The 57671-nt window shown below is 41.7% G+C and carries 60 protein-coding genes and 3 pseudogenes (1 of these 63 only partly in view); 11 read left to right on the top strand and 52 right to left on the bottom strand.

Annotated features, from left to right (window positions below):
* Nucleotides 1-205: 205 nt before the first annotated feature.
* From ACTWQL_RS16920 to ACTWQL_RS16900, 5 genes are read right to left on the bottom strand one after another with little or no spacing between them, the layout of a single operon-like run.
* Nucleotides 206-1537: a purine-cytosine permease family protein gene (locus tag ACTWQL_RS16920; RefSeq protein ID WP_443143606.1), complete on the bottom strand. Its 1332-nt coding sequence runs from the start codon at nucleotides 1535-1537 to the stop codon at nucleotides 206-208.
* A gap of 48 nt (nucleotides 1538-1585) precedes the next feature.
* Nucleotides 1586-1915, bottom strand: a complete 330-nt coding sequence (locus tag ACTWQL_RS16915) for a cupin domain-containing protein (protein WP_443143605.1) — start codon at nucleotides 1913-1915, stop codon at nucleotides 1586-1588.
* Nucleotides 1915-3660 carry a hydantoinase B/oxoprolinase family protein gene (locus ACTWQL_RS16910; RefSeq protein WP_443143604.1) on the bottom strand — a complete coding sequence of 582 codons (1746 nt, stop codon included), beginning with the start codon at nucleotides 3658-3660 and terminating at the stop codon, nucleotides 1915-1917. Before ACTWQL_RS16910 ends, ACTWQL_RS16915 begins: the two co-directional genes overlap by 1 nt.
* A 1-nt stretch (nucleotide 3661) precedes the next feature.
* Nucleotides 3662-5707, bottom strand: a complete 2046-nt coding sequence (locus ACTWQL_RS16905) for a hydantoinase/oxoprolinase family protein (RefSeq protein WP_443143603.1) — start codon at nucleotides 5705-5707, stop codon at nucleotides 3662-3664.
* A 27-nt stretch (nucleotides 5708-5734) separates the two neighbouring features.
* The gene (locus ACTWQL_RS16900) at nucleotides 5735-6277 is read right to left on the bottom strand and encodes a helix-turn-helix domain-containing protein (protein ID WP_443143602.1); all 543 of its coding nucleotides are present in this window, start codon (nucleotides 6275-6277) and stop codon (nucleotides 5735-5737) included.
* 428 nt (nucleotides 6278-6705) lie between these two features.
* Between ACTWQL_RS16900 and ACTWQL_RS16895 the strand changes: the two genes are divergently transcribed.
* Nucleotides 6706-7266, top strand: coding sequence for a hypothetical protein (locus tag ACTWQL_RS16895; protein WP_443143601.1), 561 nt, complete (start codon nucleotides 6706-6708; stop codon nucleotides 7264-7266).
* 21 nt (nucleotides 7267-7287) lie between these two features.
* Here the strand turns inward: ACTWQL_RS16895 and ACTWQL_RS16890 are convergent, their stop codons facing one another.
* From ACTWQL_RS16890 to ACTWQL_RS16775, 24 genes and pseudogenes are all read right to left on the bottom strand, one after another.
* Nucleotides 7288-8700, bottom strand: coding sequence for a PQQ-dependent sugar dehydrogenase (locus ACTWQL_RS16890; protein WP_443143600.1), 1413 nt, complete (start codon nucleotides 8698-8700; stop codon nucleotides 7288-7290).
* 191 nt (nucleotides 8701-8891) lie between these two features.
* A complete protein-coding gene (locus tag ACTWQL_RS16885; RefSeq protein WP_443143599.1) occupies nucleotides 8892-9440 on the bottom strand; it encodes a hypothetical protein in 549 nt (182 codons plus the stop codon).
* Between the two features lie 119 nt (nucleotides 9441-9559).
* Nucleotides 9560-10459 (bottom strand): M23 family metallopeptidase, encoded by a 900-nt coding sequence (locus ACTWQL_RS16880; protein ID WP_443143598.1) that lies wholly within the window; start codon nucleotides 10457-10459, stop codon nucleotides 9560-9562.
* A gap of 473 nt (nucleotides 10460-10932) precedes the next feature.
* A complete protein-coding gene (locus tag ACTWQL_RS16875; protein ID WP_443143597.1) occupies nucleotides 10933-11490 on the bottom strand; it encodes an alpha/beta fold hydrolase in 558 nt (185 codons plus the stop codon).
* Between the two features lie 33 nt (nucleotides 11491-11523).
* Nucleotides 11524-12111, bottom strand: a pseudogene (locus ACTWQL_RS16870) (TetR/AcrR family transcriptional regulator).
* Nucleotides 12112-12312: 201 nt separating this feature from the next.
* The gene (locus tag ACTWQL_RS16865; protein ID WP_443143596.1) at nucleotides 12313-12723 is read right to left on the bottom strand and encodes an alpha/beta fold hydrolase; all 411 of its coding nucleotides are present in this window, start codon (nucleotides 12721-12723) and stop codon (nucleotides 12313-12315) included.
* Between the two features lie 293 nt (nucleotides 12724-13016).
* Entirely contained in the window at nucleotides 13017-14216 is a 1200-nt protein-coding gene (locus ACTWQL_RS16860) for a M20 peptidase aminoacylase family protein (RefSeq protein ID WP_443143595.1), read from the bottom strand.
* Nucleotides 14200-15075, bottom strand: a complete 876-nt coding sequence (locus ACTWQL_RS16855) for a GNAT family N-acetyltransferase (RefSeq protein ID WP_443143594.1) — start codon at nucleotides 15073-15075, stop codon at nucleotides 14200-14202. The genes ACTWQL_RS16860 and ACTWQL_RS16855 overlap by 17 nt, the downstream gene beginning before the upstream one ends.
* The gene (locus ACTWQL_RS16850; protein WP_443143593.1) at nucleotides 15038-16648 is read right to left on the bottom strand and encodes an N-acyl-D-amino-acid deacylase family protein; all 1611 of its coding nucleotides are present in this window, start codon (nucleotides 16646-16648) and stop codon (nucleotides 15038-15040) included. The genes ACTWQL_RS16855 and ACTWQL_RS16850 overlap by 38 nt, the downstream gene beginning before the upstream one ends.
* Nucleotides 16649-16669: 21 nt before the next feature.
* Nucleotides 16670-17803 (bottom strand): o-succinylbenzoate synthase, encoded by a 1134-nt coding sequence (gene menC / locus ACTWQL_RS16845; protein ID WP_443143592.1) that lies wholly within the window; start codon nucleotides 17801-17803, stop codon nucleotides 16670-16672.
* A 40-nt stretch (nucleotides 17804-17843) separates the two neighbouring features.
* Nucleotides 17844-18704, bottom strand: a complete 861-nt coding sequence (locus ACTWQL_RS16840; RefSeq protein ID WP_443143591.1) for a MurR/RpiR family transcriptional regulator — start codon at nucleotides 18702-18704, stop codon at nucleotides 17844-17846.
* Nucleotides 18705-18731: 27 nt separating this feature from the next.
* Nucleotides 18732-20222 (bottom strand): sodium/pantothenate symporter, encoded by a 1491-nt coding sequence (gene panF / locus ACTWQL_RS16835; RefSeq protein ID WP_443143590.1) that lies wholly within the window; start codon nucleotides 20220-20222, stop codon nucleotides 18732-18734.
* On the bottom strand, nucleotides 20219-20503 hold the full coding sequence (locus tag ACTWQL_RS16830; RefSeq protein ID WP_443143589.1) for a YhdT family protein: 285 nt from the start codon (nucleotides 20501-20503) through the stop codon (nucleotides 20219-20221). The genes panF and ACTWQL_RS16830 overlap by 4 nt, the downstream gene beginning before the upstream one ends.
* A 28-nt stretch (nucleotides 20504-20531) precedes the next feature.
* Nucleotides 20532-22034, bottom strand: coding sequence for a M81 family metallopeptidase (locus ACTWQL_RS16825; RefSeq protein WP_443143588.1), 1503 nt, complete (start codon nucleotides 22032-22034; stop codon nucleotides 20532-20534).
* Nucleotides 22035-22486: 452 nt separating this feature from the next.
* On the bottom strand, nucleotides 22487-23044 hold the full coding sequence (locus tag ACTWQL_RS16820; protein ID WP_443143587.1) for a hypothetical protein: 558 nt from the start codon (nucleotides 23042-23044) through the stop codon (nucleotides 22487-22489).
* Nucleotides 23045-23052: 8 nt separating this feature from the next.
* A complete protein-coding gene (locus tag ACTWQL_RS16815; RefSeq protein WP_443143586.1) occupies nucleotides 23053-23763 on the bottom strand; it encodes a hypothetical protein in 711 nt (236 codons plus the stop codon).
* 379 nt (nucleotides 23764-24142) lie between these two features.
* Complete coding sequence (locus tag ACTWQL_RS16810) at nucleotides 24143-25012, bottom strand: glycine betaine ABC transporter substrate-binding protein (RefSeq protein WP_443143585.1); 870 nt, start codon at nucleotides 25010-25012, stop codon at nucleotides 24143-24145.
* Nucleotides 25013-25029: 17 nt separating this feature from the next.
* Entirely contained in the window at nucleotides 25030-25860 is an 831-nt protein-coding gene (locus ACTWQL_RS16805) for an ABC transporter permease (protein WP_443143584.1), read from the bottom strand.
* The gene (locus ACTWQL_RS16800) at nucleotides 25857-27056 is read right to left on the bottom strand and encodes a quaternary amine ABC transporter ATP-binding protein (RefSeq protein ID WP_443143583.1); all 1200 of its coding nucleotides are present in this window, start codon (nucleotides 27054-27056) and stop codon (nucleotides 25857-25859) included. The genes ACTWQL_RS16805 and ACTWQL_RS16800 overlap by 4 nt, the downstream gene beginning before the upstream one ends.
* Nucleotides 27057-27093: 37 nt before the next feature.
* Nucleotides 27094-27564, bottom strand: coding sequence for a thioesterase family protein (locus ACTWQL_RS16795; protein WP_443143582.1), 471 nt, complete (start codon nucleotides 27562-27564; stop codon nucleotides 27094-27096).
* Nucleotides 27565-27579: 15 nt separating this feature from the next.
* The gene (locus ACTWQL_RS16790; RefSeq protein ID WP_443143581.1) at nucleotides 27580-28527 is read right to left on the bottom strand and encodes an L-carnitine dehydrogenase; all 948 of its coding nucleotides are present in this window, start codon (nucleotides 28525-28527) and stop codon (nucleotides 27580-27582) included.
* 2 nt (nucleotides 28528-28529) lie between these two features.
* Complete coding sequence (locus ACTWQL_RS16785; RefSeq protein WP_443143580.1) at nucleotides 28530-29423, bottom strand: 3-keto-5-aminohexanoate cleavage protein; 894 nt, start codon at nucleotides 29421-29423, stop codon at nucleotides 28530-28532.
* Between the two features lie 458 nt (nucleotides 29424-29881).
* Nucleotides 29882-30418, bottom strand: a complete 537-nt coding sequence (locus tag ACTWQL_RS16780; RefSeq protein ID WP_443143579.1) for a TetR/AcrR family transcriptional regulator — start codon at nucleotides 30416-30418, stop codon at nucleotides 29882-29884.
* A 204-nt stretch (nucleotides 30419-30622) separates the two neighbouring features.
* Nucleotides 30623-31099, bottom strand: coding sequence for an SRPBCC family protein (locus tag ACTWQL_RS16775; RefSeq protein ID WP_443143578.1), 477 nt, complete (start codon nucleotides 31097-31099; stop codon nucleotides 30623-30625).
* 291 nt (nucleotides 31100-31390) lie between these two features.
* Between ACTWQL_RS16775 and ACTWQL_RS16770 the strand changes: the two genes are divergently transcribed.
* On the top strand, nucleotides 31391-33736 hold the full coding sequence (locus ACTWQL_RS16770; RefSeq protein WP_443143577.1) for an alkaline phosphatase D family protein: 2346 nt from the start codon (nucleotides 31391-31393) through the stop codon (nucleotides 33734-33736).
* 209 nt (nucleotides 33737-33945) lie between these two features.
* Here ACTWQL_RS16770 and ACTWQL_RS16765 read toward each other — a convergent pair whose 3' ends face one another.
* The 3 genes from ACTWQL_RS16765 to ACTWQL_RS16755 form a co-directional block, all read right to left on the bottom strand.
* A complete protein-coding gene (locus ACTWQL_RS16765; protein WP_443143576.1) occupies nucleotides 33946-34200 on the bottom strand; it encodes an alpha/beta fold hydrolase in 255 nt (84 codons plus the stop codon).
* Nucleotides 34201-34437: 237 nt separating this feature from the next.
* Nucleotides 34438-34566 carry an alpha/beta fold hydrolase gene (locus ACTWQL_RS16760; RefSeq protein ID WP_443143575.1) on the bottom strand — a complete coding sequence of 43 codons (129 nt, stop codon included), beginning with the start codon at nucleotides 34564-34566 and terminating at the stop codon, nucleotides 34438-34440.
* Between the two features lie 13 nt (nucleotides 34567-34579).
* The gene (locus ACTWQL_RS16755) at nucleotides 34580-35056 is read right to left on the bottom strand and encodes a DinB family protein (protein WP_443143574.1); all 477 of its coding nucleotides are present in this window, start codon (nucleotides 35054-35056) and stop codon (nucleotides 34580-34582) included.
* Between the two features lie 142 nt (nucleotides 35057-35198).
* Here ACTWQL_RS16755 and ACTWQL_RS16750 point away from each other — a divergent pair, with 142 nt between their 5' ends.
* Nucleotides 35199-36101: a LysR family transcriptional regulator gene (locus tag ACTWQL_RS16750; protein WP_443143573.1), complete on the top strand. Its 903-nt coding sequence runs from the start codon at nucleotides 35199-35201 to the stop codon at nucleotides 36099-36101.
* A gap of 71 nt (nucleotides 36102-36172) precedes the next feature.
* On the opposite strand, the gene ACTWQL_RS16745 is transcribed toward ACTWQL_RS16750, so the two are convergent.
* The 9 genes from ACTWQL_RS16745 to ACTWQL_RS16705 all read right to left on the bottom strand — a co-directional run bounded on the left by ACTWQL_RS16745 (nucleotide 36173) and on the right by ACTWQL_RS16705 (nucleotide 43247).
* Nucleotides 36173-37105 carry a bifunctional helix-turn-helix transcriptional regulator/GNAT family N-acetyltransferase gene (locus ACTWQL_RS16745; RefSeq protein ID WP_443143572.1) on the bottom strand — a complete coding sequence of 311 codons (933 nt, stop codon included), beginning with the start codon at nucleotides 37103-37105 and terminating at the stop codon, nucleotides 36173-36175.
* 256 nt (nucleotides 37106-37361) lie between these two features.
* Nucleotides 37362-37862, bottom strand: coding sequence for a VOC family protein (locus ACTWQL_RS16740; protein WP_443143571.1), 501 nt, complete (start codon nucleotides 37860-37862; stop codon nucleotides 37362-37364).
* 79 nt (nucleotides 37863-37941) lie between these two features.
* Nucleotides 37942-38292, bottom strand: a complete 351-nt coding sequence (locus tag ACTWQL_RS16735) for a DUF2200 domain-containing protein (RefSeq protein WP_443143570.1) — start codon at nucleotides 38290-38292, stop codon at nucleotides 37942-37944.
* A gap of 58 nt (nucleotides 38293-38350) precedes the next feature.
* Nucleotides 38351-39133 (bottom strand): creatininase family protein, encoded by a 783-nt coding sequence (locus ACTWQL_RS16730; RefSeq protein ID WP_443143569.1) that lies wholly within the window; start codon nucleotides 39131-39133, stop codon nucleotides 38351-38353.
* Between the two features lie 186 nt (nucleotides 39134-39319).
* Nucleotides 39320-40138 carry an alpha/beta fold hydrolase gene (locus tag ACTWQL_RS16725; protein WP_443143568.1) on the bottom strand — a complete coding sequence of 273 codons (819 nt, stop codon included), beginning with the start codon at nucleotides 40136-40138 and terminating at the stop codon, nucleotides 39320-39322.
* A 177-nt stretch (nucleotides 40139-40315) separates the two neighbouring features.
* Nucleotides 40316-40711 (bottom strand): VOC family protein, encoded by a 396-nt coding sequence (locus ACTWQL_RS16720; protein WP_443143567.1) that lies wholly within the window; start codon nucleotides 40709-40711, stop codon nucleotides 40316-40318.
* A gap of 201 nt (nucleotides 40712-40912) precedes the next feature.
* The gene (locus tag ACTWQL_RS16715; RefSeq protein ID WP_443143566.1) at nucleotides 40913-41281 is read right to left on the bottom strand and encodes an iron chaperone; all 369 of its coding nucleotides are present in this window, start codon (nucleotides 41279-41281) and stop codon (nucleotides 40913-40915) included.
* A gap of 81 nt (nucleotides 41282-41362) precedes the next feature.
* On the bottom strand, nucleotides 41363-41818 hold the full coding sequence (locus ACTWQL_RS16710) for a DinB family protein (protein WP_443143640.1): 456 nt from the start codon (nucleotides 41816-41818) through the stop codon (nucleotides 41363-41365).
* Between the two features lie 148 nt (nucleotides 41819-41966).
* A complete protein-coding gene (locus ACTWQL_RS16705) occupies nucleotides 41967-43247 on the bottom strand; it encodes an ATP-binding protein (protein ID WP_443143565.1) in 1281 nt (426 codons plus the stop codon).
* 205 nt (nucleotides 43248-43452) lie between these two features.
* On the opposite strand from ACTWQL_RS16705, the gene ACTWQL_RS16700 reads away from it, so the two are divergent.
* The 6 genes and pseudogenes from ACTWQL_RS16700 to ACTWQL_RS16675 all read left to right on the top strand — a co-directional run bounded on the left by ACTWQL_RS16700 (nucleotide 43453) and on the right by ACTWQL_RS16675 (nucleotide 47984).
* On the top strand, nucleotides 43453-44235 hold the full coding sequence (locus tag ACTWQL_RS16700) for a sulfotransferase family 2 domain-containing protein (RefSeq protein WP_443143564.1): 783 nt from the start codon (nucleotides 43453-43455) through the stop codon (nucleotides 44233-44235).
* 464 nt (nucleotides 44236-44699) lie between these two features.
* Nucleotides 44700-45262, top strand: a pseudogene (locus ACTWQL_RS16695) (GNAT family N-acetyltransferase).
* A 425-nt stretch (nucleotides 45263-45687) separates the two neighbouring features.
* Nucleotides 45688-45855: a hypothetical protein gene (locus tag ACTWQL_RS16690; RefSeq protein ID WP_443143563.1), complete on the top strand. Its 168-nt coding sequence runs from the start codon at nucleotides 45688-45690 to the stop codon at nucleotides 45853-45855.
* Between the two features lie 40 nt (nucleotides 45856-45895).
* On the top strand, nucleotides 45896-46243 hold the full coding sequence (locus ACTWQL_RS16685) for a VOC family protein (protein WP_443143562.1): 348 nt from the start codon (nucleotides 45896-45898) through the stop codon (nucleotides 46241-46243).
* 471 nt (nucleotides 46244-46714) lie between these two features.
* Complete coding sequence (locus ACTWQL_RS16680; RefSeq protein WP_443143561.1) at nucleotides 46715-47146, top strand: cytidine deaminase; 432 nt, start codon at nucleotides 46715-46717, stop codon at nucleotides 47144-47146.
* 97 nt (nucleotides 47147-47243) lie between these two features.
* The gene (locus ACTWQL_RS16675; protein ID WP_443143560.1) at nucleotides 47244-47984 is read left to right on the top strand and encodes an alpha/beta fold hydrolase; all 741 of its coding nucleotides are present in this window, start codon (nucleotides 47244-47246) and stop codon (nucleotides 47982-47984) included.
* Nucleotides 47985-48108: 124 nt separating this feature from the next.
* On the opposite strand, the gene ACTWQL_RS16670 is transcribed toward ACTWQL_RS16675, so the two are convergent.
* Together ACTWQL_RS16670 and ACTWQL_RS16665 are read right to left on the bottom strand one after the other, a co-directional pair.
* Nucleotides 48109-48570, bottom strand: a complete 462-nt coding sequence (locus tag ACTWQL_RS16670; RefSeq protein WP_443143559.1) for a hypothetical protein — start codon at nucleotides 48568-48570, stop codon at nucleotides 48109-48111.
* 27 nt (nucleotides 48571-48597) lie between these two features.
* Nucleotides 48598-49602, bottom strand: coding sequence for a DUF3231 family protein (locus ACTWQL_RS16665; RefSeq protein ID WP_443143558.1), 1005 nt, complete (start codon nucleotides 49600-49602; stop codon nucleotides 48598-48600).
* Between the two features lie 328 nt (nucleotides 49603-49930).
* Between ACTWQL_RS16665 and ACTWQL_RS16660 the strand changes: the two genes are divergently transcribed.
* The gene (locus ACTWQL_RS16660) at nucleotides 49931-50485 is read left to right on the top strand and encodes a hypothetical protein (protein WP_443143557.1); all 555 of its coding nucleotides are present in this window, start codon (nucleotides 49931-49933) and stop codon (nucleotides 50483-50485) included.
* Between the two features lie 35 nt (nucleotides 50486-50520).
* Here ACTWQL_RS16660 and ACTWQL_RS16655 read toward each other — a convergent pair whose 3' ends face one another.
* From ACTWQL_RS16655 to ACTWQL_RS16630, 6 genes and pseudogenes are all read right to left on the bottom strand, one after another.
* Nucleotides 50521-51933 (bottom strand): bifunctional metallophosphatase/5'-nucleotidase, encoded by a 1413-nt coding sequence (locus tag ACTWQL_RS16655; protein ID WP_443143556.1) that lies wholly within the window; start codon nucleotides 51931-51933, stop codon nucleotides 50521-50523.
* Between the two features lie 147 nt (nucleotides 51934-52080).
* Entirely contained in the window at nucleotides 52081-52515 is a 435-nt protein-coding gene (locus tag ACTWQL_RS16650; RefSeq protein WP_443143555.1) for an SRPBCC family protein, read from the bottom strand.
* A gap of 122 nt (nucleotides 52516-52637) precedes the next feature.
* A pseudogene (locus tag ACTWQL_RS16645) lies at nucleotides 52638-53051 on the bottom strand (NUDIX domain-containing protein).
* Between the two features lie 22 nt (nucleotides 53052-53073).
* Nucleotides 53074-53535, bottom strand: coding sequence for a GNAT family N-acetyltransferase (locus ACTWQL_RS16640; RefSeq protein WP_443143554.1), 462 nt, complete (start codon nucleotides 53533-53535; stop codon nucleotides 53074-53076).
* A 229-nt stretch (nucleotides 53536-53764) separates the two neighbouring features.
* Nucleotides 53765-54703 (bottom strand): alpha/beta fold hydrolase, encoded by a 939-nt coding sequence (locus tag ACTWQL_RS16635; RefSeq protein WP_443143553.1) that lies wholly within the window; start codon nucleotides 54701-54703, stop codon nucleotides 53765-53767.
* A 125-nt stretch (nucleotides 54704-54828) separates the two neighbouring features.
* On the bottom strand, nucleotides 54829-55452 hold the full coding sequence (locus ACTWQL_RS16630; protein WP_443143552.1) for a TetR/AcrR family transcriptional regulator: 624 nt from the start codon (nucleotides 55450-55452) through the stop codon (nucleotides 54829-54831).
* Nucleotides 55453-55849: 397 nt separating this feature from the next.
* On the opposite strand from ACTWQL_RS16630, the gene ACTWQL_RS16625 reads away from it, so the two are divergent.
* Nucleotides 55850-56299 carry a VOC family protein gene (locus ACTWQL_RS16625; protein WP_443143551.1) on the top strand — a complete coding sequence of 150 codons (450 nt, stop codon included), beginning with the start codon at nucleotides 55850-55852 and terminating at the stop codon, nucleotides 56297-56299.
* A 120-nt stretch (nucleotides 56300-56419) separates the two neighbouring features.
* Here ACTWQL_RS16625 and ACTWQL_RS16620 read toward each other — a convergent pair whose 3' ends face one another.
* The 3 genes from ACTWQL_RS16620 to ACTWQL_RS16610 form a co-directional block, all read right to left on the bottom strand.
* On the bottom strand, nucleotides 56420-56758 hold the full coding sequence (locus tag ACTWQL_RS16620; RefSeq protein ID WP_443143550.1) for an NIPSNAP family protein: 339 nt from the start codon (nucleotides 56756-56758) through the stop codon (nucleotides 56420-56422).
* A gap of 88 nt (nucleotides 56759-56846) precedes the next feature.
* A complete protein-coding gene (locus tag ACTWQL_RS16615; protein WP_443143549.1) occupies nucleotides 56847-57467 on the bottom strand; it encodes a chloramphenicol phosphotransferase CPT family protein in 621 nt (206 codons plus the stop codon).
* A 182-nt stretch (nucleotides 57468-57649) separates the two neighbouring features.
* On the bottom strand, nucleotides 57650-57671 hold the 3' end of the coding sequence (locus ACTWQL_RS16610; RefSeq protein WP_443143548.1) for an FtsX-like permease family protein. 1910 nt of this gene lie beyond the right edge of the window; only the last 22 of its 1932 coding nucleotides appear in the window; its start codon lies off the right edge, out of view — the gene reads right to left on this strand; it ends in the stop codon at nucleotides 57650-57652.

Here is a 57671-nt window from a genome sequence, read left to right as displayed (position 1 = left end):
GCCCAACTGAAACTATTACACTTTAATAATTTATATATCTATGCACGAATAATAACTATTAATCTTGCTTTATTTTTCAAAGGTTAACTAATAAAAGAAGATACCCCAAAAACGGTAGTCATTCTCAAAAAAAAAGGCTTGTTATCAACCCAAGCCCCGATCTAATAGATCATACTTTCTATTGCTTTGTTTTAAGATTTCAAGATTATCCTGATTTCCGAAGATTTTGAGGTTCCTGTTTAGTAAAATGATCCGGTTTCATGTTCTTTTTGATATTCATTGCAATCAAGTATACGATTCCTGAAGCGATAAGCGATTGTACAGCTGGAAGACCGAACGAATTGACATATTGAGTCAAATAGCCGACAAACGTCCCTACCACCAAGGCGATCGTCGCCATCCAGTTCCATCCTTTATTATCGATCCATTGTTGATGCCTTAGGAAAAAGAAATCGGCCATCATCACGCCGGCGATTGCAGGGTAGATCAATGCGGTCATATAAAGGAAATCCATGAAATAATCCAAGATTCCTGCAAGAGCGATGATGATTGCAATGATGGTGCCGCCTAGTGTCAATAATGCACGCCCTTTATTCGAATTGACATTCAACATATTCGCAAGGGCCAGCCCCATGCTGTAATTGTTGACTAGTTGACTTGTCCAGGTTGCAAACCAAAGGATCAAGAATCCCCAGACAGGAAATCCGAGATTCATCATGACGTTCACGATATCTGCATCACCTACTCCCACGGACATGATTGCCCCCACATAGAACAAAGGGAATCCTACACCGATGATCCCTAATGGAATCAGGATATTGTCCTTGACTTTAGGTTTCGCGTAACGTGTATAGTCTGAAGCAATCACCCATTGGGAAACATTGACGCCGATGATCAGGCTAACCGCTCCCAAAAAGGTCATCGATGGCTCAGGCTTCCAGGAGGTGATTGTTTCTAACCCGGTGTTCTTCAATGCGTAGAATATTCCAGCGATGATCAGGATCAGGCCGGCTGGCACAGCGATATAATCTGTCCATTTCATCGAACCGTATCCGATAATGGAAGGAATCGCAAACAACAGGCCGACGATGACCGTGACAATCCCCCAGGAAAAAATCTGGTTTTCATAATCAATCCCGATCATCGCGGAAATCGCGTTTCCTGCAACGGCTGTTTGCAAAGCCCACCAACCTAATGAAACGATGAAGATGGTTAGCCCGACGATGAATCTCGCCTGCGAAGCCCCGAAGCTGCTCCTGGCAATCACGGAAGAAGAACGACCAGTCTTCGCGCCGATATAACCTGAAATTGCGTTCCCAAGCCATTGGAAAACGAATAATGCGACCAACAGGATCCAAAAGATGGCGGACATACCGAAAGCGCCTGCAAGCGTCGCCCCGGCCATCAATACCGGAATCGTGAATTCCAGTCCGCCGAAAATCATTGCTGGAGTCAACCAGTGCTGTCTTTTATCCTGTGGAATTCGAGCAAGAGCTTCATCCTTACCTACTGAATTCGTATTTCCTTTTTCATTCATGCTTCTATCCCCCCAATACTTTATTTTGGTAAAAACGAAGTCGGTTACTTATCCGACTAGAACGAATACGAGTTCACAAGCCTCGCTACCATCGTTGAATGCAATATGTTCCTCACCAGCTGGTATGAATGTTGCTTGCCCGGCAGAAACCCGAGTCTGTTCATCCTTTATTTCAGTAAGGATCGACCCTTTTACGATGACAGAATATTCATTTTCTTCATGGTTCGAAACACCAGCTAGAGGCACTCTTTCACCAGGATGGATCGTTACTGTCCCGACTTTTACGGTGATATCTTGTTTTTCTTCTTCAAACAGGGTCCTGAGAGAAAACGCCCTGTTTTCCTGAGCAGCAGTTTCATGGATGTCCACAACCATCATCAGCGTTTCCTCCTCAGTTCAGTAACGCTTTCGACATGGAAGGTCTCCCCATCGACGATGACACCGAACTTTTCTTTTGCTTGTTCGACAGTGATGTACCCATTTTTCACATCAAGTGCAACTTGTTCGGCAGGACGGTCTTCCGGATTCCCGTAACCTCCACCAGTCGCAGTCATCAGCTTGACGACGTCTCCCCTATTCAATGGATAACGTGGATAGATTCCGAATGGACCATCAACCTCACCATCCGCCTTTTCGATGATGAATTCGTTTGGTGAACCATCTTCTCCACCATTCGTTCCCCAAGGTACGAATTTATTCCTTCCAAACGTTGCGGAAACCATCTGACTATCCGTCATCGCCCGATAAGAACGAATCACTCCTGCGCCACCGATATATTCACCGGCACCTGCTCCGTCTGTCCGGAGACTGTATTCATCAATCATGACTCCATACCGTGTTTCGGCCACTTCAACCGGAACGTTGTACGTCTCACCGTCTCCGATACAAAATTGCCCTCTGGCACCGTCTTGATCTTTTGCTGCCCCCCAGCCTCCGACAGAAGGTTCGACGATCAGGAATGGTTCGTCCGTCTCATGGTGATTCCCAGCTAAGATGACAGCGCAGACAGACAATAGATGTCCGGCAGATAAACGTTCTGGAAGCTCCGGTGCAAGAGCTTGCCAGATCAGGTCCGCTCCCGCCAACATGCTTTCCCAATAGATCGAGACTGGGGCAGGCCGTTCTGCCGCTAATACCGATTTCGGATCTGTAATGATTTCAAGCGGTCGGAACACACCATCATTCACGTCCTGGGATGGGTTGGTAATCGCCAGAAAAATCGTCCGAACTGCTGAGACGAGTGCTGTATAGGAGCAGTTGATTGGCCCCGGAACTTGAGGATGGCTACCCCGGAAGTCGCATATGAATTTGTCATCCGTTATGGTGACCTTCACCTGGATCTTGAATGGGCCGTTTCCAAATCCATCGTCATCGATAAAGCTCTCCGCATGGAACGTGCCTTTTGGAAGTTTAGCTAATTCTTTGCGTGCCATCTGTTCACCGTGATCGAGGAGGTGATCGACAGATGCGCGCACGACATCCTTTCCGTATTTATCACAAAGCTCCCTCACCCGTTTTTCACCTGTACGCAATGCTGCGACCTGAGCCCATAGATCTCCAAGTGAAAGATCAGGGAATCGGACATTCGATTCGATGATATCGACGATCGGTTGATTAAGCTTCCCCTCGTCAAAGAGCTTGACGCATGGGAATTGCAAACCTTCCTGAAAAATTTCAGTCGCATCATTACTGAAAGATCCGGGGTCTTTTCCGCCGACTTCCGTCCAATGCGCCTTGTTTGCGGAAAAAGCAACGATTTCACCTTCATGGAAGATCGGCATGACCAGGCCCACATCAGACAAGTGCGAGCCGCCTCCGCCATAAGGATCATTGATGATGACGATATCACCCGGCTTCAACTGATTTTTTCCTCCGAATTTTTCAAGCGTCTGCTTGACCATGAAGGTGAGCATCCCGATGAAGCCGGTTACGCCATTCCCCTGAGTCAATAACTGTCCTTTCGAATCGGTGAGTCCGCTCGCATAGTCCAATACTTCATAAATGATCGGACTCATCGATGTCCTTGCCAACGCATAGAACATTTCATCTCCAGTTGCGATCATTGAATCTTTCACAATTTCCAATGTAAACGGATCGACTTTCACATTTGTTGTAGTCGTCATCTCATTCCACCCCCGTATCGATGATTAAGTTTCCATAAACGTCCACTGTCAATGTCTGGCCAGGATATAAGACCGTGGTAGCTGAAGGTTCTTCGATGATCGCGGGTCCTACCACCTTCATTCCCGGTGAAAGCAACTCACGATGGAATACGTCGGTCTCCAACCATCCTTCCTCTTCGTAAAACACGCTCCTTGTTTCTTTCAGGGCAACTTCCAAATTGTCACTGGAACGTGCGAGCTTTTGTAATTCCGGTTTCTGGACCCTTCCAAAGGCTGTCAGGTGAAGATTGACGATCTCAGTCTGCGCCTCCTCCAATTTGAACGTGAAATTCTTTTCATGAAGTTCATGGAACCTCCGGATCACTTCTTCTATCGATTCCTTCGAAAGCTCTCCTTCAGGAACCGGTACCTTCACTGTGTGCTCCTGACCGAGATATCGCATATCAGCAAAGCGAGTGAACAGGACCCGGTCAGTTGTCACATCTTCCTCTTCATATTGCTTTGTCGCCTGGTCTTCCAACGTTGTCCACTCTTCATTCAACCCTTCTAAATCAATTTCATTCAATCGTTTGATATAAGTCTGTATATAATCGTGTCGTAGGTCAGTCATAAGCATCCCCCACGCTGAGAAGACGGATGATGCGACAGGGACTACCACTTTCTTGACTCCAAGGTCCTGAGCGAGTGCAGGGGCATGCATCGAACCCCCACCACCGAACGCGACGAGTGTGAACTCCTTTGGATTGTATCCTTTACGGACTGAAATAAGCTTCAAGGCGTTCAGCATATTCGAGTTGGCGATACGGATGATCCCGAGTGCCCCTTCCTCTGTGGATAATCCAAACCGGTTCGATACTTTTTCATCGATCGCTTTTTTGACATGATCGAGATCAACTGTATAATCGAAGTTTTCTGGAGATAAACGACCGGTGATCAAATTCGCATCCGTCGTTGTCGGTTCAGTCCCGCCTTGTCCATAGGCGACAGGTCCTGGGACTGCCCCTGCCGATTGGGGACCGACTTTAAGAGAGCCACCTTCATCAATCCATGCGATGGACCCTCCTCCGTTCCCGATTTCAACAATATCGACAACCGGAACTTTGATCGGATAACCAGCGCTCCGCTGGTTTTTTTCAATATAATAGTCCGTTGAAACCTTGACTTCCCCTTTATTGATCAGTGAACATTTTGCCGTCGTCCCACCGATGTCGAACGCTATGATGTTTTCTTCCCCGATCATTTCTCCGAGGACTGCGGAACCATATATTCCTGCCACAGGACCCGATTCAACCATGTTGATCGGTGTCTGTTTAGCTTGATCGAAGGTTGTCGTTCCGCCATTCGACTGCATGATGTAATTATGGCTATCCGCATCGTTCTCTAGAAGCTTGTTGTTAAGCCGATCCACATATGAAGCAGCTGTCGGCTTGACATACGAATTCAATATCACGGTGCTTGTCCGCTCATACTCCCGCCATTCCTTCGTGACCTCATGTGAAGCAGTGACGGCAACTTCCGGCCAAAGCTCCTTGATCAACTGGACCGTTTCTTTTTCATGCTGCGGATTGTTGTATGCATGTAAATAAGCGACAGCGATCGCTTCTACGCCTTCTTTTTGAAAGTAATTGACGATCTCCTTTACCTGGTCTTGATCGAAGGGAGTAATGACGTTCCCGTTATGGTCAAGCCTTTCATCGACCTCTCTTCTCAAGTAGCGATCAACAAAAGGTGCAGGTTTTTGATAACGTACATTGAACAAGTCCGGCCTGTTTCCCCTTGCGATTTCCAGTACATCACGGAACCCTTTTGTTGTGATCAGGGCTGTTTTCGCACCTTTCCTTTCCGTCAATGCGTTGATGATCACAGTCGTACCATGGATGAACGTTTTGATGGCTTTCTGGTCGATCTCGCTTTTTTCGATGACATCTACGACACCCTTTTCAAAATTAGGTGGGGTGGTATGTGTCTTAGCAATCCCGACTTTTCCATTTTGGTCTACATAAACCAGGTCCGTAAATGTCCCTCCGATATCTGTTGCTACTCTCATAATGACCACCTTTCTTCTCTATGATTTTTAAAAAATGTTAGGCGTTAAAACACATAGAATAGTAGATTCCTCATTCAAGGGATTTTCCCAAAAGTGAGGTGCGGTTGAAGGAAAATGAATGGATTCACCTTCCCTTACGAAGTATTCTTTTCCATCTACGTTGAACAGGACGGCTCCATGGATCACATAATAGAATTCCTCCCCAGGGTGACTTGATGTCTGTGTCTGGACTTGCTTTGGCGACAATGTGACCATCAGCGGTTCTAGGGATCTGTTCGCGAATTCACCGTTCAACCGTATATAAGTTGCTGGGGAACCCTCGATTTTGAATGGTTTCCTGCTTTCCTTTTTTACGATGTAATTGTAATTCGTTTCAGTCTCAAAAAATTCTGTGATGGGGACATCGAATGCATCTGCGATTTTTTTCAAAGACGTAATGGCAAGTGAAGATGAGCCACGTTCCACTTGAGACAGAAAACTGACGGAAAGCTCCGTTTTCTTACTCAGATCCTTCAGGGTATACCCATTCTTTTTTCGAAGACCCTTTATTTTCTTGTGAATTTCATCCATAACATACTTCCTTTCAATGCAACAAAAAATTCTAATTATACAGTAATTAATTAAAGCAATACTGAACTTTTTATCATCTTATAATATAAATTTTTGAATTGAAAGAATATTTAATAAATTTTTGAGATACAAAAAAGGACGCTCTCTTCAGCGTCCTCCATATATATAAAGATCCTGCTATTTTCCTTTGTTTAAGCGATACACGTTTTCGCCGACTGTCCGACAAGACGAAATACATGTTATATAGATGTTTTTCTCTCTGTTTCTATGTATCCTAAATTCTTCCTTAAACATTCCTGGAATCTCATTTAATACCCATTATTTCAAATAAGATGGATATTGACGTTTAGATTATTATTAGTTCTATCTCTAATAATGAAAAATAGAATGTATGATAACGTATAAATCATTTAGGACGAGGTGGAAAGGTGTATTTTTTCAAACCTATTTCTGATGAGGTTCGTTTATCTCAATTAATAATGAATAGATATAAAAAAACGAGGATACTTATTTTAGGGTCTATTTTTTCCTGTATTGCTGCTATTCTGCAGGCCGCTGGCGGATTTTTACCAGCTATAGGATATTTTATAAGTCCGCTAGCCACTGCACCTATTCTGTTATGTGCGATGTTTTCCATTCCATTTGGAGTAATGTCTTATTTTCTTACAATCATGTTGTTATTCATCCTACAGCCAACTGAGCTATTCATATTTCCTTTTACAACAGGTTTGTTAGGGGTTGGCATAGGGGCATCGTTTCACTTTTTCAAGAGGAGATTGAGTATTATTGCTACCGGTACGATTCTTTTAATGTCAGGTATTATGAGTCTACTATTTATTTTTCACTTTCCAGTTTTAGGTCCTGTCGTCTCTTATTCCTTTTCATTTCTTACGTCTGGAATGATCTTTATATTTTCTTTCCTTTATAGCTGGTTATGGGTTGAAATGGCTTTAATCATTTTTACAAGATTGAAAGGGATTATAATTTAGTGATCCTCAAATCTTCAAGGTTCATGGAACGATTTCAAAAACAATACCCTGGTTAAAATCAGTCACTTTCATAGAGCCATAAACCCCTAAATATAATCTGGAGTGATTCAGATTCGTTCCCAAACCGACAAAATAGGCTGATTGAGACCCAAAATCATAATCGGTTTGAATCAGACTAAAATCATTCTGTCTACCATCAGGTCTTACGCTGGTATAAGCTAAAGCCCCTCTAACCTGAGGCTGGGATTCCTTCCGGGCAAGATCGGTAAACACAACCCTTCCTGTTAAATCAGGGATTCCATTCCCCATATAGGACTGTACTCCTGTAAGCGCAGTTCCTCCAAACTTATCTGGCCTGTCATCTTTATGAAAATAACTAGTCAAAGGCTGAAGTCGACTCCCTGAAAGAGTCACTGCTTCATTATAAAAAGCAATTGTTTTCTCATCCAAATCCGGATCTTTTGTGCAGCCTCTTATAACCGGAGTTGGAAAAGCACCTTCCCACCCTCGCCAGCCAAAGTTGATGAATCCTTCGTGGTCAAGTTCAGAATTCATGAAAGAAGCCTGAATAAGCTGAGTGACAGGTATTGGTTTATATTGGACGAATGAATAGATCGACTCGACCAGATCCTGTCCGACAATACCCGCATATTTAATATACTGATTATAAAACTTTTGATATGAAATGCCCGGTATATTGCGAACCCCTTTGGCCATTACTGTGAGCGTTCCCTGAATTGTTGGTGGAAGTTCATTAAAGCGTGTGGCAATAGGTGGTTGATTGATGTTTGTATTCTTACTTACATCAATTTCAATTATTTTACCAGCGATTTCCAGATCGTCTTGACTTAAGTTAAATGGATCATAGCCTGCTCCTCCATCACCGGTGGTTAACACAAGTTTTCCTGTTTCAGGAGAAAAGTTCAAACTATTGAAACCATTATGATTAGAAAATGGTCTTCTTAAGTTAAGTAATGTCCGTCGTTTTTGAGGGTGACCACTCGATTGTAAAATCCATTCTTCAACTGTATCAATATGATCATATTGCGTTTCTCTATTCACCCATCTTAGGTTTAAAGTTTCAGGATCACATGGGTCAGGATTGAAACTTTTAGAGGGAGCACCTGGACCTTGTGTTCCAGCTACTGAATAATGAAGGTAAAACAGACCGTTCTGATAAAAATTAGGATGAAACGCAAGCCCCAGCAATCCCCGTTCATCATATCCGCCACTAGAAACTCCTAGTTTTATGATACGCGGGCGAATATCTAAAAAAGGTCTGATAACGCCGTTCCCTATGGAAAAGATCTCTCCGATCTGGGTTGCAATAAATAATCTTTCCATTGATTCGCCTGGAAGTATAGTGGTTTTCAAAACAGTGGGTAAATTTATGTTACTTACAAGAGGCTGTAAACCAACTTTAACTTTTTTCAACTAACTTGACCTCCCTCCTATTGATTTCTTTTATAAAAGCAGCTAGAAATTGATGTCTAAGTAAAGATATGAATCATTTCTGATCGTTATTCAAGAAAAGGGATGATTGATGGAGAAGGATTACAGATGGGTAATGGACAGGGGTAGACTCGGTATGCTGACACAAGCTGAAACGCAAAAAACACATCGGATCATCGATGTGTTTTTAACAACAATCGCTCTATTTCCTCTGAAGGAAGATGGAGACGTTTACCAGCTGAGAGAATCGAATCAACCGCTTCCGACGCATGTCGATCAGCAGATTGTTCCAGTGTTTTCAACTCCTTCACATCAAAGTGGCCTTCATGCTCTTCGATGAGTTTTTTCGTAGTCTCCATTTCGAGTTTTCTTAAACGATGCGATTCTTTTATGTTTGTTAATGCAGACTCAAGTTCTGCTCGTACATCTTTTGGAAGATCAGGCGGAACTCCCAACTCCCAGAGGGCTGAGATCGCTTCGGTGACGAAGGCATAGGCATTGTCAGCTTCATCATATGCGGCATCGGCATTTCCAGATTCAAGCGTTCTTCGATAGTCGGCAACGGCTTTATCAGCCTCACCATTGAGGGAAGCATAATCTTTTACAAAGGATTCGAATGCTTCTTGTTGGTTTCTTTGGTAATAAACAAAAGCACAAATCAGCACAATAAGAATAACAAGGGCGACCGCAATAGAAGCTTTCTTATGCTTCACCATCTTCATCTCTCACCCTTCTCTTTCTTTTTCTTTGTAATAACGAATAAATTTCGCAAAGCGATACACCGAAATAAGATCGGCATCATTTTATTACTGGATTTAATTTTCAACCTGGTTTAGTAAAACTACAAAACCAGGCTGTTTCTAACAAGGAACCTTCCATTGAAATGAATAGGTACACCTTCTCCATCTTTTTCAGCATGTATATGTAAATGGGGTTCACTTGTATTACCGGAATTTCCGACAAGACCAATTTGTTCTCCTTTTTCCACAACATCCCCAGCTTCCACTTCCACACTTCCCTCTTGCATATGGGCAATATAGACGTTTGCTTCCTTCCCTTCACATTTTAGATTGACAAAATTCCCTTCTGGTCTTTCGGAATCCGCTTCCGGAGGTATCATATCAGGAAGATGGTCACGAGCTTCAAGGACTTCTCCGGAACACGGGCTATACAACTCATCTCCGAAAATATCGTACTTATCGAGTTGTTTCGGATATATTCCAGCAGCCCGTGCTCCAAATGGATTAAGCTCGACAATGTCCAGCGCGTATCGTTGTGGAGGATATTCATTATGGTAATTGATCTGTACCTGGTTACCGCCCTGACCGATATAATAAACCCCATTTTTCAACGGAAAATCCAATTCAATCGCTTGTTCATCGGTTGAATATCCACAGAACACCAGCACATTATAAATGCCGAAGACCACCAACAGTACTCCGTAGATGCCGAGGGACCATTTTTGTTTAGAATCATATTTGATACGAGTAGGCAAGGATCGTGCTTTTTTCCATGACATATATATCCCAAGTAACAGCAATATCGGCCATATGAACCGCAAGTAGTAGCTGAACCAATCCCATGGTGATGAAAAGAATATCCAGGATATAAAAAACACATTAAAAATCGTCTGTACAATCCAATCGAGCTTACTATGAAAAGACCCTTTCCATAGGGAAATAATTAACACGAGAGGTAAAATTAATTGCATGATGATTAATTGAATAATTGAAAATATCATTAATAATTGCTCCTCTTTACATTTTAATGACCCTAGAACACCACTGCCGTGTTAGGAAAGACACGCTCAAACCTAAACGCATGACGTCCGTCTTTGTCATGTAGTGTGCCATATTCATTCATGATAGGTCCTCCTTACTAAGATCAAGATCGACAACTATTAAGCAAGAAGCCCAGTCACAATATGATATTCTACAAGTCATCACCAAATCCTGTATCACTCTTCAACGCTTTTCCTGGAATATTACGGGTTTAGCTGTGTAGTTTTTGTGAGTTTAACTTTGAAGCAATGAGTGGGATAGAAAAATTCTAAAATAAAGCGAAGGTAAGGATAGATACTATAGGGTTTTCGTGGAGGACGTGATTTGTAACAGTAATATACTTGCATTTCTTCTGTTTTAAAAAAAGAAGGTATAGAGTCTATCATCCTTTGCGGACAATACCCGATACCTTCTCCCATGTGAAAATCTCTGATTAACGATTCACTGCTTCAATATCATGAATAAGTTCAGGCAGATCACCTTGGAATAAATGCCCGTAGTTCTCGAAGATCCTTTTCTTCGCGTTTGGAAGCTTATAGGCATAGTGCTCAAAATGTGAAAAAGGTACAACTTCATCATTGCAGCTATGATAAAGATAGATTTGTGAGATTTGAGGTAGTCTTGCAGCAAAATCATCGGAGAGTTCAAATTCTTTATATCGCCAATCATCAAGGCCCCAGTATGGTGATCCAATCACAAACAAACCAGAGATGGATAAATCACAATATTCTTCTGACAGGTACTTCAGGAGGACAGAGCCACCTAATGAATGACCGATCAGAATAACCGGGGAACCCTTTAACTCAGAAAGTTGCGCTTGCAGTTCGTTCTTCCATGGATCATATCTCGGGTTATCTGGATCTGGCATTTCAGGGGAGGAAAAATGGTAATCCGAACGAAGCGATTTTTGTAAGTATGCGATCAGTTGACTACTCCCTTGCTTCCCTTCCTGGGGTCCTGCGCTGTGAATAAACAATACTTGTTTTTTCAAATCATAACCTCCTTGCAAATCTTATTTATATCACTAAGGTCTGCAAAATTCATCGATGATTTGTTTCTTCATCTCTTCTATGGGAAATTGCTCTGGATAAGTTGAGATCATCAGCATGGTTCCTTGCAGAGTAGAAGAAAAGTACAACGACCTTTTCCGGGGGTTCTCTACTCCCATCTTTTCAAAGATCTCACATTGCACCTCGAACAGTTTTGCGTTTTCTTCCACCAGCTGCCTGCTGTATTTTATTAATTCTTCATCAGCTTCCGGCTGTGTCTGCAGGTGCAAATAAAACCTGTGTACTTCAGGATTTTGACAGACGTTATTGATCGCTCCATTGATAATGTACTTCAGCTGTTCAGCAGGGGTTTTATAATCAGCCGTTCCTTCCAGGACTTTTGCGATCTCCTAGATCCGAACCTCCACCATTCTCGAAAGCAGCTCTTCTTTCCCCTTGTAATAGTTATAAAGCAAACCTTTCGAAATCCCAGCTTGACTAGCAACATCACTGATTGAAGTAGCGTGATACCCCTGTTTTATAAACAACTCCATTGCAGCTGTATGGATTTTTTCCTGGGATATTTTCCGAATGCGTTCCTTCTCTATTGGTGTTCGTGGCATGTTGACATTCATCCTCCATGAAATCAGTAATAAGGCATGATAGTTCTGCAGGGTGGGTCAGCGTCACCATATGGTCGCTATCCTGAATTTCAATGACACGCACTGCCGGATTCTTTCGAAAGCATTCTGCCACTCGCTGATTATCCACAATTCCTTTTCTCCGATAATAAATAGCGTGTCTAAGTCAGTTCCGTTAACCTTTCAAACGTCGGTGGCTGTGGCCAAACCATTACAAAATGCCGGCCATTGGATGATCCGGTTCAAATAATCCATTTGCATTTGAACCATCATATCGCGTTGCGGCCGATCAAAACAAGCTTCGATACTCTTTGTGGATATTCCAATGTAAAATCCCTTGCAATCTGGCCACTGACCGACAAGCATGTCCTTTTCCAGTTGAAAATAATCAAGCAGATTCTTCAGGTCTTCTACATAATTGACTTGTACTGATGGGTCTGGTGAATTTCCGACACCACGTCCATCAAAAGTGATGACCTTAAAATGCTTCGATAACAGAGGCGTAACGAACGTCCAATCACGCACATCTGCACCACCACTATGAAGGAGTATAATAGGTTCGCCGTTCCCACTTACTTCATAATGTAAATCCATCGTTCAACCTCCAATTAAAAAGTCACTTTTATCCATTATTTCACTTTTGAATCAACGTTTAGTCAATAGAAAAGGATTAATCAAACGTCTTTATACTTTAAATTGCTTTCACTACACAAAAAAAAAGCTGCCCTTATAGGAGACAGCGATCTATCTTTCAAATGATCATTCTTTTTTAAATAAGGGCTGCAAGATGTTTTTGACGATCATAGTATTCCAAGGGCGTCCCCTTTTTTAGTGCATAATGGATTTAATATGAAATGGATAAATTGGGATAGACTGCATTCTGCAATCTATCCCTTTTTTGGATGTTCTGTTTTTTGAAGTTTCGTCTTTATCTGTTCAGACAATTTGATCATCGAGGCAGCCAAAATTGCGACGCCATTTTTCAAGGATGATAGATTGAATTCCATGTTCGGGTGATGCAGACCAGGGGTCAACCCTGTACCGAGACCGACCATGGTGGCTTGGATATCCGACTTGTTCTTCGAATAAAAATGAAAGTCTTCTCCTCCAGGTGTAACAGGAGGGGAGACTAACGCATCCTCACCTAATGCAGCGACGATCGCTTCTGCCACGATCTTTTCCATCGTGGGATTTGGAATGGCCGCGACCATCTTGGCGGCAACCTCTACTTCAACTTCACTGCCATTCGCTTTCGCAGCGTATTCGACTGCGGTCATTACCTTCTCTAGCAGCGTTTCCATCACTTCATTCGTCTGTGCCCGGACATCGATGCCGAATTCGGCTTCATCCGGGATGATATTGACGTTGTCACCGCCGGCTTTCACCTGCGTCACTTTCACCGAACTTGCAATGGTCGGATCGACTTTTACGGCATTCACAGCAGAGATGATCGCACCAAGGGAATCAACGACATTTATACCGTAATTCGGTCTGGAGCCATGTGCCTGCAGACCTTTCAGCCTGCCTTTCAGCAAGGTTGTCGCACCATGATGGATGGCAGGTGATGCCTCCCCGAAACGCATCTCTATTTCAGGTCTGACATGGAGACCTAATAGATAATCGACATCCTCCAATATCCCTTCCTCAATCATTTTCATCGCACCCTTCCCAGACTCTTCGGCGGGCTGGAAGATCAATTTCAGGTTGATGCCTTTCGGGATAAATCCGATTTTCTTCAAGCATTGAAAGGTATGAAGCACAACTGTCATATGGGCATCATGTCCGCAGGAATGGTTTGCATTCCAAACTCCGTCCACGTTTTGCCAAAGCGCATCCATATCGGCACGTAATCCGATTGTCGGACTCGGACGGTCTCCCGTTTCACTTTTCCAGTCGACGACGACGGCATGATGGTTTTCAAACATTTGATAGGAAAAGCCCAAGTCTGACAGTTTCCTGCATAGGTACTTTTTTGTATTTTCTTCTTTCCAGCTGACCTCTGCCAGGTCATGCAATAGGGCATACGTATCGAGAATCTGCTCCTCATTGTCGTTTACCCATTGTTTTATACTACTGATCAATTGCATTCCTTCTGTTCTCCCTTGATTGTCTATTTTGAACCAGCACGTAATGTGCGATGGATGGGTCCCTCAGGATCCCGACAACCTTATAGTCGGCAGCAAAAGCCTTTTGTGCTGCGTGACGGATCATCATTCGCCAATCCATGACCACATCTGGCGCTGATTCTTTGATCGTTCTGTGATTGGCCGGCACTGGCAACAAATGACCCGGTCCATCCCCGATATGATTCAGGGAATCCGGCACTGGGATTCCATCCTGCCACTGGATGTTGACTAACTTTTGGTAATCCTTCCATTCGATTTGAACGTTCCTTTTCCCGTTCGCTGCAGCGGTTACAGTCGGTGAATGGAGATCCCATTCGACGTGGAACCGATCAGACGGGATGCCGATGTTGACCTTATCCTTCATCTCACCGTAAACGGATTTGATGTAAGTTTTGGCATATGCACCAAGTTTGCAAAGATTGAGGTAAGCGTTGCGGGCTTCTAGCGGGTCGAACGTCCAGACGATTTTTTCATAGCCATATGTTATCGCCCACTTCCGCTGCTCGAACTTCAGCTGTTCACCCAACCCTTGATTTTGATAGTCAGGATTGATGGCCATCATATGCGAGCATAGATACGGTTTATCGCTTAGCTCACTGAACCCTGGAAATCCATAGCAGAATCCAGCCATCCTTCCCTTGTTATCATCGAATACGGCGATGACGACCCCGCCATTATGGTTAGCCGCCACCATTTGCGGCAGAGAAGTGACGACATCTTCTCCCCAGACCGCTTTCTGCAAGGCTACGATTTCTTCAAGGTGGTCGAAGTCCGTGACGACATCATACCTGAACTTTGCTTGCTTTGCTGCTGTGCTCACATCTGATCACCTTTCCGGCTGTTTCTCCAGTGAAGATGCCATCCTTGACTGCGACCGCTCCGTTGACGATGACATGCTCGATCCCTTCCGGCTCCTTCAACGGTTCATCGTAGGTGGCATTGTCAATCACGGTATCCGGGTTGAACACGACAAGGTCGGCAGCGTACCCTTCCCGTATGATTCCCCGATCCTTCAGTCGGAGCAGCTGTGCCGGGGCTCCTGTCATCCTGCGGATCGCTTCTTCCAGAGTAAGGGCTTGCTTTTCCCTGACGAACCTTCCAAGCACGCGAGGATAGGTTCCATACAATCTCGGATGCGGTTTCCCACCGAAAATCCCGTCCGAGCCGACGATCTGCAACGGATGCCTCATACCGAAGATGACATCCTCTTCATTGCCCCAGTGGACGATCATCGTGACACCGGCATTTTCTTCGATCAACAGGTCGAATGCGGCTTCAGCTGGCTCTACATCCCTTGCCTTCGCTATTTCCACCATGTTTTTTCCTTCCACCCAACGGTTTTGTTCGGTGGATACGGCGGTGATCGTGATATTTTCCCAACCGCAATTATACGCCCAATTCTCATAATCTACTTTATTGGCGAGGTCCTCCTTGATTCTTTTACGAATGGCAGGGTCTTTCAATCTCTCAATCATCTCTTCGGTTCCGCCAGAATGCATCCATGGCGGCAAAATGGCGTGGAAGACAGTTGATCCGGCTGTGTACGGATATTGGTCGAAGGTGATTTCGATCCCTTCACGGCGCCCTGCATCCATTTTTTCAAGAGCTTTCTCAAATTTATCCCGATTGATTTTACCGGCCACTTTAAAATGGGAAACATGGAGCCGGACCCCTGATTGCCTTGCGACATCGATGACTTCGTCAAGTGCTTCGAGGGAAAGATTGCTCTCATTGCGGATATGGACGACGAAGCAGCCATCATATTTGGCAGCCCCTTTACAGATCGCGATCAGCTCTTCTTTATCTGAAAAAACGTTCGGCGGGTAGACGAGCCCTGATGAAACACCCACTGCGCCCTGCTTCATCCCTTCTTCGACGAGATTGCGCATCTGTTCCATCTCATCTTTGGTTGCTGTCCTTCCTTCAAACCCCATGACAAGCGTCCGTACAGCACCATGTGGCACAAGGTACGTCGCATTGCCGGCTATCGTCGACCGCTCAAGGAAATCCAGGTATTCCTCTACCGTTTCCCACTGCCAATCCCCGATATCACCGTTCAACCCTTTCAACTGCTTCTGCCATAACGGTTTCGTTTCCTCTGAGACGGGGGCTACCGAAATCCCGTCCTGTCCGAACAATTCGGTTGTGACACCCTGTAAAACTTTGATTTTATGAATCTCGGGCTTCGTACATAATAAGTCGGAGTGGACATGGGTATCAATGAATCCTGGCGTTACAGCGAGACCGTCTGCCCTGATTTCCACTGCAGCCTTTTCACCGCTCAAGTTCCCCAGCTTCTCGATGACACCCTCCTTGATTCCGATGTCATAGTTCGTCCACGGGTTTCCTGTTCCATCAAATACCTTTCCGCCTTTAATGATCAGATCGTACACGGAAATTCCTCCTTTATTGGATTAAGATTGCAACACGTGGTCATTCTTGATGACCGATTCTTCAACAAGGTATTCTCGCAACGCTTCCTCATCAACCTGATAGCCGATTCCGCTAGATTCAGGTACAGACAGCTTTCCTGGTTCTGTAAACGTGACTTCGGGTTTGATGATATCCCGCTCCCAATAACGGTTCGATTCTGACGTATCCCCAGGGATCGTAAAGTTGGAAAGAGATGTAAGCGCGATGTTATGTGCTCTGCCGATTCCCGCTTCAAGCATGCCTCCGCACCAGACCGGAATCCCGTTCTGCTTACAGATATCATGGATTTTAATTGCCTGTGTCAATCCGCCGACACGGCCTACTTTGATGTTGATGATCTTGCAGCTCCCTAGTTCGATCGCTTTCCGAGCATCCTCGGCCGAATGGATGCTTTCATCGAGGCAGATCGGTGTCTGGAGCTGCTTTTGTAAGGTGGCATGTTCAATGATGTCGTCATGGGCGAGCGGCTGTTCAATCATTATCAGCCCATACTGATCCAGTTCCTTCAACAGCTCGATATCATCCAGTGTATAGGCGGAGTTCGCATCCGCCATCAACGGGACACCCATTCCGAATCGGTTTCGGATTGCTTTGATGAGCTCGACATCGAAACCTGGTTTGATCTTTACTTTGATTTTCTTATAGCCGTCCGCCATGAATTTCTCGACCTTAGCCAGTACATCCTCAATGGAGGGTTCGATTCCGATGCTGACGCCGACTTCAATTTCATCCTTTTTGCCGCCGAGGGCCCTGGCAAGTGGAATCCCTTCTTGCTTGCTGTATAAATCCCAGACGGCTCCTTCGAGCACAGCCTTTGCCATATTGTTGCGCCGGATCGGGCTGAAAAACTCATCGACTTCTTCAGGATGGTCGATCTCCTTTTTTGAAAACAGTCGGGGAATCAGAAATTCCTTCAGCATGTACGAAACGGTTCCAGTCGTTTCTTCGTTATAGACCGGATATGGCAGTGATGTACTTTCGGCATAGCCTGTCAGGTCGCCGCAATGGACACCGACTACGTGGAAATCCTTGAACAACAATCGGCCGAAACTGGTTTCAAATGGGTTTTTCAAAGGCATTTTAAGTCTATATAAACTGATTTGATCGATTATCATAGTCTGTTTCCTTTCCTATCAGTAATAACTTTTCCGGTGATCATTTCTTATGAAAAGGGAAAAATTCCTGGCTGACCTGTTCATACTCATTGATCCGCCTCCCGACATCCTTCCATTCAGAAGAAGCGACGCCGCTTACCAGCACATTCAATACCGAGAATATAGGGGTCATACCATTCAGAGCCGCTGGAGAAGGGGTATCCACCTTGATCAACCAATCGCTCAGAACCCCGACAGGTGAGAGTGGATCATCAGTGATCGTCAACACCTTCGCCCCCTTCTTTTTCGCAGCACTTACAAAAGAAACGGTTTCCTGTATATATCGCGGGAATGAAAACGCGATCACCAGACAGTCCTCATCCATCTCAGTAAGCATATAGATGGCGTCATCGATTTCTCCCTTGTAAAGGGAGGTATCCCCTTTTACGATGTTCAAACTGAAATGCAGCCAGGTGGCAGGGGCGTAGGAGCTCCTCAATCCGACGATGAAACGCTTCTTGGACTGGAGGATAACATCGATGATTTTTCGATACATTTCTTCACTTAGATTACTGAATGTCTTTTCAATCGAAGCGATATCCTGGTTCATGATGTGATGGATGAGGTTGTCCTTCGCACTCAGCTCCCCGGTCGATTCCCGATACTTTTCCAGGGGATCGTCACGATTCTTCTCAATCAAAAACGTGTTCACTTGCTTCTGCAGTTCACTGAAACCCGAAAACCCCAGCGTATAACAAAGACGGATCACAGTCGTTTCGCTCGTTTCCGTATTTGCACCGATCTCCTTCGCGGTCAGGGTGGCAACCTTATAGGGATGATCGATCATATATTTTGCGACGAGCTTTTGTCTGTTCGTCAATGTATTGAATTTCTCTCTTATCGTTTCATTGATGTGATCCATCTAAAACCTTTCCTTTCCATTACACGCTTATCCAATCGATCTCTTTTCTTCCAATTGCACAGTCTCAGCTCCCCAGAACTTCTGTATGATTTCTTCTGATGGTTTCGGCGTTAAATAGCTGACGATGATCATCAACAGGAAGGATAATCCCATTGCGGTGGCAATCGTGTGCATTCCGAATGGATTCGGGAAGTATTGGGCGATGATCAGATAGGAAATCAACCCTGAATACATGGAGACGATCGCTCCCCAGGTCGACGCCCGTTTCCAATAGAGGCCCAAAATGATCGGTGCGAAGAAGGTAGCCTCAAGACCCCCGATCGCATATAATACGATCAATTGCAGGTATTCTGGCGGCGTCAAGGAGATCAATACGACCGCAATCCCGATCGCCAAAGTCGTGAAATAGGAGATCTTCGAAACTTTACGATCACTTGCGTTTGGATTGATATAGTTCAGATAAAGGTCTTTTACGATGGTCGAACTTGTGACGAGAAGCATCGAGTCGACCGTAGACATGATGGCAGCAAGTGGTGCAGCCAATATAAGGCCGGCAACCCATCCAGGCATGATATCAAGGATCAGAAATGGCAACGCAAGATCTGCCACCTCGAGATTTGGATATAAAACCCTGACCAATGGACCGATCGTCACGAAGCCGAACGTCAAAACCCCCATGATGATTCCGCTCAGGATGATTCCTTGATGCATCGACTTTGAATCTTTATAGGTCATGCCACGGACGGAAGCATGAGGCAGACCGATCGCAGCAATCCCGAACATGAGGAAGTAGGAAAAGAACATACTTGGTGTCAGGTCGGCACCGCCTGGCAATGTCATCATTTCAGGATGGGTATTGGCCAGTTGTTCATTCAATACCGCAAAGCCGTCCGTCTTGATCATGAATACGACCCATAGGATGATTCCGCCAAGCATCATTACGATTCCCTGGATCGCATCTGTCATCGCAACTGCCCGGAAGCCTCCGTATGTTGTATAGATGACGACTGCAAGACCGAAAATCAACAATCCGGCTTGATATGGAAGGCCGGTGATCGACTCCAGGATCCGTGCGCCGCCTGCAAATTGGGCGACCATATAGGCACTGATGAAGATGATGATCCCGAGAGCGCTACCTATGACGATGGTATGGCTTTGATACCTTTCTTTCAGGATGTCGATGAGTGTGATCGAGTTCAATTTCCGGGCGACGATCGCAAACTTTTTCCCGAGGATCCCCAGGATATAGACTCCCATCGCAAGCTGTGTCAGGCCGACGAGCACCCAACTGTATCCCATTTGATAGGCTAGACCTGGTGATCCGATGAATGTGCCTGCACTGGCAGCGGATGCCAGCATCGTAAAAGCCAGGACTACAGGACCAAGACTTCTTCCGCCGATAAAAAATTCCTCCTGGAAGCTGGACTTCCTTTGCTTCAGGAATTTATGGAAGTATCCTCCAATCAAAAACGTGACCACTAGATAAAGGAGGATCGGTATGAGGACATCCCATTTCATTTATTTTCTCCCCCTTCTCCTGCTTCAAGGGACATATCCCTGAAAAACAATTTGACCATGAAATAAGCACCGATGATGAGCAGGAACCAGCCTACGATCCCTCCATAGAAGAACCAATCAGGAAAGCCCATCACGATCTTGACTTCAGATACCGGTTTGTTATAACCAATCCATAATGAGATGCCGCCCGTTACAAGGAGATTGAAAATGAAGAATAGAACGGTCACCCACATTTCCTTCGTGCATTGACGGAATCGACGATCTTCCTTGAAGTTTACCAACTTCGTAACCTCCCTTTCTTTTTAAAAGCTATACATTTTCACCGGTTAGTGTCTTAGCTTGTACGACCTCTTCTTCACGGTCTAATGGAAAGATCGGCCTTTTCAATCGTTTATAGTCGAAGGATGTAAAGTCGATTGTCGATAATCCCGGTGAATCGACGGTGATGATCTTATCCGCAATTGGCTCGAAGGCCGCCCTGAAGTGCTGGCTGGATTTCAATGCGACGATTTTATACTCATTGACGTCGATTCCATGCAATTTGAAAATTTGTTCATCAAGCACCTGGGATTTCACGGAACAAACGATGACATCGACCCCATTTACGACCAATCGGGCAGACTTCCCGAGATTGACCTTCGTCCCCTGCCACATCGGCGAGCTTTGATTGAATTGGCCGTCTGATAGGCATTTTACATAGGCGTGGAGCTTCAAAGGCTGTCCATGCAGATTGTCTGTCTTCCCACCCAATTCAATATCGATGTATCGGCCGGCACCGATTTCGTGGGCTTTCTCTGCAACCTCAGGGTCAAAGATATAACCGAAGCAGGCTTTTTCCAGATTTGATTCGATCATGGCCTCAAGAAGATAGGTCCCATCCCCCGGCGTTCCTCCCCCAGGATTATCAGAGGTCTCGTTAATGACGATCGGAGCTCCAGATTCCGCAAGAGCATGCTTGATCCCATCCTTTGGAGAAATAGGTTCAGGAATGAATTCTTTGCGGTGCTCCCATAATTTCTTTGCCGTTTGAGCGGATAATTCTTTCGCTAGTTCAGGGTCATCATTGGTCGTCGTGATGATGGACACACCGACATCAGGAATATCGGTATATGGAAATCCATGAAAGAAGGTACAGTCGATGACGGATGGAAGCTTTTCTGCTTCCCAGCAGTATTCATTGATCGTTTTGGCTGGAGGCAGGTTCGTTGTCGAGGTTGGGATCATCATCGGCAGCTTCGTCAGATGGGAAGTCGGCCTCACTTCGCCATTTACGATTTGGCAAGCGACATCTACAGCCTCGATTCCACGTTCATACGAATCGGTATGTGGATAAAAGTTCACCCCTAACAGGACGTCCGAATGGTCGACCATCTTTTGGGTGAGATTGCCGTGGAGATCCAATGTGACGACAAGCGGGATCTCGTCTCCGATTTCAGTACGGATCATTTCCATCAGCTCGCCTTCAAGGTCATCAACGCCATCCACCGTTCCCGCTCCATGCATAGCGAAACAGACAGCATCATAATCACTGTACTCCCGGATCGCCTGAACCAGTTCTTTTTTAATGCTCTGGAAAGCTTCTTGCATGATCAAGCCTGATGGATAGGTGAACGCCGAAAAGGTCGGCAGAATCTCGATTTCCAACTCTTCTGCACGATCGACGATCCCGCCCAGATAATCCCTTACCTTCCTGTGCTTCTTGACGATTTCTTCCTTATGATCCCATTCCCATAGCTTAAAGAGCTCTTTTGTCGTTTGGACATTCGCAAAGGTATTGGTCTCATGTGAAACTTGCCCGGTTAAAATTCTCATAAAATTCCCTCCTGGTTATGAATTGGTCCATTATTGAGAAAGATTCCAACATACCAACAAAAATGAAGCATTTATTTTTGAGAGATTCATAGATGATAAGAATTAGCAAAAGACAGGGCAAATGATGAGTGAATGACTGTGAGTAGATGGACTGATGAACAGTAGAGAGTAATACACTTCGTGGTGTTAAATTATTTTGAAGTAGAAAATGAAGTTCAAACTTTATTTTTTAATGAGATTGAAGTTTAAATTTCTTCACATTATAATCACATAAACGAAAGATGTCAATAGATTTTAAATTTTTTGTCAATTAAAGATATATAAAAAAAAGGCTTTCTCTCAGGATAGCCTTTTTTATATATTATTTATTTACAAGTCACAAAGTATATGGAACAGAAATCGCCTACGAAGCTATGCACGGGAACGTAGTACGATATTCTGTTCCTGTATTTCTATTGAATATCCAACATTCCTTTCAATTCCCCCTCATAGTGATGGTCACCTACCTGGATGTCGATCGTTTGTTTACCTGTGAATGGATTTACCTCATCCATTTTGATAAGTACTGGTACAGTTTCCGAGTTTTTCAGTTTCGCTGTTCCTGTAAAACTTGCCCAGCCTTCATAGGTTTGAAGCAATCCGATGTCCCTGCTCTTGATGTATAGTCCATTCTTTTTATCGATCAGGCGGAAAGTCCCTTTTGGCTTTGAATCATGTTTTCCTTGTTCAACCTTAATATGAACAAACGGGTCTTTTCTTTCTTCGGTCTGATCAATTTTACCAACCACTTTCACTTGTTGCTCCTCATTCAAACTCATTGGCCGGCTTGGCATATCCCCGCTTCTTTTCAAAGCTTGTCCAACCTGGTTCCCTGTCAATTCCCTGTCTCTCAATGCAAACTGGCCATTCACCAGTACATGTTCGATTCCCTCTGCATATTGCTTCGGATCATCAAAGTCGGCTTTGTCGATAACTGTTTCTTCATCAAAAACGGTGATGTCCGCAACCATTCCTTCCGCTATAAATCCACGATCACCATTCCAATGATGTTCGCTGGCAAACCTGTCATTTTCATGACCGCTTCCTCCAGTGATAATAAACCGTCTTCCCGCACAAGTTTCCCGAGCACTCTTGGCTGGGTCCCGTATCGCCTTGGGTGTGTACTATCTGATTCCGTCGCACCTCCGTCGGAAGCGATAGCAGTCGTCGGATTTTTTAAGATGCGTTCAAAATCTTCCTGGTGCCCGAAGAAATAGATTGTCCTTAAATTCCCATCATCTTCAAGGATCTGCATGGTTGCCTCTCCTGGTGAAACGCTTCGTTCGTCCGCAATGTCCTGTAGGGTTTTTCGTTCGGTAGGAAAATAGACGTCATTTGCATCCTGGACGCGGCTCCTGATGATTTCATGGATTTCCTCTTCAATTTGCGGTCTTAATTCGGGATCAGCGAACCTTTCAAGCATTGCTTCTCGGCCACCATTTTGCACCCATGGCGGTACAATGGCGGTCAATCCCGTCTGGCTCGCTAGATAAGGGTATTGGTCTGCTGCAGCAAACGTCCCCCTTTCGTTGGCTTCTTGAATCAATCGGATCGTCTCTTCGGATTTCCCCCAGTTATTCGGTCCCATCACCTTCATATGAGTGACAACCGGAACTAAACCTGCCTTTGCACTCGACTGGTCAACATGTGGAACACCTGCCAGTAAGATTCCTAGAAGCAATGCCACCATTAACAAAACGGTTACGCTTTTTTTCTTAATGAATACACTGAATTGCCTCCTTAGAAATTCGATTTGCACAGGTTTTCAAGATTACCTCCTTTTTGTGCCCGTTCTTTAGAGTTTATTTTATCGCAGAAAAATACATATTTCGCACTATTCTGAAAAAATGAGCGTATATATCCAATTAAAGAAACAATTTGAGACCCAGTGATACCAGACAAACAGACCTTTTCAGCAAATTTGCACTAATCATTTTGTAAGACTCTTGATTGAACGTGTTGATGAATTCTCTATGGAAAGGAGTGAGTTCGAAGTGATGAAGACACTATAATTAACCTAAAAAAACAGCGTCTGACCGATGCCAGACGCTGCTTTCTCGTTAAGATCCTTATTCACCCTTCATTTTTTTTACTTTATCCGGGTTATTCTCAATCCACTCACGGGCTACCTTCTCTGGGTCTTTCCCGTTCTCTTCAATCTCTACAATCATTTTTTCTACTTCATCAATCGAGATGTTCCAGTTGCTTAGGAATTCATACGCTTCCGGTGCTTTTTCTTTAAGATCTTTATTTGTAATGACGTGCACAGAAGATGCCCCGAAGAATCCTTGATCATTCTCTAACACTTTCAAGTCATACTTATTGAACATCGTATGGGGACGCCAGCCGTAAAAGACAACAGTTTTTTCTTGGGACATTAGCCGAGCAGCTTCCGCGATCATACCGCCTTCGGATGAATTGACTTGTTTCATGTCCAGATCATACGCTTTGATGATTTCGTCCGATTCTTTTGTTGCACTTGCCCCTTCTTCAATCCCTAGCATTTCGTTATTAAACTCGGCTTCTTTTCCTTTTAAATCGGAAATTTTATTGACATCTTTCATATAGGTTGGAACCACCCAGCCCGTCTTCGCCTCTGGATAACTGACAGCTGTATCTTCTACACTGCCTTTGAATTTATGCAGGTGAACCTGGTGCATAGGAAGCCATGCGTCCATGAACACATCCACATCACCACGGGATAGTCCCATGAAAACACCACCGACATCCGTTTTCGTTTCTTCTACTTTATATCCCATGTCCTCTAAAATAAGCACAGCGATTTTCGTCGGAGGAACAGTACTTGTCCATGGCGTAACACCAAATGTAATGGTTTCATCTTTACTTGCTTCACCACTGCCTTTTTCGTCTGAAGAGCAGCCGGCAATCAGGGCTGCTAGTGACATGATCATCAATCCTGTAAATATAATTTTTTTCATATAGATCCTCTCCTTTATTATACTTTTCTACCTAATCCTTGTGTGATTCGATCAAGAACGATTGCTAATACCACGATTCCTAAACCTCCAGTCAAGCCAAGACCGACATTAACGGTCGAAATACCCGACAGCACCGTTGAGCCAAGACCAGGCGCACCGATCATCGACGCAATGACGGCCATGGAAAGAGCTAACATGATCGTTTGATTGACTCCAGCCATGATCGTTGGCACAGCCATCGGAAGCTGTACTTTAAAGAGCAGTTGTCTCGGTGTTGACCCAAAAGCTCGTGAAGCTTCGACCACATCGGCTGGCACTTGCTTGATTCCTAGAGTCGTCATCCGAACAGCAGGTGGTGTAGCGAAGACAAAGGTCGCAATGACTGCTGGTACGCCACCAAGACCGAATAACAGGATAGCCGGTATTAAATAGACAAAGCTTGGCAACGTTTGCATAAAGTCAAGGATCGGACGAACAATTTTGTCGACAATTCCATTCGTTGCACTCAGAATTCCAACAGGCACTCCGACGACAATGGACAGAATCGTAGATACAATGACGACAGCTACTGTTTGCATTGCACCGTCCCAAAGATTGACAGATCCTAAATAGATACAGCCGATAAGGGTAAACAAAGCCACGCCTTTACCTGCAAACCTCCATGATAGCAGGATGAAGATCAGCGTGATGACTTCTGGAGGTATGACTAACAGCAAATCGGTCACGCCTGAAATGAATGCGTCCAAACCATTACTGATTTGATTGAAAAAATCACCCATGACTGGAAGCAGCCATTCATTTACAAAAGCATTGGTCCACTCTTCCAAAGGCAGATAGAAATAGTTCATGATGCTTCCACCTCCTCTTTTTCTTTACCTAATACAAGCCCTGATAAAATCGATACCCTTGAAATAATACCGATCAGCTTACCTTCCTCTTCTACAACAATCGGATACTTCGTTTCAGCCGCTATTCCGAGTAAATCATTAAGGGGGGTATGTTTAGACGTCGAATGGACGTTCTCGACTAAAACGTGATCAAGTGGAATATCGTTCTTATAGGCTTCTATCGCATCATCAATCGTCAACAGCCCTTTGAAATTATCCTCTTTATCAACAACAAAGATGCTTGATGCTCCTGCTTCTTCCATCTTCCGGACAGCCATTCTTGGACCATCTTTATACGTTGTCAGCACTTCTGGCTTTTTCATGACCTGATGCGCTTCGAGCACTTTTGATCGATCGACGTCTTTCACAAAATTCGAGACATACTCATCCGCTGGGTTTTCTAATATTTCCTCTGAAGTCCCGATCTGGACAATGCGGCCATCCTTCATGATCGCGACCCGATCTCCCAGCTTCAAAGCTTCATCGAGGTCGTGGGTAATAAATAGGATGGTTTTCCCCATTTTCTTCTGTAGGTTCAGCAATTCATCTTGCATCTCTTTACGGATAAGAGGATCAAGGGCACTGAATGCTTCGTCCATCAATAAAATATCGGTATCATTCGCGAGTGCGCGAGCTAAACCTACTCGCTGCTGCATCCCACCACTAAGCTGATCAGGCCGGCTGTTCTCATACCCTTTCAGTCCGACGTCCTCAATCGATTTCATGGCCTTCTGTTCTCTTTCTTCTTTCTGCATTCCTTGAATTTCCAACCCGTATCCCACATTGGCAAGTACCGTACGATGAGGAAACAGTCCGAATTTTTGAAAGACCATCCCTAGTTTCTTACGGCGTGTTTCAATCAAGGTAGCTTGCGACATTTTTGTAATGTCTTCTCCATCAATGTAAACCTCACCCGCCGTCGGTTCGATAAGACGATTCACCAAGCGGATCAATGTGGATTTCCCGCTTCCTGAAAGCCCCATGATGACAAAGAATTCACCTGGTTGAACAGCAAAGGAAGCCTGGTTGACTCCTACGGTCATACCCGTATCTGTTAAAATTTGATCTTTCTTTTCTCCGTTTTCTAAACGCTTCAATCCCTGCTTAGGCTTGGATCCGAAAATCTTCGTCAGATTGTTGACTTCAATCTTATTCATCTACTCAGTCTCCTTTCTCGTTGCGAATGAGGGATGGTTAACGTTTGATCCCTATTTGACGACCTGCTTGTATGGGTTTTTCTAATGAATGGTGGGCTTTTCGTAATTCAGCCACCTTTTGAGCGATCGGTTCAGGAAAATGAGCCGGTCTGCCTTTTTCCGTATCGATCCCCATCAACATTTGCTCGCTAGTCGCCACGATTTGATCATTTTTATTTTTCATGACAAAAAAAGGATGAATCCGCTTGGCGTCAGCATCTAGTAATTGGACGGACACGTAGATTTCTTCATTCTCATGCGCCTCTTTCAAATAACAAAGATGGGTTTCCAGCGTGAAAATCGTATATCGATGCCTCTCACGGGCTTTTTCATGTAAACCGATGTATGCCATGAAATGGTCAACAGCATGGCTGAAGACAGCCGCATAGGCTGCATCATTCATATGACCGTTGTAATCCACCCACTCTTTGTGCACATGATCCTCGTAGATAAAAGCTGGTTCTGACATTTTCATCCCTCCTTTTTAACTGTTTGCAAGACTCCTAGATTCAGGCCAATACTCGTCAACTAAATCAAGCAGTTTTACAAGAAATTCATTCCGTTTACGCTCAAGATCGGCTACCGATTCTTCACCTGCATAACGTTCACAGCCTTCGATGACTCGTTCTTTCAATTCCTCTGTCAGTTCCGGTGCTTCTAATTTTGTCCAGGGCAGCTTAAGTGCTGGGCCAAATTGTTCGAGCATATGGCGCATGCCTTGTTCTCCGCCAGCTAAATGAAAGGTAAGGAATGGTCCCATTTGCGCCCACCGTAATCCAGCTCCGTAAATGATCGCTGTATCGACTTCCTCTGTGGTAGCTACTCCATCATTCACGAGGTGAAGGGCTTCACGCCAGAGAGCTTCCATCAGACGATCCGCTACATGACCATCGATTTCTTTATGAATCACTAGCGGTTTCATGGATACACGTTCAAAAAATATGCAAGCCTTCTGGATGACAGAGTCGTCGGTAGCCTTTCCACCTACCACTTCTACAAGTGGTAGTAAAAAGACTGGATTGAACGGATGGGCGACAATAAACCGCTCAGGGTGCTGCAAACCAGCCTGTAACCTGCTCGGAATGATGCCTGAAGTACTGGAAGCAATGATTGCTTCTGGCTTTGCATGCTGATCGATCGTCTCCAGTACAGTTTTCTTTAATTCTTCACGTTCAGGCACGTTTTCTTGTATATAGTCGGCATGAGCGACCGCTTCCTTGATCGTAGGCATGAAATGCAGTCGGTCCTGGGAAGCTCCTTCCACAAGTCCTTTCTCCTCTAATGACCTCCATGCATGGGAAACCGCCTGGCTTGTACGATTTTCCGCTCCTTCTGCCGGGTCAAAGGCAACGACATCATATCCTTGAGCTAAGAAGCGGGCGATCCAGCCATTCCCGATGACGCCGGTTCCAATTACGGCAATGTTTTGCATCGTTACGCACCCCCTGTATGAGGGGAGCGAAGGCTGAATTGCTCACGTGCTTCTTGCGGCGTCACCGGTTCCAGCCCTTGACTGTGCAACAGCGTGACTGCTTTTTCAACAAGCTGGTCATTTCTCGCCATAACCCCTTTTTTCAAATAAAGATTATCTTCCAGACCTACACGGACATTTCCACCGAGCATTGCTGCTTGGGCAGCCATCGGCATCTGCATTCGCCCGATTCCAAAGGCTGACCAATGCGCATGATCCGGCAATCGATTTTTCATATAGAGCATCGTCTCAGTGTCCGCTTCCGCTCCCCATGGAATACCTAAGCAAAATTGAAACATCGGATCGCCATCGATCAGACCTTCTTGGATCAATTGTTTCGCAAAACGAATATGACCAGTATCGAAGCATTCAAGCTCAGGCTTCACGCCGCTTTCCTGGATAAACTTTGCTTGTTGACGCAGCCAATCTGTCGGACTTAAATAAATCATATTGCCGAAGTTTGTACTACCGCAGTCCAGTGTACACATTTCTGGAAGCAGTTCTCCTACTGGTTGATGACGTTCGGCTGGAGTCTGCATATCTGTTCCGTCTCCACCAGCTGCAGGGGTTGCAAGACTAGGGATAAAATCGCCTCCGCCGCCTGACGTAATATTAATGACCACATCTGTCTCGGATTCACGTATACGATCAACAATTTCACGATAATGGTCGATATTGTGGCTGATCCCGCCAGTTTTCGGGTCACGGGCATGTATATGGGCAACAGTAGCACCTGCTTTAGCCGAAGCAATAGCTGATTCAGCAATCTCCTGAGGTGTAACTGGAACATGCGGATTCTTATCAGTGGTATCTCCTGCTCCTGTAACCGCTGCAGTTAACAACACTTTTTGTTTCATCTCATTTCCTCCTTTAGTGGTTCTTTTCTCCATAATTTCACTTTACCATCCGGACGGTTTGTTAATCCAATACAAACTGTACCATCCAGACGGTATTGTTTCAAGGGGCTGACTTAAATTATCTGAGGAAAATGACCTATTCGTTTGTTCTAAATCGAGGCTCGAAGCCTACTCGCCGTTACAGGGAACAACTTCATGAATAACCACACCAAAAGACTAACAAAAGATCTACAGTAAAACATAAAGAAAACTTGGCTTTGCCAAGCCACTGGCATAGGTTGAGCCTTAGTTGCTAGAAAAATATAAATATTTTCTTTAAATAAATAAAAAACTCCACCCATTGGATGGAGAGTTCTATTCTTATTGGTTACATTTAAAGAAAATATAAAATACTTTCTTCAATATAAGGGCAACAAAGGCTCAGCCTACGCCAAAGGCTTGGCTTTGCCAAGTTTTCTTTATTCTTCAGTCCATGCTTTTAACGTTCTGTAAACCTCATCTTTTTTCTCTTCCTCTATTTGATAAATATCAAAGAGTTCGGAAAGCCAAATTCCATCGATCGCTAGTCGGATGATCGTCGCTTTAACTGGATCCAGTCCATCATTTTCAATCTCATGCTGCCAATTGGCATAAGCTTCCCGAATCGGTTGTAATAAATCCGAATTGACTGCTTTTGCTGCCAACAGTCCGGCGTTCATATCTTTATTTTCATAGCTTTGGTTAAAGGTTACATCTAAAAAAGAACGTGTCCATCTGCCATTCGACCCTTGATCCATTTCGGCGTTATGACGAATTTTTTCTTGATAATTTCGGGCCAAATGCTCCACCATTCCCTGAACTAAAGCTTCTTTACTAGGATAATGATAAAGCAATCCGCCTTTGCTGATCCCAGCTTCCTTGGCTGCTGCTTCTAACGTTAAATTAAAAATACCTTGTTCACTGACAACTTTGGACGCAGCATGAAGAATTTCAACTTTTTTAGAATACCTTCCCATGTTTGATCTCCCCTACTATTAAAGTCAACATCACAACTATACTATCCAGACGGTATAGTTTGCAACTCATTTTTTCATTTCCCATACAACATTTTCGATTCGTTTTACTTTATCGGGAACAGAAAGTGCCGCTGAAGTAAGATCATGGGTTATTAATTTTTAAAACAGGATGTAATTTACCGTTAGGAAATCAATCCGTTCAAGTTATTCCTTTCCAAAGGTTTCCCCATACGACGCACGCAATTCCTCTGCATTGTCCGGCCATTCAATCGCATTTCCCTGGATGATCTGGCCAAGGACGTCCAGACATCTGTGCCATCCGGTGGCGATATAATGCGCATATGTTGCGTCATCAAACGTATGGATGAAGACCATCCCGACGCCGTTGTCCTCTTCTGTCAAGTTAATCTCAATCAGATCATCCACTTCACGGAAACTGAATGTATGAGGGTTCTCTAACTCGGTGATGACAGCCTCATATTTGGATCCTTCACCATCATCAAACTGGATTTTACCGCCAACTTTAAGATCCATCTCCCCTGTCGCAAACGGATACCATTTGACGAACTTATCAGCATCCGTAATGACGTGGAACACCTCTTCAGCCGTGTAAGGAAAGACACGATCAAACCGCAAGGCATGACGTCCATCTTTTTTATGTAACGTACCATATTCATTCATGATTTGGTCCTCCTTTTATTTCGATAACGCACTCAACAATCCGATTCGTCAATATTTTTTCTGCATTCATCCATATGTAGCACTTCTCTGTCAACAACCGTTTTCCTTTTTAGAACCTTTTGTATGTTAATCAAATCATTCGCGAAATCAAACAAGGCATTTCAACAATTTTATCTACAAAAACCGACAATCTTTATCACACATTAAAAGAAAATACATATCCACTTCACAATCTTCTCTTAGAATAGATAACGCCCGTGGAAACTAAATAATGTATAGGAGAGGATTCTATTGGATTTCGAGAAATGGTCGAATGATTTAAAATCGAAGAAAATGGATCGAAAACGTTTTCTTGAAAGTACTGGGAAGTTTGCTGTGGCAACCATGGCAAGTCTTTCAATTCCATCTATTTTAGTAAAACCTGAAGATGTTGATGCAGCCCCGACATTCACTGATCATCCATTTAAACTTGGTGTTGCCTCAGGTGACCCACTTCCAGATAGTGTTGTGTTATGGACAAGAATTGCACCAAATCCTCTTGCAGGTGATGGGAAAGGTGGAATGGGAAAAAGTTACGTCTCTGTTCGCTGGGAAATTGCCGAAGATGAAAGTTTTGAAAATATTGTTCAAAGCGGTTCTGAAGTTACAGGACCTGAGCTTGGACATTCTATTCATGCAGAAGTATTTGGTCTGAAACCAGATACAGTGTACTATTATCGATTTAAAGTGGGCAAAGAGATCAGTCCGGTCGGTAAAACGAAGACAGCCCCCAAAAATGACGCCAATGTAGATCGTCTATCGTTTGCAATTGCCTCTTGTCAGGCATGGGCCGGTGGTCGGTATGCTGCTTACAACAATATGATAAATGAGGACCTCGATTTCGTCCTCCACCTTGGTGATTACATATATGAAAAAGGTGATACAGAAAACCTCAGTGATTACCGACTTCTTCATGCAAAATACAAAACATCACCAGATTTGCAGGCTGCACATTCAAAATTCCCATTCATCGTTACATTTGATGACCATGAAATTGATAATGACTGGTCTGATGATATTTCTGATCCAAATTATCCAGACGGTGAACAGGAGCGGTTCCTTGCCGTACGTGCGGCAGGTTTTCAAGCCTATTATGAACACATGCCATTAAGACGTAGATCAAAGCCGAACGGTCCCGATATGCTTCTTTATCGTAAGTTTACCTTTGGAAATCTAGCGGAATTCAGTGTTTTGGACACGCGACAATATCGAGATAATCAAGTAGGAAGCGGATTCCCTGGCGGACCGCTCGACCCTGAAGCATCTAACCCCAACCGGACCATCATGGGATCTGAGCAAGAAAAATGGCTCATCAAAAATCTAGAACATTCAAAATCAAAATGGAATGTCATCGCTCAACAAACCATGATGGCTCAATATGACTATGACACAGGAGATGGAATTAGTGTCAATCATGATCAATGGGATGGTTACAGCGCTGATCGAGACTTTCTTTTCGATTTCATTAAGAAGAATAATCCATCCAATCCAATTGTAGTCAGTGGTGATTGGCACTCGAGCTGGGTAAATGATTTGAAGGAAGATTTCAACAACCCTCAATCGGCGACATTAGGGACTGAGTTCGTCGGGACATCGATCAGCTCTGGTTGTGGATGGAAAGATCAAATAGAAGCAGCGCTTTCCGTAAATCCCCATGTCAAATTTTTCGATGGAGATTACCGTGGATACGTACGCTTCAAAGTGACACATGAATCATGGCAGTCAGATTATCGAGTCGTGTCTTCGGCAAATAATCCTGATGCTGTCGCAGTTACACTTGGTTCATTTGTTGTGAATAACGGGAAGGCTGGCGCTCAGCGAATTGGAGGAATCGATATTACCGGCATTGAGACACGTACCATGTTTGCTGGACAATCAAACCCAGTTTCAGTATCTCTAAGCAATGGTACGAACAAAAAAGTGAAAGTAAATGTAAACATTCCAGTTCCTAATGGATGGAAGAGTAAAAGCGTGGAAACGACCCTTGAACCTGCATCCTCCGCTACGGTTGAAGTGATGGTAACACCACCTGACTCAATACCAGCTACTGAAAATTTGAAAGTAGAAGTGAAGACGGATCCAAGTAATATTACCGTGTTTGGACCGCCGCGAGATGTTCAAGTGGTCTCCGCACCATCCGGTGACAAGGCTCTGATCGCATTGGACGGAGGTGGTGCGTCGCCCCCACTCTTTTCCTCTTACGAAAGATTGACTCCAGAAGATACATGGGAGGCTACAAAGGGTTATGGATGGGTTGGAGGTGCACCATTCTCCAGAGATAGAGGTACACTTGATGCGTTACAGCGTGATTTGATTGCCTCGCGCGAAGAACGGAACACGTTTAGATTGTTCATACCAGCTGGAATTCATAACGTTTACTTCCTGACGGGGGATTCAGTGTATGGATCGCCAAACACCATCATCCATTCAAATGATCAATTATTAGCCGAAACTGAGAGGGAGCTATCACCAGGTGAATTCAAGTGGCTGAGCTTTGAACTTGATGGAGGAACTGAAGGAAAGGAATTCGATCTCCAACTCAGCAGTGAACTTGGAGATGGTGCGTGGCGTCTCGTTTCACTTGTGGTAATGCCATAGTATATTATTAAGTAATAGAGGTATACCTAAATTGGAACTGTTTCTGATAACTTGGAAAAAAAGATTGATCAAAACTGTCTCAACAATATTCAAATCGAGTGGTTTGAAAGAAAAACACATGTGATTTTTAATAAAAAATCGCATGTGTTTCCTTTTGTTAATCGTCTATTTCTTCCTAATGAATCAATTGATGCTCTATCGCCTATTTTTCAAGCATTTGTTCGAGGCTTTGTTGCTGTTTCTGCCGAATAAATAAATGACAGAAGATCTTTTGTGAGGCGTTCTGCATGAGTGATGTATAAGCCATGTGGAGCGTTTTTGTACACGATAAACTCGTTGTTCGGTATGAGCTGTGCTGATTTATCCCCAGTCATCTTAATAGGCATGGACTGATCGCTGTCACCGTGAATGATTAACGCAGGAACATCGATTTTACGCATTTCATCTCGAAAATCAGTCTCCATTACCGTTTCATAACAATCGAGGACAGCTTAAAACGAAGTGTGGAGCATATCCCACCTGGTCCATTCTCCGATTTGCGGTGTCACGTTACACCCAGGAAGCCCCGCTCCAAAGTATGGTGCTTCAGCTTCCGAGAGCCATCGGGGAAAATCTCTTTTCCATGCATCTCGCATCGATTCAACAAAGCTTCTGTCCATGCCCTCGCCTATCATACGCGATGCAACGAAACCCTTCATCGTTCATTCGACCATTTGATATTCCCACATCCGAGAACTTATCGCCCAGCTTGAAATGAAAACGATCGGTTTACCGTTGCCCCAATCCTTATAGAATAGCCTCCTATGATCTTCGGTTTCAAAGAATGGCATTAGACATGCCTCCCTACACCTTTTGATATTGAAGTACTTTTAATAAACTTGAAATCGAAGAAAAGTGCATCGATTCATGGACAGTTGCAAAGTTGAACACCTCTCCAAATGTTTCAAGTTTCAGCGGACCGAGATCTATCGGTGGATCCATTTGTTTGTCGAATACGCTTGGGTCAATATCAGAATAACTGGAAAGCTGCCTTGTTAAATTTTGAAGAAGCTCTTCTTTCGTCGGAGGGATGTCACTCCAATCATCTGGCTGTGTTCCTGGTTTGAATAATTGTGCGTAGTGATCTGGAAGTCTTGAATCAATGGATAGACCTAATGAAAGAAAGTACTCATTGACAAAGGCGATATGTCCAACATTCCATCGAATTGTATTATTGAATGGGTCGGGTTGGACATCGAACAACTCCTCGGGAATCGATTGAACCTGTTGAATAACCATTTGGCGGACTGATGTAGCCATACTCAATAATGCATTAGACATAGTGAAACCTCCATTCTTTTTTCGAAAAATTCAAACAACTGATACAACACAAGTATATCTAGCCCCCAGAAGTTTATCAATGCAGTGTTTCTTATCATTATGATAAGTTATAATTATGAAAAGATTTGGAAGGGGCGTTAACATGGAATTAAGGCAGTTGGAATACTTCATGGTCATCTGTGAGGAGCTTCATTTTTCAAGAGCAGCAGAGAAAATCATGGTTTCACAACCTAACCTGAGCCAGCAGATCAAGTTACTGGAAAGTGAGTTCGGTGTCCCCCTCTTTAATCGCATCGGGAAACGGATTACGATTACAGAAGCGGGTGAACGATTATATGAACAGAGCAAGCACATTTTTTCTCATATCAAACAAGCTCATGAAAGTATTTCGGAATTGAAGGAATTGAAGGGAGGCTCTCTTACCATCGGAGTCTTGCCTGGTGATGCCGATCTTATGTTCAATTCGTTGCTTTTTGATTTTCATAGTACCTACCCGAATGTTTCCTTATCCCTGGTTGAAACAAGCAAAGTCACGGACCAGGTCATTGACGGTAAAATCGATATTGGTGTAACGACATCCCCCAATCCTGATGAACGGATTATCCAAATTCCCCTTTTCCATGAGGAGTTCTCCTTAGCTATCTCGAAAGAAATGACACTTGCAAAGAAAAAGTCAATACAACTTGCTGATTTGCAAGAGATGAAAACCGTTTTGTTCCCTAGTGATCATCAGTGCCGCCAATTAATTGATCATCATTGTCAAGAAATGGGGTTTCGAATACAACCGAAAATTGAAACCACAACCTTATCATCATTGATCACGATGGTTAAAAAGGGAATTGGTGTAACCATTCTGCCAAAACTCCTGCTAGAAAATCTTCAGAATAAGAACATTCAACTCATAAAAATAACGAACCCTACACCAAGCCAGGATATTTGTCTCATCTATCGGACTGATAAATACTTAGGATTTGCAGCAAAAACATTTATACAAATCGTCCAAGACTATATTGAAGGTGCAAAGAAAAATGAGCGTAATTCTTAAACCTTTATCTCCAAATTTGTCCGAAACAGAAATGGACTGAGGTTCAGCTTGCGGCTTAAGACGTGGGAGTGTCAATTTGTGGCTTCACTGTTCAGATCGAGATCCCATCGTTCTTCAATCAACTTCGTCCCCGTCCATTCTTCATTCGGTTTTTCTTCGGTCAATTTGAAATCATATTTTTGGTAAAGGTATCGAGCCGCATCCAACGTACTTACCGTCCAGAGGAATACGTGCTGATAGTGTTTTTCTTTACAGAAGTTGAGCGCTGTCTCCATAAGTTTCTTTCCGATGCCCATTCCTTGATACTTTTCATCTAAGACGAACCATCTTAGCTGTGCTACCATATCACTGGACTTCGTAATGGCAATCGAACCGACCAATTCACCATTCACTTCTGTAATCCATAGCTCTCCTCCATCGGTATCAATCATGAATTCAGTCAAACCCCTCATGACATAGTACTCAAACATTTTACCGAACTTGTAGGTCTCGTCGTACAACCTGCCATGTAGGTGTGCGATATATCCAACATCCCCTGCTTTAAAGGGACGAATGCTCACTCCCGGTTGTTCAGATCTTTCCTTGTATATCGATTCGATCGTATGCATTGATGCAACCAGCTTGGCTAGTTCCGCTTCTGATAAATGTTGGATCATTTTCGAAACACCACGATTGGCATGATCAACCAATTCGTCATAGATTTTTTTGCCATAGTCGGTAAGATAAAGTGAATACTGACGCTTATCCACTGTCGATTGTTTCTTTTCGATGATCTTTTCATCCTCAAAACGTTGGACAATCCGGCTCATATAACCTCGGTCAATCCCAAGGTTTTCTCTCACTTCCGTTGCCGTGCAACCATTCCTGTGATTGATTTCAGTAATCACTCTTGCTTCTGTCAATGGAAATGGTTGATTATAGATTTCCTGATCGATCTTACCTAGAACATTTGCATAATAGCGATTGAACTTACGAATTTTTTCTACATATTGAGTCGATTCCATAGAGATCCCTCCAAGTATTCTGAAAATTCAATTTTAACTCAGTTTACTATTGTTAATTGACTGAATCAACTATTTTAACAAAGTCTAATATAAAAAAGATTGTGCCTATTGAATAAGAAAAGCGCACCCAATTTTATTCGGGTACGCCAACCTTTTATATTTTCGAGGGTTTATTCTTAAAGCTCCTTTTCCACTTAACCCATTCATCTCAATAACTACCAAATTTCAAAAAACATTATTATCCATGACTTACTCTTTAATGCTGTCCCTGCACTTCTTTTAGAACGTTGATATCGATTTTTTTCATTTGTAGCATTTCCTTCATCACTTTTTCGGATATTACCGGATCCGAATGGTTTAATAGCTCTGGCAGGCGCTCAGGGATGATTTGCCAGGATACTCCGAATTTATCCTTCAACCACCCACATTGCTGTGCCGATTCATCTCCTCCCTCAGATAGCTTTTCCCAAAAATGATCAACTTCTTCTTGATTGACGCAGTGGACGATGAAGGAGATTGCTTCATTAAACTTAAACTGCGGTCCCCCGTTCAATGCCACAAAGTTTTGACCTTCCAGTTTGAAATCTACTGTCATGACAGCCCCTTCTGCCATCCCGTGTATTTCTTGCCCGGCATTCATGTAACGGCTGACTTTTATAATTTCTGAATCCTCGAATATTGAAGTATAGAACTGTACCGCTTCTTCCGCTTGATTATCGAACCAAAAGTTTGGCGTGATCTTTTGGATATTCCCCATGATTTTTTTCCTCCTCTTTAAAATTTGCAAACCAAAGAAAAGATAATTGATGATTCCGTCCATTGTTCGTTTTTAATTATTATTTCCGCAAAATCTTCTCCATTGCTTTTCCCTTTGCTAACTCATCGATTTGCTTATCCAAATAGCGAATTTCCTGCATCGTTGGTTCTTCGATATCTTCTACTCGGACGCCGCAGACTACACCTTTGATCAAAGCCCGTGAAGGATTCAATTGGGGAGCTTCCGCAAAGAAGGTCTCAAAGTCTGTCTGTTTTTCCAGTTGTCCTTCTAACTCTTCCTGGCTATATCCTGTCAACCAACGGATGATTTCATCGACTTCTGATTTGGTACGCCCTTTTTTCTCTGCTTTCGAAATATAATGGGGATAGACTCTTGCGACACTCATTGTATAAATCTGATGTTTGGCCATGATACATCCTCCCTTAATTATTAAAGTACTCATTTTGAAATATCATCTAATACAATACCTACCTTCTATATTCGCTACCTAACAACCTAAAATCCTTTTTAACTGCTTTTACGATTTCATCGGATAAAAGATCTAAGAAGTATTCGCCCCATTCTGGTTTTGCTTGTCTCGGATCGCCTAAGATACCGACTTCTGTAAGACCGACAATCCCATTTTCAAAAAGCTTATTTAAAACGTCTTCTGTCATCGGACCGATATATCCAGGTGTTGCTTTATCCATATCTACTTGATCAGGGGCAATATGAAGCATGACAGAGGTTTCCATTGCCCCTCCATGTCCGCAGCTTCCTTCAACTAGTCCAAACTTCTTTTCAAATTGTGTCATAAGCTCCATCAATCCCATTAGAGATAATGCACTGCTAAATTGTATCTCTGGATGTATCTCTTGAAGGTTCTTAACAATCTTCTCATTTTCATTAAAGTTTCCTCCATGCGAGGAGAAAATAATAACCTTTTTGAAGCCGTGTCTTTTGTAGCAGGTGACATAATCTTCAATGATCCCCCGGTATACTTCCGAACGAAGCGTCAAACTTCCCACCATTGGAATATGGTGCTCCGACAGGCCTGGACGAATAACTGGTGCAACAAGTGCATTACCAAGCTTTTCTGCCACAAGAATTCCAGTTGCCTGACCGATTATTGTATCCGTCAGTTCGGATAGGTGATAACCATGCTGCTCAACAGATGCTGTGCAAATAATGACTGTATCCATCCCAGCTTCCATTTTTTCTTTTATAGTTGGCCAGTTCATCTGTTCAAGTAAGTAATCATGAGCTTTCATTTTGATTCCCCCCAATGTTACATAATTTAATCCCTCACATACCTAAAACAGGGAGGATAGATCCCCAGTTCACAGGGATTAGGTACAACATTTAATCCAAGTGTTCTAGCTGTTGGAATGCAACGTCAAGTTATACGGAAGCAACATTCTAGGTTGTCTATGATCATTGTTGTATTCAACGAATTCTTATACCTGAAGAAATTTTAGTATATATGCCAAAAGACGACTTGGGTCATCTTCCTGAACCAAGTGCCCCGCATTTGGAATTGAAACAAATTCTGAAGATTTGATCATGCTATGCAATTTGTGTCCTTTTTCAATGGGAATCCACGTATCTTGTTCACCCCACACAATTAAAACAGGAGTGTTTATTTCATTGTAAAGACACTCAACTTCATCAGTATACTTCTGGCTTGCCTGTGCAATTTGGCGATAGAACGCACTCTGTCCTATTGAACCTAGCCAAGGACTGATGATTCCTTCTAATGTTTCCTGATCCATTGATTTATATTTGGCACCTTGGACGTATGTGGAAACGATCGCTTTGTGAATATATTCAGGAATCCCTTGAAAAGCTGTTTCATATTTATTTACATGTGTGAAAAATGGAGATCCCCAGGGCGCAACAGCTACTGGATCTATAAGTATCATTTTTTCAAATTCTTGTTTTTCCAATAGATGTGTTCTTAACACAGTGGCCCCACCAAAATCATGTCCAATTGCTATAGGATTTTGAAGTTCCCAATAATTGAGAAGTTCAGAAAAGACCTTATTTTGGATACCCAGTGATACATCTCCTTCAGATTTTTCTGACTTTCCATAACCCAAAAGGTCATAATAATAAACCGTAAACCATTGACTAAGGGCAGGAATGATATACCGCCAATTATAGGAGGCCCATGGTGTTCCATGTACAAGAACGATAGGTGGTCCTTCTCCTTTGATATCGTAATTAATCTCTCCAAATGATGAGGAAAAGCTTTTTGTCAGTTCATATTGCTCCATTTTTAACCTCCAATTTTTGTGGATCTCAAGATACCTCCTTGAGTACCCCAAATTCGGTTCTTTGCATTAAAAAATACTCATAATCTCACTATCATAATAAGGTTTCACCATCAGAATTTCATTAAAAAAGAACCCTAGATTTAGGGTTCTTGTAGTTACACTGCACAAAAATACGATCTATTTCGCGTTCTCATCCGGTTGATGGATTCCAAAGATATTTCCTTCTGTATCAATATAGTATCCCTGCCATGCCATTCCAGGCAGAGCATATTTAGGCATTGCAACCTTGCCTCCGTTATTGATAATTTTAGATTCAATAGAATCGTAGTCTTCCACGCCCATTGTACAAGCATAGCCATTCATAGCCTGGTTCATTTCTGGAGGAGCACTTTGCCTCTGCATCAAAGCGCCGTTAATTCCAGGCTCTTTTTCATCGCCAGTTACAGCCCCGAAATAGGGCATTCCAGCATACTCACTCCAATCTTCAAATCTCCATCCAAAAACCTCTCCATAAAAATTCTTAGCCCGTTCCATGTCGTCTACATGAATTTCAAAATGAACTAGTCTTCCCATAATTTCCTCCTAAATTTTAAATTCGATGATGTTATTTTCTAGTATGTATCCATCATTTGTATATTCTCATAAGAAACGATATACTCCTTCTTTGATTTAAGCTTTTGTTATCCTTTTTTGTTGATTTTTGCAAAGTTTACTCCCTTTCCCCGTAAGCGCTTTGCAAAAAAGTGGTTACGTCCACCCACATCACATCATTGATTACCGCCAAAAAGTTGGACACTCTGCCTTATCCTGAATATTAAATTCAATGATTTTCTCCAGCAATTTGTAATTTACCGGCTGATTCCAGCGAATTCGAAACAAGCCTTTTGTAGAGCTGTACCCAGCTTGTTCAATGTCCTCAGAAAAGTTCTTCATGGCTATTTCTTCTGGTGCGAAGCTCATATGATGCTTCGCTGTGTCAATACCGATGATAAATGTACCATGATCGGTAAACATTGGTGTATTCCACTTGATTTCCTGCTTTAATTTTGGGAATTTCTTTGTCACCCAAGCCAAAACTTCTTCCGTTCGGTCCCGATGTTCCGGGTTATCAATATTTGCTACATATTCTGTAAAAGTTTCCATGTTGTTCCCTCCTATAATATCGTTCAGAGAAGTTCGTCCAGGATCTGCCACTACATAATGTTGGTCAGTGATGCTTTTTGTTCAACGATGGGATGGCCAGGATCCTTGCATTTTTCGGATTTGAATAATTTGACCCGTATGATAGGCATCGTGGAGAAAAATGTCCAGCAGCTTCTCTTCAAGTGAATTACGATTAAGCTCTTCATCAGAAGTTTTACTCAGCAACTCTCGCAAACGAAGATGAGCATTCTCGGCACGTTCAACGATTTTGTTCCATTCTTCATCATCGTGGGTTTGTTTGGTGTAATTAAAGGTTTCATCACCATCGAGATTTTGTGTCCACTCACGTCCCGCCAAGTTTGCAGCAAGCCGTTCTTTATAGTACATGAGATGATTGACGTTTTCCCAGATTGATTTTGTCGCCTCTCCAGCTGGTTTCCAAATGGCTTGTTCTGCTGTGATTCCTTCAATTGCATGTTTGAACGGTGCATACCAACTTTCCTTTTCAAAGGTTGAATCTAGTACGTTTACAATCAAGTCCTTTTGAGCCACCATCATGCACTCCTTCTTAATAGAATTTTATAACCATCCCTCTGTCCATTAAATACAGTCACTGGTTCAACAAAAAAAGACATTCTCCTTCTTCGAGAACTAGCTTACTTCTTAACGTTGAACGAAAGAAGCTCTATTCAATTTTCATACCAGACTGTTCTGTTATGGGAAAAGACAATTTTATCGTGGTTCCTTCGTTCAACTTGCTCCAAACATCTATCGTTCCATTCATGACATAAACCAATTTAAAGACCGTCATCATTCCTAGCCCCGTCCCATTCTTACCTTTCAGGGAGAAATAAGGTTCGCCTAAGCGGGTCACCTGTTCTTCGGTCATACCAATTCCAGCATCCTTGATGACGATGAATAGATTGCGATCTTCTTCATAACTGGTGATCGTCAATATTCCTCCTGATTCCATCGCTTCAATACCATTTTTCAAAATGTTGATCAATACTTGTTGGAATTTATTCGGTTCACCTGTGATCGAGTGTTCGTGCAGTAAATCTACCTCAACCATGACACCGTGATTGAGTGCAAGCGGCATGACGATCTCCGTGGATCTAGTAATCTCCTCGCTGACATCCAATTCCATTTTTACTTCAGGATGGGGTTTCGCGAAAGTCAAGTATTGGTTGATGATGTCTGTAGCCCGATCAATTTCACTCACAGCGACCTTTGAAAGATCTTGATTCGTTTGAGCTTCCATTGGACTTTCATGGATCAATTGCAAGAATCCTTTTACAGTCGTCAATGGATTTCTGACTTCATGACTCATACTGGCAGCAAGTTGACTAACAACATGCATTTTTTCATATTTAATTGATTCTAATTGAAGGATATAGGTTGTTCGTATCATTTCGTATAAATAAAATACAAAGAAGGTTGATCCAGTCAACGTGCCTGAATAAATGAAAAACGAAGTGAAATCGTGAAAGCCATAAAACATGGAAGGAATCAAAAAGGCAAGGATTGAGTAACAAAACGAAAAGAATGTAAACCAATACACTCTTGTCGTCCATGGTTTTGATGTTAATTTAGGAGCAACATACAAGATGACAAAACATGACAGTATCGTAAGGAAAACGGTGACGATAAACCCGGGTCCTAAAAGCGGGAGGCGGATCAATATCAGTGCCCCAGCTAACCCGAGCAACACCCTTTTCCCTCCGTATACCCCACCTAACAAAAAAGGTATATAGCGTAAATCATAGACAAATCCATTATCTAGTTTTATGGATAATGTAAGACTTAAGAAAATGAGAATTGCACAAGTGATGAAAATATGAAAAGGATGGAACGGTAATTTGGTAGTACCTTGTTTCGATAGCGTAGAAAAATTGACTAACAAAATAATGATCAGTATGACAAGGAGGTTGATAAGTAAGACATAAAAGAAATGGGAATTGTCCATTAGGAATGCCTCCAAAGCATAATACTTCTTTATTTAAAAAATCTTTAATTCAAGATAAATTATAAGCCTAATCACCACTCGTGTATATAGAAAAAGAATGTCAACGTGATCTAGAACAAGTACTTGTATAGCGTTCACGTATTCTCCAATTTTATCATATTATGTTAAATCTAAGTAGTTGGACAATCCTATTGGAGGTAGAAAAATGTCGATGATCGATCCCAAACGACGATTTGCAGCAAACAAATTAATCACACCACCCATCCCACTTTTTGCCGATGAGTTTCCAATCCTATTTTTTTGGAGTCCAAAATGCGGCTGTACTTCACTTCTAAAGTGGTATCTCTATCAAATTGGACACCTGGACAAGGCGTCGAATTATGATATTAATATTCATACTTATAGATTGAATGTGATTCAAAAACAAAAGAACCATACATTGAAGATTCGAAAACATCTTTTACTTGAGAGTAAAGATGTTTATAAACTCGTCCGTAACCCTTATACACGAGCGGTTAGTTCCTTTATCCATGCAGTTAGGAGCCACGGCCTTTTAACCGACATCGCTCCAGGTATGGAAGATGGATTATCGTTCAAACAATTCTTGTATCGAATTAAAAATTCGGGAGTTGAACGAGGACAAATCAATGGACATATGGTTCAGCAATATTTGGATGGTGAAGAACTGTTGGTCCATAATTACATTAAATTAGAGAACTTCAGTACGTCGATAAGACAAATCGAAAAATCTCACAATCTTCTACAATCCCTTCTAAACGACATCATTAAGTCACCCCATCATGTTACCCAAAAAATGAATGAGAATGACAATCGCAATTTCGCTAATATGAAAATGTCGAGTAAAACTTTTCCTCAATCTTTACCACCCTACAAAAATTTCTACGATCAAGAAACAATGGAATTAGTGAGAGAAATCTATAAGATGGATTTTATACGGTATGGCTATAATCAAAAGATCATAACCTGAGTTTTAAGTGTAAAACAAAATGGATTTACCCATGGTTACAGGTCCTATTTTCGAGGACACACAGTATAAATCACACATAAAAATGCAAGTGGTTTCATATACGAATCACTTGCGTTTTTTTGTTCTTTAAGGAGTTTGATTGAAAACTGTTCAAACATACCCAAATTCATAGAGCAGGAAAAAATTTATGTTAGTTAGCGTGATTCTTCTGTGAAATGTTTTGTGCTTTTAGGTTTGAATAACCAAGGGAACTAGAAAAATATATCAAAATTACATATGAAACTTTATGGTCGTTTTTCAAAAAAAGTTTAATTTAATAACAAATATAAGTACATTGGTCCCATGGAGGATTAATGTACTTTTTTGTTGAATTACATTAATAGCAATTTAAATGAATCTAAACTAGAGTTAATTATATAAGTTTCATTAGGTCTTAATTTAAAGTTTTAGAGAGGGGAAATTATATGAATCCTATTTTAATAGATGTTCCGTTACAAATAGAAACAGACAGACTAATTCTTCGAGCACCACAAGCTGGTGACGGGAATGTAGTAAACCATGCTATTAAGGATTCAATTAATGAGTTAAAGCAATGGTTAAATTTATTTCAGGAAATTCCTACTGTTGAAGAAGCAGAAATTCTCGTGAGAAACGCCTATATATAGAATTTTTGAAAAGAGAAAGCTTTCGCTATCTTATCTTTCGTAAAGGTACTAATGATTTTATTGGAACTGCTAGCCTTCACAGAATTAATTGGAAGATTTCTAAATGTGAAATTGGGTACTGGATTAACTCGCAATTTAGTGGCAATGGATATATGACAGAAGCAGTAAGTGAGTTAACTAACCTTGGCTTTCAGCAACTCAAATTTAGAAGGATTGAAATAAGATGTGAATCATCAAACTCTAAAAGTCTTTCAATACCAGTAAAATTAGGTTTTGAATTAGAAGGAACCTTAAGAAATGATGATTTATCTTCAGATGGTAGCAAGCTAACTGACACTTGTATTTATTCAAAAATAAAGTAAATTTTGTGAAAGAGAATTCTACTTAAAATAAATGAAGAGATTTCTTGTTATTTATATGATGAAGAAAACATAAATTCTATAAGACATTCTTTAAGACTACGATTAAATACATATATACCACAGAAACGAAAATCAATATTACAAATAGAAATAGTATCTACTAATTCAATACTTGTGGACTTTTGGTTTTATGAAGCTGATACATTAGATTTGAGTATGAAATGTAAGAAAACTAAAAATGCAGGCTGTTTTCGCAAACTTTGTTACTCTTGAAAGTCGTTGATTTCCGCTCCAGGATGCTCGCTTTCCGGGGGTGTGCGGTGAGCCCACTCGTCGCCTTGCGACCTAAGGAGTCTCCTTTTCAAGGAAGCATTTGTGCTCCTGCGTCTACAAGAAAGTCCTGTCGAAGCGAGCTTCCTCGTCGCATGCCTTGCGAGGAGATTACTCAGGAAGTAGTCACGCTGATCCCGCAGGACAAGGAAAGCTTCGGCAGCGTTACATCGCACGAAGAGAGGAGTCTCGCACCTTGCTCTCCAATCGACTTGCACAAGATGATTCTTTACAAAACTGACTCAAAAGCAACAATCTTTTAGAAAAGAGCCCAAATGTAAAAACAGATAGGAGTTAAAGACGATGATAAAAGGTTTCGGAGGAATATTTTGGAGAACTAAGAATCTTGATGTTATTAAAAAATGGTATTGTGAAGTATTGAAGATTGAAATAGAAAATTGGAACGGGACTGTGATTAAACCCCAATCAGGAAATGAGACTATCTTTTCTTTCTTTACCGAGAATGACAGTTATTTTCCAACAGAACAACAAGTGATGTTAAATTTCCAAGTACATGATCTAAACGAGACTATTAAGCATCTTGAGCACCTTGGTGTACCTCTTGTAAAGAAAAAAGAGGTTAGTGAATTTGGAAAGTTTATTTGGATTGAAGATCCTGAAGGTCGGCTGGTTGAGCTTTGGGAGAAATAACGAGTTGTAATTCGTTTACTATTAAGCTATGGGGGCGTTTACTGCATAAGGCAGCTGATCCCCTATTTACATAAAAGCTTTCTAAGGTTCCTAGGAGGTGTACTATTCAGACAATAGTTAGTAATGTTGCATTTGGTATTTTGACAGTATTAGCTTTGGTTCAATTTAATGAAAGTAATGCGTTTGGTATTATTCTTTTGGTAAGTCTTTCTATAATTTATGATTATATAAAAAAATTGGAAAAGAAATTAAACATTAGCAAGAAGCATAGAAGGATAGGGTTATTGAGCTATTTTATTACTTCAAGCATCGGTTTCTTCGTTTTTATCCTATAATGTATTTTCAATGTTCTACAATCGTGGCCGAGAGCTGAAGATCGATATAGCCATCTCCGGCTTTTCCTTTATTCAATAACTGGTCAGTAGAGTTGAAGAAACAGTTATAACAGAAACAACAAGGGGGAGAAATATCGTGTTAAAAGTAAGACCTTTAGAAGATAAAGATTATGAATTGATTAAAGAAGCAGAAAAAGTTATTGAAAAGAATTATAGGTATGGACGACATCACATTGGTTCAGCAGTAAGAACAACATCTGGTAATGTTTTTTCAGCAGTACACGTGGAAGCGAATGTCGGAAGAATAACCGTATGTGGTGAAGCAATGACTATTGGTAAGTCAATATCAGAAGGAGAACACGAATTTGAAACAATTGTAGCAGTGGCTCATCCTCATCCACACGAAGATATAGAAAAATGTTGGGTTGTTGCTCCTTGCGGTATGTGTCGAGAGTTAATTAGTGATTACGGAAAAAATACTGATGTAATCATTTCTTATAATAATGAACTAGTTAAGTGTAATGTAATGGAGTTATTACCAGAAAAGTATACAAGTGATATAGAATAATTTGTATTAAGTAAGCTGGAATAATAGGTTTTGTGTAAGTGGTCATGAACTGATATTCAAAATTCTTTTTCTAATAGATAGGAGTGGAGGAAGAAAGATGACTGAATGGCTGGAAAACGATCAGATAGGTTTGGTTTTTATTCAAGGTGCAGGTTTAGAAAGCAGTATTTGGGAACCGGTTGTATCAGAAATGAAACGTCCCGTTTTACTCGTTGATTTTCCTGAACGACAAGGGGAAAATAAATTACGGCAAAGTTTGACTCTACAAGATTACAGTGATTATATAAAGCAACAAATTGAAGATTGGAAAGTCAGAAGATTTGTTATCATTGCCCATTCGTTGGGTGGAGTCCTTGCTCTTAATATTACAAGTGATTTATCGGAGCGGGTGGTTGGATTTATTGGAATCGGGGCGACAATTCCTAAAGATGGGGGATCGTTCCTCTCGACTTTTCCATTTGCAAAACGTTTATTGATGAATGTGCTTTTACGTGTATTTGGCACGCAACCACCTGAGTCTGCTATTCGTAAAGGTCTATGTAATGATCTTTCACATGAGAGAGCAACCGAAATAGTACGTGGTTTTGTACCGGAATCTATTCACATCTACACAGATCAAACAAAAGCGAATGTTCCAACAAACATACCTAAGCTTTATATAAAGTTAGCAAAAGATCAAGAAATGAGTCTGTCTCAACAAAATAACATGATTGCCAATCTTGCTCCACAAAAAATTGAAATACTTGAAACAGGTCATTTGCCTATGCTGATTAAACCCAACGATTTAAGGAATTCTCTAAACGCCTTTCTTACTCAATGGAACTCTATTAAAGGATGATCAGGTAGGTCAAACAGGCAGTTTTCTGGAGTAAATTGTAAGGGAGAGTTTAAATCGATAGGTGACTTTCCTGACCTTTGGCATTTATATCACGGTTAACCCTTATTATTTTAGTGGATGGTTTTTATGGTGCTTTATTCAAGGTTTTTTTAATCAGTAATCCGATTATTATTCCAGGAAAGACAAATAGCATTGGAAGCCAAACAGGACCCCATAGCACTCCATATATCCTTAAATTTGAGGAAAAAATCAATCCAACAGTTACAAAAAACACACCTAACACATATGGTAGAAAAGAATAAGGTTCTGGTTCTTTTCCCCCACCTGCATCATTCACCGCATCCCACAAAGAAAAAAAGTACACACAAGGATAAAACATCAACCACTGATAGTCCGTATGTGTGATCGCCTTACCAATTTCCCCATGAAAACTTAAAAGTATGACCTGATTAAAATGGGCTTGTACATTAATGATAAATTCAAGTATCAATAAAACTGTGCCTTTAAAATACTTACCGTTTAAATACTGTCCAAAACCAGGAAGTGCAATGCTCCACATAAGTTTTTCAACTTGACTCTTATTCACTGGTACTCACCTAGTTGCATGTTTCTATTATTTTTCTTTTGCAATTTCTTTTCTATTAGGAGCAAGAGGTGGTTGTTCTAACCATTTATTTTGCACCATAATATTGAACCATTTTTTTGTAACGGTAAGATTTTTTAGAATGGTGCCCTCGTAAATGGTTACAAGATCTGTTCGCATGGCTGAAGCTAGACCTGTCCCATGATATGCCTGTGCGGCTTGGAACAAGAAACCAATATGATACAACATTAATTTATCGGAAAAAGGAGAGTCCGTTGAAGTTGTCACTTCTGTTTCCCACGACTTAGGAACTGGCAAGTTATCCTTATGCATTATTTTTGCTAGAGATTGTATTTGTCCATCAGATGTTTTCTCGGTATCCTCTAAAAATTTTCTTACTTCATTCGTTTGAGCAACTTGACTGAATGCGATAGAAAGCGTTTTAGCCATTATACTTTTTTTAAGGTTGAAAGAAATGCTGATGATCTCTGTTGCAGTTAAACGTCTCCCTTTTCCGAAAAATCCATCTATAAAATCTTGGCTAGAAATAAATTCAGGATTCTTAGCAGGATAAAATAAAGGATCTCTTTGGAAACTTCCTTTCTCGAGCAACAACTCTGTGGTTTGATGGTACATTCTCTTCCCATCATCATCACATGAATCGTAAAAATCTCGTAAGTCCTTCCTGACAGAAACGCCTAATGAAGTGGTATGTCCTAACAATCCATGTAAAGTCATGATATGTAAATAATGTAAGCAAAATATATCAGTAAACAATCTCTCCGCACCTTTATTGAGGTCAGATTCAGTAAATCCAATTGGAACTGGAAAACCTTCATTCTTCATTAAAGTAACAAGTTGATTCTTTTGTTTTTCATACGTATTGATAGCATCCTCAAAAATATCTTTTATTGATTCATCCTCAATGATAGTGACCATATATCGATTTACAGTATCTGTCATTGTCCCGTTTACATACTGTCCCCACAGTGTTCCTATTTCAGAAGATGTAAGTTTTAAGTTATCATTATCCATATTATCACCTCCTGGATATTATTTACCAACTCATCAATAGTTATGATTTGCTATCTAACGGATGCGAACAATAAATTCGGGAAATCTGCCTGTACGGGGTGAAGTGGGGAAAACTGGAGATAACTTTGTAAAGAAACGATCTTTTCTTTAAAATTTGGAAAACCGCTACTCATAATCCACCTCATTATTCCTCTTTTCCTATTTCTAATTTGGCCATTCCTGCTACCTGGGCAACATATTTAAGATGACTATTCCGTCATAGACGCACATAATACCCCAAAATGAATATAGTGACATATGAATTATACATCGAAAAGGGGATTGGAATATGTATCATGAGACATATCTTCCACGCCAATTGCCACCATTCGGGCCAGGGGGAATCGGAGGCTTTGGAGGAATTGGTGGTTTTGGAGGAGGTATGGGGAGTGTTGGAATACCTACCATATTGCCCGGTCAATTGACCTTGCAACAACAACAGCAGGTCCAACAGATTCTACCGACGCTTTCACGACCTACCACTGCACCGCCTCAGGGTCTGATTAATCTTTTTACGACATTGTCAGCCATGCCTCAGTCACAGCTTCAATTTTTGATCGGACAACAGCCGCAGAGTGCGACACAGGTCTTCTCACTTCTCGGAGCTCAGCCGCGTCCTGATATTGAATTCAGAAATGACGCTGAAACAGACGAGAGAATTAACGGAATCTGGGGTTGTCAGGGCAGATGGACGTTGATCTTTTACCTGACACCGTTCGGCGGGATCGGCATCGCTCTTGCATGGGTAGCTTTTGTCAACTTTTTTATCACGATCGGATTCTGTTACCCGACCTTCGCCCCATGCTTCTTCTACACACCGCAAATCTTACTCGCATTATGTTAATATGAAGAAAAAGGTTGGCCATCGCCAACCTTTTTTTATCTGATAGACACATTATCCATCTTCAATCTATTCCTTTTCTTCAAATACATCATGAACACGTCTTTCACCATCAACGTTTTACCGATATCAATCATTTTACAGCCTTTGACAGACGCATACCCGCAAACCTCTTCGTACAACAGTGGTGTTCCGCTGCCAACCGTATATACTTGCTCTTCTTGTAATTGTTCTCCGTTCACCTTTATCTCTGAGATCTTGCCATTTTGATCTGTCCATGAAACTCCAGAGAATCCTAAAGATCCAATCGTGATCCCGTGTGGCCGGAACCCATTTCCGTAAACCTTCTTAGAGGTGATTTCTGGTCTCGAATGATCTTTAATTAAACCTGCAATCTGCTTCCCTTTCATTTCGATCAACACAGGGGAATGCATGCTTTTACAAATATCCAATACCTTTCCCCTCGTCAATTCGCCTTTTTCCAGCCCTCCAATAGCCGCTCCACCATACATGATACCGATCTCGGCATTCCAAAAATTCCGTATACCTTCTGCCATGAGTTGGATGACATCTTCATGTGAAAGAGGCTCTTCGGTATAAGACAATACTTCTGATAGAAACGCATTCGTTTCAGCGCGACCTCGTTCCAATATTGCAGTCATACTAGGATCACACTCGGAGTCTAGCTTGATTTCTATTAATTTGCCGATATACTTTTCTATTTTTTTATTTGCCAGATCAATTTCAAGTCGCAGCTCTCCAACATATTTCCCGTGAGATCCTGCCTGGACAATAATCACACCAGACTCCTCAATAGGACTTTCAAGAACCGTATGTGAGTGTGCGCCAACAATCACATCAACTACTCCGCTTAATTTTTTTGCTAATTCAAGGTCAGCTTCGTACCCCATGTGTGAAAGGAAAATGATCAAATCAGCCCCTTGATCATGTAAGTCGTCGACCGCTTTATTTATTGAAGTCAAGGTATCTCGATTACGAAAACCATGCTTATTTTCATAAAGATCTCCAAATTGATCGGTTGCCCCGAAAAGCCCGATCTTCAACTGACCTGCTTTTAATAATAGGGATTCTTTCATACCTCCAATGACAGATCCATCGCTTTCAGCTAAATTCAGTAATAACCAAGGAACAGTCGTTTCAAGACTATGCTTTCGAATCAGTTCTGGAGTTGAACGTAACACTTCATTATTCCCTACTGACATCGCATGATACCCAACATCTGCTAACATCTCTAAGTGCATATTGCCTTGAGTGGCCAAACACTCATTGATGCTCATATCCAGATGATCTCCACCATCTAAAAGGAGATAATTCTCATTTTCGGCTTTTAGCTCTTTTGCTCGTTTCTTTATGAATACCGCTTGCCTTAATAATTGCTCATAATTCGCGTGAAGATCATTTGTATGTAGGATTGTGATCGCCTGTTTCATATGTTCTCCCCTTTACTTTTTGTTTAATACCAATTATTTCAAAGTATCTACTCGAACTCAATGATTATTTTCATAATAAAGAGGCATATCCTGCTTCGGATATGCCCCTTCTAATACAGAACCCCTGATTGTTAAAAGATTCTCTACCTAAGCTTTATTGGTGATCTCACTATACTTCTTAAAATTGTCCAGAAATGCTTGCCAGCCTGCTTCTTGCATTTCAATAGGATTATCACTTTCCGCTTCAAACGTCTCAATGATCTTCGTCCCATTTTCTTGGCTTGCAAATGTTATCGTGACTTTTCTTCCATCGTCAAGCGTGTAGGAAATCAACTCGTGTATTTTCACTTCGTCATAAACACCACTAAAATCAAACCCAAAGCTGCCGTCCTTCGCTTCCATTCTGGTGTGGAATCTCCCGCCATCCCTTAAATCGTTTTCAGCATTTGGCGCATGCCAATCATCTGAAGCAAAACTCCATTTTGTTATATGCTGCGGCTCTGTCCAATATTTCCATACTTCCTCAACCGGTGTTTGAACTGTCGTCTCTACTGTAATTGTTACTTTATTGCCTGTTTCCATTTTCATGATCTCCTTACTATAATAAAATTTCAAAGCGCTTAGGCAGATCGATCCTCCTCTCCGACTAACGAACCTACCCTTTAGTTCAACAAGAAAAGCATTTCTCCTTCTTGAAGAAATGCTCATTTGTTGAAGAATACTGAAGCTCTGGTTTTATACAACTCGGAATGTTTAATACTTTTCCTTAAATAGATAGGTGAATTTAGGTGCCTTAGTATTTCTTCAGTAGTTAACCATAATACTTCTTCTACCTCATCAGTACTTTTAGGAAATGGTTCACCCGATTCATATTCACAAAGAAAAACAATATCAACTACATTTTCATCTCTATCTGTTACGAAAGACGTACTGTGTACATAATTTAACCTATCTTTTACGTTCACACCGACTTCTTCTAAAATTTCACACTTTACAGTTTTTTTCTAAGATGTCTGATGTGAAAGCAAACCACCAGCATGTTCCTCTTTTTTACTTCTTACAATTATTATCCATTTATCATTTTTCCTTATTGCACCTTCTACATTTACGATATACATTTTTAACTTTATATAATAAGAATTATAATTTCATTTTCAAACCTTCGTGAGATGGATTAAATCCTAGTCGTTGATAAAAGCGTAAAGCATCTTCTCGTTGTTTATCTGTTGTAAGTTGGACCAAGTGACAGCCGCGTTCTTTTGCGCGTTCAATTGCCCACTTTATAAGATGAGAACCAATTCCCGTACCACGTTGAGAAGATAAAGTTCTTACACCCTCTATAGTAGCCCTCCATCCACCTTGATGTGTGATATATGGTGTAAATGTAATTTGTTGCACCCCGAGAATTTCATTTTCGTGATATGCCACTACAAGCTCATTGTTAGGGTCAGATGTTATAGCCTTAAACGCTTTTATGTAACTAACTGGCAGGGGCTGTTCGTAAAGTTCTCTGTGCCTGCCTAGCGTATCATCAGCAAGCATTTCCACTATTCTATCTAAATCCTTTTCAGTAGCTACTCTAATCTTGATTTCGAGTTCCAAAATTAATTCCTCCTTAAATAGGATCTAAATATATATTAACTGCCAAATTATCATAAGTTAATTACAATATTTTAATGATGTACCATAAGTATTTCTTATTGATTTGGCTCATCAATGGCGGTTTATTTGTGGATGCCATGCTATACTCCTTTGTAGAGTTGTTTGTTTAGGAGCTTATAACTTACTACAAAAAGAAGGTCAGTCTCTCCTTTATTCAAATGTAATATTTTCAAGCTTTTTTACTTAAGTCGAGTAAGTTCCAAATCGCTTCGACCACTTCGTCGGGACAATCCGTGTGGATCGTGGTATGCCCAGCATTATTGAGTATACGATGCTCCCCACGCGGAACTGAATTTGCAAATTTTGTATAGATTGTATTTTTCACATTATTAAATGGATCAATCGTCTCACGCAGGAATGATTTACTTGTGATTGGAGTCATGAATGGGTCGATTCCCATCGCAGTATACACGATCAAAGGGATATCCGGCATGTCCCCTCCTTTACGGACTTCGTTATAGACTTCGCTGTTCAAGTTTTTCCTTTCCGTCATCGTTTTCGATAATGTTTTGAGGTGATAGTCAATCAAAGGTTCACGTATCGAATCTGGCCATTCTGCAAACATCCGATCGAATAAACCACGAAAAGTCTGCTTGTATGTTAGGAGTGTACGAAGGATAGCAAAACCCTGTTGAGGTAGGTAGCGTTTCTTTAATTTTGGTGTATTGGTGAGAAAGTCCTCGTGAGGGGGTTCTAGCAGAAGCATCCCTGCCACTTCATCTGGAAATCGTTGGGCGTATAGGCGGGCATATATTCCACCCAACGAGTGACCGACGAACAGATAGGGAGCTGGTACACCAGCAGTATGCAAAAGACTCCGCAATTCATCAGTGACCTCCAGGGCACTTCGAGGTAGCTTAACTTGATCGCTCCACCCCGTTCCCGCTCGATCATAAATCACTGATGTTGTACGTTGACTAATTTTATTGTGGATATTTAGATAATCAAGTCCGACCATACCTGCTGCCGGTATAAATACGACTGCTGGACTTCCAGCTCCAGAACGGTCGAGGAACAAGTTTCGCCCTTCCAAATTGTAGAAACGCCCAATCGGCACTTTATTGTCTATGGACTGATCCTCTTGGTTTTTGTTTTCATCATCTTTCATTAATGTCTCAACACCTCTCATCGTTTTTCTTGAACTTGACACCACAAAAAAAATATTTGGGCAACATATCCTTAGCTTCTGCTGGTGTTCTCCATTTCACATTTTTATATGCTGAACATTCTTTTCTATTTATAAAAGGTTTTCCTGAGTTCATTAAGGAAATCATCAAGTTCTGCAATAATTTTGTCATATTCCAATTCATCGCTTTCTGAGTTTCTGATTTCCTCCAGTATCTGATTTGTAAAGCCAATATTCGACCAATAAATAATTTGTTTGGATTTTTCAATGTCCAGTCCTTCTCTGAATTTAGATTCATCAACGATATCAAACATTGTCATCTGGCATAATGATTGTTTGTTGTTAGTTCTTTCTTCCAGCTTCTTATTGATTTCATCAGACTTAGTAATGCCAGTGATTTTTATAAACTCAAAAATCCAAGGATACTTTTGCAACAACTCAATTTGGAGAAGATAAGATTGCCTCAGCCTTTCGAATAGATCTGTTTCGTTAAAATTCATTAATTCAAGATATTCTTTATTAACCATGTCATGGCAGTAATCGTAAAGGAATAGAAAAAGGTCCTTTTTGCTATTTACATAATGGAACATTAACCCCTTAGAAATTCCAGAAGCTTTTGCAATAACATTTGTCGAGGCATCATCAAATCCCTTTGTTGCAAATTCCTTTAATGCTGCATTTAAAATGACGTCCCTTCTTTTGGGGTCCAGATTCAAAAATTTTGAAAGCATTCTCATCACCTATATATTTATTAACCTATCAGGTCAATGTTATTGTAACTTCGTTTACCTGTTAGGTCAATGATATTCTTAAACATTCATATCTTTTTTCTTGTCCATTTTGTTGATGTGCCGATTGGTATTATGGATAGTTTCAAACCAACAAAAAAGTCTTTGCCCCACGTGAAGAAGTACTTTCTTCATATGGTTCAAAGACCCTGATGTTCTACAGAAAGACCCACTAACGAGAGCCGATCTCTAAATTTTGAAAAGGACATTAGAGGATTCACCAAATCACGGTATTTCCATCAAAAGTAGTAGATGACTTCATACTATTCTCTGAAGCTATTCTTAAGCATCTTGTTTATGATAAAGCAAGAACATGTTATAACAAGGAGGTTCTACTATTATGCTGCCTGGTACATTATATGAAACACATGTTAAAACAACAAATTTGGAAGTAGCAATCGATTTTTACAAAAAGATAGGAATGCACCTCGCTCATATGATCGAGGAGAGACGTGTCGCATTCTTCTGGTTTGATAAACATAATAAAAAAGAACAAATGCTTGGCGTTTGGGAGGTTACTGAAAAAGAATTTAACAAAAGCCATTTTGCATTTAAAGTTTCATATGAAGATATCGTTAAGGCTAAAGATTGGCTTCATGAAAGGGGGATAGAACCCAGGTCTGCATTTGGTTTGGAACCTGTTGAACCAATGGTACATACCTGGACTCCTACTGCGAACCTATATTTTTATGATCCTGATGGAAACTCATTAGAATTTCTTTGTTTACTCCCGGAAAAGAAAAACGTAAAACAAGATGTTCTATACTTAAGTGAATGGGAAAGAATGTGACTAATTGAAAATTTTAAGGCTTGATCGGAAACATGGATATCGAATGTAAACATTGGTTGATTATTTAGGCAACCTCGTTACATGGCACAAGACCTCCGTTACCAATTGCCCTAATTGCATTTACTCTACCGTTGATTTTATTTCTTCATTCCTGACTTCTAATATGTATTCTTTAAATACGGTCTCTTTCCCGCCATGTCGTTGATACCAGTCTTGGACACGTTTAACATGAGCTTTATCATTTCTTACATTAGATTCTATTTCTTTAAAGTCTTCATAACTATCATACTCCCAAATAGCAAAGATTTCGGTAGTATGATCGTCATTCTCCTTCATCCATCGGCCAATCAATCTCGCACCATGTTTTTGTTGATTATGTAGATTTGTATTATTGAAATGTTCGTTAAATACTTCTACAAATTCATTTTTTACAATATAAAATTTTCTTCGGTAAAACAAAAATGTTCCTCCTCAATGATTCGATCCTCAAGTGATCGAGTCCATATTTTTCTTCTGATTATCTTTTAAAAATACCTCATCATTCATTTCATCTAATATCTTTAATAATTTGAAAAGCTGTTAAAGGGTTATCATCTTCAAGTCTCTGTTGTATTTTGATCGCACACTCTTCTACGCTTAACAGTGAGGTATCGACTTCCAAATCATAAATCCCTGGTTCATGGACTGCCTTTTGCCATTTTCTCACTGGCGATGGAACTGAACCGTCTTTGGCATAACCGGAATTCCAGGTGTTGATACGACGTTCCATAATAACCTCGAGTGGACAGCGTACTCCCACAAATAATACAGAAAGACCAGTTAGTATTTGAGCGCATTTTGGTAGAATGCTAAGAGGAACAGAATAAGAATCATGGTGACCGACATCCACGACTATGTTTAAACCTAAACGACAGTGTGCGGCAATCGTTTCATACATCCCTTTGTACATTTGCATTATTAGAGGCTCAAGATCAGGACGTTCTCCTCCAGGTCGTAATCCTATCCCTGGTAAATATCGTTCTGGAGTCATTTCCATGGTCTTATCAACACCTATGTTCATCCACACACCCTCAAATGTATTTTGGATTTCCAGGGCTATGCTTGACTTTCCAGATCTAGGTGCCCCATTGAGGATAATGATTTGCCCGGGTTTCGCTGAAACTGTCATGAAAGTCCCCTTCCTTTTGTAACTATGTAAATTACAATAAATTCATGTTATTAAATGCAATTTCTATGAAGATAAAGGGCTTATCCTATTTCTGGTAAGCCCTCTTATATTGAATGTATAAGAAGCAGGCATATTATTGTATATCTCGCATACTCATATATTTGGATGATTGTAACAATGAGTTAAAAATTCTTTTTATTTACG

The sequence above is a fragment of the Pseudalkalibacillus sp. R45 genome, from assembly GCF_052246725.1.
Lineage (GTDB): Bacteria > Bacillota > Bacilli > Bacillales > Fictibacillaceae > Pseudalkalibacillus.
This window is presented reverse-complemented; position numbering and strand designations above follow the sequence as displayed.

Bases quoted from the DNA above. Each gene is read 5' to 3' on its own strand.
- ACTWQL_RS16690 (WP_443143563.1), top strand. From the start codon at position 45,688: ATGCCTTGCGAGGAGATTACTCAGGAAGTAGTCACGCTGATCCCGCAG.
- ACTWQL_RS16800 (WP_443143583.1), bottom strand. From the start codon at position 27,056: ATGAATAAGATTGAAGTCAACAATCTGACGAAGATTTTCGGATCCAAG.
- ACTWQL_RS16685 (WP_443143562.1), top strand. From the start codon at position 45,896: ATGATAAAAGGTTTCGGAGGAATATTTTGGAGAACTAAGAATCTTGAT.
- ACTWQL_RS16760 (WP_443143575.1), bottom strand. From the start codon at position 34,566: ATGCCATTCTTTGAAACCGAAGATCATAGGAGGCTATTCTATAAGGAT.
- ACTWQL_RS16630 (WP_443143552.1), bottom strand. From the start codon at position 55,452: ATGCTTTCAAAATTTTTGAATCTGGACCCCAAAAGAAGGGACGTCATT.
- ACTWQL_RS16635 (WP_443143553.1), bottom strand. From the start codon at position 54,703: ATGAAAGATGATGAAAACAAAAACCAAGAGGATCAGTCCATAGACAAT.
- ACTWQL_RS16625 (WP_443143551.1), top strand. From the start codon at position 55,850: ATGCTGCCTGGTACATTATATGAAACACATGTTAAAACAACAAATTTG.
- ACTWQL_RS16805 (WP_443143584.1), bottom strand. From the start codon at position 25,860: ATGAACTATTTCTATCTGCCTTTGGAAGAGTGGACCAATGCTTTTGTA.
- ACTWQL_RS16785 (WP_443143580.1), bottom strand. From the start codon at position 29,423: ATGAAACAAAAAGTGTTGTTAACTGCAGCGGTTACAGGAGCAGGAGAT.
- ACTWQL_RS16655 (WP_443143556.1), bottom strand. From the start codon at position 51,933: ATGAAACAGGCGATCACAATCCTACATACAAATGATCTTCACGCGAAT.
- ACTWQL_RS16915 (WP_443143605.1), bottom strand. From the start codon at position 1,915: ATGATGGTTGTGGACATCCATGAAACTGCTGCTCAGGAAAACAGGGCG.
- ACTWQL_RS16795 (WP_443143582.1), bottom strand. From the start codon at position 27,564: ATGTCAGAACCAGCTTTTATCTACGAGGATCATGTGCACAAAGAGTGG.
- ACTWQL_RS16880 (WP_443143598.1), bottom strand. From the start codon at position 10,459: ATGATATTTTCAATTATTCAATTAATCATCATGCAATTAATTTTACCT.
- menC (WP_443143592.1), bottom strand. From the start codon at position 17,803: ATGATAATCGATCAAATCAGTTTATATAGACTTAAAATGCCTTTGAAA.
- ACTWQL_RS16905 (WP_443143603.1), bottom strand. From the start codon at position 5,707: ATGAGAGTAGCAACAGATATCGGAGGGACATTTACGGACCTGGTTTAT.
- ACTWQL_RS16715 (WP_443143566.1), bottom strand. From the start codon at position 41,281: ATGGAAACTTTTACAGAATATGTAGCAAATATTGATAACCCGGAACAT.
- ACTWQL_RS16745 (WP_443143572.1), bottom strand. From the start codon at position 37,105: ATGGAATCGACTCAATATGTAGAAAAAATTCGTAAGTTCAATCGCTAT.
- ACTWQL_RS16860 (WP_443143595.1), bottom strand. From the start codon at position 14,216: ATGCAATTGATCAGTAGTATAAAACAATGGGTAAACGACAATGAGGAG.
- ACTWQL_RS16765 (WP_443143576.1), bottom strand. From the start codon at position 34,200: ATGGAGACTGATTTTCGAGATGAAATGCGTAAAATCGATGTTCCTGCG.
- ACTWQL_RS16750 (WP_443143573.1), top strand. From the start codon at position 35,199: ATGGAATTAAGGCAGTTGGAATACTTCATGGTCATCTGTGAGGAGCTT.
- ACTWQL_RS16775 (WP_443143578.1), bottom strand. From the start codon at position 31,099: ATGAATGAATATGGTACGTTACATAAAAAAGATGGACGTCATGCCTTG.
- ACTWQL_RS16665 (WP_443143558.1), bottom strand. From the start codon at position 49,602: ATGGATAATGATAACTTAAAACTTACATCTTCTGAAATAGGAACACTG.
- ACTWQL_RS16730 (WP_443143569.1), bottom strand. From the start codon at position 39,133: ATGAAAGCTCATGATTACTTACTTGAACAGATGAACTGGCCAACTATA.
- ACTWQL_RS16825 (WP_443143588.1), bottom strand. From the start codon at position 22,034: ATGAGAATTTTAACCGGGCAAGTTTCACATGAGACCAATACCTTTGCG.
- ACTWQL_RS16725 (WP_443143568.1), bottom strand. From the start codon at position 40,138: ATGGAGCAATATGAACTGACAAAAAGCTTTTCCTCATCATTTGGAGAG.
- ACTWQL_RS16840 (WP_443143591.1), bottom strand. From the start codon at position 18,704: ATGGATCACATCAATGAAACGATAAGAGAGAAATTCAATACATTGACG.
- ACTWQL_RS16900 (WP_443143602.1), bottom strand. From the start codon at position 6,277: ATGGATGAAATTCACAAGAAAATAAAGGGTCTTCGAAAAAAGAATGGG.
- ACTWQL_RS16910 (WP_443143604.1), bottom strand. From the start codon at position 3,660: ATGACGACTACAACAAATGTGAAAGTCGATCCGTTTACATTGGAAATT.
- ACTWQL_RS16700 (WP_443143564.1), top strand. From the start codon at position 43,453: ATGTCGATGATCGATCCCAAACGACGATTTGCAGCAAACAAATTAATC.
- ACTWQL_RS16705 (WP_443143565.1), bottom strand. From the start codon at position 43,247: ATGGACAATTCCCATTTCTTTTATGTCTTACTTATCAACCTCCTTGTC.
- ACTWQL_RS16720 (WP_443143567.1), bottom strand. From the start codon at position 40,711: ATGGGAAGACTAGTTCATTTTGAAATTCATGTAGACGACATGGAACGG.
- ACTWQL_RS16865 (WP_443143596.1), bottom strand. From the start codon at position 12,723: ATGGATTTACATTATGAAGTAAGTGGGAACGGCGAACCTATTATACTC.
- ACTWQL_RS16735 (WP_443143570.1), bottom strand. From the start codon at position 38,292: ATGGCCAAACATCAGATTTATACAATGAGTGTCGCAAGAGTCTATCCC.
- ACTWQL_RS16820 (WP_443143587.1), bottom strand. From the start codon at position 23,044: ATGGTTGCGGACATCACCGTTTTTGATGAAGAAACAGTTATCGACAAA.
- ACTWQL_RS16790 (WP_443143581.1), bottom strand. From the start codon at position 28,527: ATGCAAAACATTGCCGTAATTGGAACCGGCGTCATCGGGAATGGCTGG.
- ACTWQL_RS16780 (WP_443143579.1), bottom strand. From the start codon at position 30,418: ATGGGAAGGTATTCTAAAAAAGTTGAAATTCTTCATGCTGCGTCCAAA.
- panF (WP_443143590.1), bottom strand. From the start codon at position 20,222: ATGAAATGGGATGTCCTCATACCGATCCTCCTTTATCTAGTGGTCACG.
- ACTWQL_RS16885 (WP_443143599.1), bottom strand. From the start codon at position 9,440: ATGAAGATGGTGAAGCATAAGAAAGCTTCTATTGCGGTCGCCCTTGTT.
- ACTWQL_RS16660 (WP_443143557.1), top strand. From the start codon at position 49,931: ATGTATCATGAGACATATCTTCCACGCCAATTGCCACCATTCGGGCCA.
- ACTWQL_RS16650 (WP_443143555.1), bottom strand. From the start codon at position 52,515: ATGGAAACAGGCAATAAAGTAACAATTACAGTAGAGACGACAGTTCAA.
- ACTWQL_RS16615 (WP_443143549.1), bottom strand. From the start codon at position 57,467: ATGACAGTTTCAGCGAAACCCGGGCAAATCATTATCCTCAATGGGGCA.
- ACTWQL_RS16740 (WP_443143571.1), bottom strand. From the start codon at position 37,862: ATGGGGAATATCCAAAAGATCACGCCAAACTTTTGGTTCGATAATCAA.
- ACTWQL_RS16675 (WP_443143560.1), top strand. From the start codon at position 47,244: ATGACTGAATGGCTGGAAAACGATCAGATAGGTTTGGTTTTTATTCAA.
- ACTWQL_RS16815 (WP_443143586.1), bottom strand. From the start codon at position 23,763: ATGGTGGCATTGCTTCTAGGAATCTTACTGGCAGGTGTTCCACATGTT.
- ACTWQL_RS16810 (WP_443143585.1), bottom strand. From the start codon at position 25,012: ATGAAAAAAATTATATTTACAGGATTGATGATCATGTCACTAGCAGCC.
- ACTWQL_RS16755 (WP_443143574.1), bottom strand. From the start codon at position 35,056: ATGTCTAATGCATTATTGAGTATGGCTACATCAGTCCGCCAAATGGTT.
- ACTWQL_RS16920 (WP_443143606.1), bottom strand. From the start codon at position 1,537: ATGAATGAAAAAGGAAATACGAATTCAGTAGGTAAGGATGAAGCTCTT.